The sequence below is a fragment of the Vibrio sp. YT-19(2023) genome (assembly GCF_033337395.1).
The window spans coordinates 1-57,671 of the sequence record NZ_JAWOQN010000027.1 but is presented as its reverse complement, the minus strand read 5'-3'; the positions used below and the strand labels follow the sequence as shown (position 1 = coordinate 57,671).

49 protein-coding genes and 1 pseudogene are annotated in these 57,671 nt (G+C 46.2%); 32 read left to right on the top strand and 18 right to left on the bottom strand.

Going from position 1 to position 57,671, the window contains the following annotated elements; translation table 11 throughout:
* Positions 1-164 precede the first annotated feature (164 nt).
* From gpsA to R7E78_RS18265, 3 genes are all read left to right on the top strand, one after another.
* The gene (gpsA, locus tag R7E78_RS18275; protein WP_005381474.1) at positions 165-1,202 is read left to right on the top strand and encodes an NAD(P)H-dependent glycerol-3-phosphate dehydrogenase; all 1,038 of its coding nucleotides are present in this window, start codon (positions 165-167) and stop codon (positions 1,200-1,202) included.
* A 78-nt stretch (positions 1,203-1,280) separates the two neighbouring features.
* A complete protein-coding gene (gene cysE, locus R7E78_RS18270) occupies positions 1,281-2,102 on the top strand; it encodes a serine O-acetyltransferase (protein WP_005381475.1) in 822 nt (273 codons plus the stop codon).
* Between the two features lie 27 nt (positions 2,103-2,129).
* Positions 2,130-3,275 carry a murein hydrolase activator EnvC family protein gene (locus R7E78_RS18265; RefSeq protein ID WP_005381476.1) on the top strand — a complete coding sequence of 382 codons (1,146 nt, stop codon included), beginning with the start codon at positions 2,130-2,132 and terminating at the stop codon, positions 3,273-3,275.
* A gap of 73 nt (positions 3,276-3,348) precedes the next feature.
* On the opposite strand, the gene R7E78_RS18260 is transcribed toward R7E78_RS18265, so the two are convergent.
* The 4 genes from R7E78_RS18260 to epmA form a co-directional block, all read right to left on the bottom strand.
* A complete protein-coding gene (locus tag R7E78_RS18260; protein WP_262640708.1) occupies positions 3,349-4,305 on the bottom strand; it encodes a DHH family phosphoesterase in 957 nt (318 codons plus the stop codon).
* A gap of 144 nt (positions 4,306-4,449) precedes the next feature.
* Positions 4,450-5,085, bottom strand: coding sequence for a TetR/AcrR family transcriptional regulator (locus tag R7E78_RS18255; RefSeq protein ID WP_005381480.1), 636 nt, complete (start codon positions 5,083-5,085; stop codon positions 4,450-4,452).
* Positions 5,086-5,106: 21 nt separating this feature from the next.
* The gene (locus R7E78_RS18250; protein ID WP_285386200.1) at positions 5,107-5,481 is read right to left on the bottom strand and encodes a VanZ family protein; all 375 of its coding nucleotides are present in this window, start codon (positions 5,479-5,481) and stop codon (positions 5,107-5,109) included.
* Between the two features lie 9 nt (positions 5,482-5,490).
* The gene (gene epmA / locus R7E78_RS18245; RefSeq protein WP_130545479.1) at positions 5,491-6,462 is read right to left on the bottom strand and encodes an elongation factor P--(R)-beta-lysine ligase; all 972 of its coding nucleotides are present in this window, start codon (positions 6,460-6,462) and stop codon (positions 5,491-5,493) included.
* 435 nt (positions 6,463-6,897) lie between these two features.
* Between epmA and frdA the strand changes: the two genes are divergently transcribed.
* From frdA to frdD, 4 genes are read left to right on the top strand one after another with little or no spacing between them, the layout of a single operon-like run.
* A complete protein-coding gene (gene frdA / locus R7E78_RS18240; RefSeq protein ID WP_115386347.1) occupies positions 6,898-8,697 on the top strand; it encodes a fumarate reductase (quinol) flavoprotein subunit in 1,800 nt (599 codons plus the stop codon).
* Positions 8,697-9,455, top strand: a complete 759-nt coding sequence (locus tag R7E78_RS18235; protein ID WP_005381489.1) for a succinate dehydrogenase/fumarate reductase iron-sulfur subunit — start codon at positions 8,697-8,699, stop codon at positions 9,453-9,455. The genes frdA and R7E78_RS18235 overlap by 1 nt, the downstream gene beginning before the upstream one ends.
* Before the next feature lie 2 nt (positions 9,456-9,457).
* On the top strand, positions 9,458-9,841 hold the full coding sequence (gene frdC, locus R7E78_RS18230) for a fumarate reductase subunit FrdC (protein ID WP_005381491.1): 384 nt from the start codon (positions 9,458-9,460) through the stop codon (positions 9,839-9,841).
* A gap of 11 nt (positions 9,842-9,852) precedes the next feature.
* Positions 9,853-10,230 carry a fumarate reductase subunit FrdD gene (gene frdD, locus R7E78_RS18225; RefSeq protein WP_005381493.1) on the top strand — a complete coding sequence of 126 codons (378 nt, stop codon included), beginning with the start codon at positions 9,853-9,855 and terminating at the stop codon, positions 10,228-10,230.
* A gap of 103 nt (positions 10,231-10,333) precedes the next feature.
* Here the strand turns inward: frdD and R7E78_RS18220 are convergent, their stop codons facing one another.
* The gene (locus R7E78_RS18220) at positions 10,334-11,737 is read right to left on the bottom strand and encodes an SPFH domain-containing protein (protein WP_262640706.1); all 1,404 of its coding nucleotides are present in this window, start codon (positions 11,735-11,737) and stop codon (positions 10,334-10,336) included.
* Between the two features lie 267 nt (positions 11,738-12,004).
* Positions 12,005-12,571 (bottom strand): elongation factor P, encoded by a 567-nt coding sequence (gene efp, locus R7E78_RS18215; protein ID WP_005381500.1) that lies wholly within the window; start codon positions 12,569-12,571, stop codon positions 12,005-12,007.
* A 32-nt stretch (positions 12,572-12,603) separates the two neighbouring features.
* Here efp and epmB point away from each other — a divergent pair, with 32 nt between their 5' ends.
* Together epmB and R7E78_RS18205 are read left to right on the top strand one after the other, a co-directional pair.
* Positions 12,604-13,626 (top strand): EF-P beta-lysylation protein EpmB, encoded by a 1,023-nt coding sequence (epmB, locus tag R7E78_RS18210; RefSeq protein WP_065274938.1) that lies wholly within the window; start codon positions 12,604-12,606, stop codon positions 13,624-13,626.
* 95 nt (positions 13,627-13,721) lie between these two features.
* On the top strand, positions 13,722-14,219 hold the full coding sequence (locus tag R7E78_RS18205; protein ID WP_005381504.1) for an MgtC/SapB family protein: 498 nt from the start codon (positions 13,722-13,724) through the stop codon (positions 14,217-14,219).
* A gap of 100 nt (positions 14,220-14,319) precedes the next feature.
* Here R7E78_RS18205 and R7E78_RS18200 read toward each other — a convergent pair whose 3' ends face one another.
* The 3 genes from R7E78_RS18200 to R7E78_RS18190 form a co-directional block, all read right to left on the bottom strand.
* A complete protein-coding gene (locus R7E78_RS18200; protein ID WP_005381507.1) occupies positions 14,320-14,883 on the bottom strand; it encodes a VC2662 family protein in 564 nt (187 codons plus the stop codon).
* A gap of 315 nt (positions 14,884-15,198) precedes the next feature.
* Positions 15,199-16,845 (bottom strand): chaperonin GroEL, encoded by a 1,647-nt coding sequence (gene groL / locus R7E78_RS18195; RefSeq protein WP_005381509.1) that lies wholly within the window; start codon positions 16,843-16,845, stop codon positions 15,199-15,201.
* Between the two features lie 77 nt (positions 16,846-16,922).
* A complete protein-coding gene (locus R7E78_RS18190) occupies positions 16,923-17,213 on the bottom strand; it encodes a co-chaperone GroES (RefSeq protein WP_005381516.1) in 291 nt (96 codons plus the stop codon).
* 240 nt (positions 17,214-17,453) lie between these two features.
* On the opposite strand from R7E78_RS18190, the gene R7E78_RS18185 reads away from it, so the two are divergent.
* The gene (locus tag R7E78_RS18185; RefSeq protein WP_262640705.1) at positions 17,454-18,836 is read left to right on the top strand and encodes an MATE family efflux transporter; all 1,383 of its coding nucleotides are present in this window, start codon (positions 17,454-17,456) and stop codon (positions 18,834-18,836) included.
* Positions 18,837-18,926: 90 nt separating this feature from the next.
* Here the strand turns inward: R7E78_RS18185 and pfkA are convergent, their stop codons facing one another.
* The 3 genes from pfkA to R7E78_RS18170 form a co-directional block, all read right to left on the bottom strand.
* Entirely contained in the window at positions 18,927-19,889 is a 963-nt protein-coding gene (gene pfkA / locus R7E78_RS18180) for a 6-phosphofructokinase (RefSeq protein ID WP_005381521.1), read from the bottom strand.
* Positions 19,890-20,172: 283 nt separating this feature from the next.
* The gene (gene fieF, locus R7E78_RS18175; protein WP_025768809.1) at positions 20,173-21,081 is read right to left on the bottom strand and encodes a CDF family cation-efflux transporter FieF; all 909 of its coding nucleotides are present in this window, start codon (positions 21,079-21,081) and stop codon (positions 20,173-20,175) included.
* 111 nt (positions 21,082-21,192) lie between these two features.
* The gene (locus R7E78_RS18170; protein WP_005386388.1) at positions 21,193-21,705 is read right to left on the bottom strand and encodes a CpxP family protein; all 513 of its coding nucleotides are present in this window, start codon (positions 21,703-21,705) and stop codon (positions 21,193-21,195) included.
* Positions 21,706-21,895: 190 nt separating this feature from the next.
* Here R7E78_RS18170 and R7E78_RS18165 point away from each other — a divergent pair, with 190 nt between their 5' ends.
* The 4 genes from R7E78_RS18165 (at position 21,896) to trmL (ending at position 25,379) form a co-directional block, all read left to right on the top strand.
* On the top strand, positions 21,896-22,585 hold the full coding sequence (locus R7E78_RS18165) for a response regulator (RefSeq protein WP_054577277.1): 690 nt from the start codon (positions 21,896-21,898) through the stop codon (positions 22,583-22,585).
* On the top strand, positions 22,585-23,979 hold the full coding sequence (gene cpxA / locus R7E78_RS18160) for an envelope stress sensor histidine kinase CpxA (RefSeq protein WP_170894109.1): 1,395 nt from the start codon (positions 22,585-22,587) through the stop codon (positions 23,977-23,979). Before R7E78_RS18165 ends, cpxA begins: the two co-directional genes overlap by 1 nt.
* A 174-nt stretch (positions 23,980-24,153) precedes the next feature.
* Positions 24,154-24,762, top strand: coding sequence for a superoxide dismutase (locus R7E78_RS18155; protein ID WP_262640704.1), 609 nt, complete (start codon positions 24,154-24,156; stop codon positions 24,760-24,762).
* A gap of 137 nt (positions 24,763-24,899) precedes the next feature.
* Positions 24,900-25,379 carry a tRNA (uridine(34)/cytosine(34)/5-carboxymethylaminomethyluridine(34)-2'-O)-methyltransferase TrmL gene (trmL, locus tag R7E78_RS18150; RefSeq protein ID WP_053303025.1) on the top strand — a complete coding sequence of 160 codons (480 nt, stop codon included), beginning with the start codon at positions 24,900-24,902 and terminating at the stop codon, positions 25,377-25,379.
* Between the two features lie 70 nt (positions 25,380-25,449).
* On the opposite strand, the gene R7E78_RS18145 is transcribed toward trmL, so the two are convergent.
* A complete protein-coding gene (locus R7E78_RS18145; RefSeq protein ID WP_033907286.1) occupies positions 25,450-25,968 on the bottom strand; it encodes an FxsA family protein in 519 nt (172 codons plus the stop codon).
* 431 nt (positions 25,969-26,399) lie between these two features.
* Between R7E78_RS18145 and aspA the strand changes: the two genes are divergently transcribed.
* The 4 genes from aspA (at position 26,400) to R7E78_RS18125 (ending at position 32,153) form a co-directional block, all read left to right on the top strand.
* Positions 26,400-27,851, top strand: coding sequence for an aspartate ammonia-lyase (gene aspA, locus R7E78_RS18140; RefSeq protein WP_005382379.1), 1,452 nt, complete (start codon positions 26,400-26,402; stop codon positions 27,849-27,851).
* Between the two features lie 176 nt (positions 27,852-28,027).
* A complete protein-coding gene (locus tag R7E78_RS18135; RefSeq protein WP_005382378.1) occupies positions 28,028-29,335 on the top strand; it encodes an anaerobic C4-dicarboxylate transporter in 1,308 nt (435 codons plus the stop codon).
* A gap of 161 nt (positions 29,336-29,496) precedes the next feature.
* The gene (locus tag R7E78_RS18130) at positions 29,497-31,329 is read left to right on the top strand and encodes a protein-disulfide reductase DsbD (protein WP_262640703.1); all 1,833 of its coding nucleotides are present in this window, start codon (positions 29,497-29,499) and stop codon (positions 31,327-31,329) included.
* Between the two features lie 194 nt (positions 31,330-31,523).
* On the top strand, positions 31,524-32,153 hold the full coding sequence (locus R7E78_RS18125) for a response regulator (RefSeq protein WP_005382375.1): 630 nt from the start codon (positions 31,524-31,526) through the stop codon (positions 32,151-32,153).
* Here R7E78_RS18125 and R7E78_RS18120 read toward each other — a convergent pair.
* Positions 32,150-33,901 carry a potassium/proton antiporter gene (locus tag R7E78_RS18120; RefSeq protein WP_262640702.1) on the bottom strand — a complete coding sequence of 584 codons (1,752 nt, stop codon included), beginning with the start codon at positions 33,899-33,901 and terminating at the stop codon, positions 32,150-32,152. The genes R7E78_RS18125 and R7E78_RS18120 overlap by 4 nt on opposite strands.
* A gap of 520 nt (positions 33,902-34,421) precedes the next feature.
* Between R7E78_RS18120 and R7E78_RS18115 the strand changes: the two genes are divergently transcribed.
* The 5 genes from R7E78_RS18115 (at position 34,422) to R7E78_RS18095 (ending at position 38,996) form a co-directional block, all read left to right on the top strand.
* Entirely contained in the window at positions 34,422-34,685 is a 264-nt protein-coding gene (locus R7E78_RS18115; RefSeq protein WP_005382373.1) for a DUF4212 domain-containing protein, read from the top strand.
* Positions 34,686-34,697: 12 nt separating this feature from the next.
* Entirely contained in the window at positions 34,698-36,425 is a 1,728-nt protein-coding gene (locus R7E78_RS18110) for a sodium:solute symporter family protein (protein ID WP_005382372.1), read from the top strand.
* A 108-nt stretch (positions 36,426-36,533) separates the two neighbouring features.
* Complete coding sequence (locus R7E78_RS18105; RefSeq protein ID WP_005382371.1) at positions 36,534-37,016, top strand: hypothetical protein; 483 nt, start codon at positions 36,534-36,536, stop codon at positions 37,014-37,016.
* 199 nt (positions 37,017-37,215) lie between these two features.
* Positions 37,216-37,593 carry a hypothetical protein gene (locus tag R7E78_RS18100; protein ID WP_005382370.1) on the top strand — a complete coding sequence of 126 codons (378 nt, stop codon included), beginning with the start codon at positions 37,216-37,218 and terminating at the stop codon, positions 37,591-37,593.
* Between the two features lie 17 nt (positions 37,594-37,610).
* Positions 37,611-38,996: a class II fumarate hydratase gene (locus R7E78_RS18095; RefSeq protein ID WP_262640701.1), complete on the top strand. Its 1,386-nt coding sequence runs from the start codon at positions 37,611-37,613 to the stop codon at positions 38,994-38,996.
* 91 nt (positions 38,997-39,087) lie between these two features.
* On the opposite strand, the gene R7E78_RS18090 is transcribed toward R7E78_RS18095, so the two are convergent.
* Both R7E78_RS18090 and R7E78_RS18085 read right to left on the bottom strand, forming a co-directional pair.
* Positions 39,088-42,519, bottom strand: a complete 3,432-nt coding sequence (locus R7E78_RS18090) for a PAS-domain containing protein (RefSeq protein WP_033907290.1) — start codon at positions 42,517-42,519, stop codon at positions 39,088-39,090.
* Positions 42,520-42,654: 135 nt separating this feature from the next.
* Positions 42,655-43,842, bottom strand: a complete 1,188-nt coding sequence (locus tag R7E78_RS18085; RefSeq protein WP_262640700.1) for a 3-phenylpropionate MFS transporter — start codon at positions 43,840-43,842, stop codon at positions 42,655-42,657.
* Positions 43,843-44,075: 233 nt separating this feature from the next.
* Between R7E78_RS18085 and R7E78_RS18080 the strand changes: the two genes are divergently transcribed.
* From R7E78_RS18080 to fis, 9 genes are all read left to right on the top strand, one after another.
* The gene (locus R7E78_RS18080; RefSeq protein ID WP_262640699.1) at positions 44,076-45,902 is read left to right on the top strand and encodes a DUF294 nucleotidyltransferase-like domain-containing protein; all 1,827 of its coding nucleotides are present in this window, start codon (positions 44,076-44,078) and stop codon (positions 45,900-45,902) included.
* 33 nt (positions 45,903-45,935) lie between these two features.
* Complete coding sequence (locus R7E78_RS18075) at positions 45,936-46,565, top strand: 3'-5' exonuclease (RefSeq protein WP_025768818.1); 630 nt, start codon at positions 45,936-45,938, stop codon at positions 46,563-46,565.
* A 237-nt stretch (positions 46,566-46,802) separates the two neighbouring features.
* Positions 46,803-48,755, top strand: coding sequence for an acetate--CoA ligase (acs, locus tag R7E78_RS18070; RefSeq protein ID WP_005386359.1), 1,953 nt, complete (start codon positions 46,803-46,805; stop codon positions 48,753-48,755).
* A 303-nt stretch (positions 48,756-49,058) separates the two neighbouring features.
* Positions 49,059-49,508 (top strand): type II 3-dehydroquinate dehydratase, encoded by a 450-nt coding sequence (gene aroQ / locus R7E78_RS18065; protein ID WP_005382360.1) that lies wholly within the window; start codon positions 49,059-49,061, stop codon positions 49,506-49,508.
* A 61-nt stretch (positions 49,509-49,569) separates the two neighbouring features.
* Positions 49,570-50,031 (top strand): acetyl-CoA carboxylase biotin carboxyl carrier protein, encoded by a 462-nt coding sequence (accB, locus tag R7E78_RS18060; RefSeq protein ID WP_005386355.1) that lies wholly within the window; start codon positions 49,570-49,572, stop codon positions 50,029-50,031.
* Positions 50,032-50,045: 14 nt separating this feature from the next.
* Entirely contained in the window at positions 50,046-51,389 is a 1,344-nt protein-coding gene (gene accC, locus R7E78_RS18055; RefSeq protein WP_005382509.1) for an acetyl-CoA carboxylase biotin carboxylase subunit, read from the top strand.
* 165 nt (positions 51,390-51,554) lie between these two features.
* On the top strand, positions 51,555-52,442 hold the full coding sequence (gene prmA, locus R7E78_RS18050) for a 50S ribosomal protein L11 methyltransferase (RefSeq protein WP_047010245.1): 888 nt from the start codon (positions 51,555-51,557) through the stop codon (positions 52,440-52,442).
* A 139-nt stretch (positions 52,443-52,581) separates the two neighbouring features.
* A complete protein-coding gene (gene dusB / locus R7E78_RS18045; RefSeq protein ID WP_005382505.1) occupies positions 52,582-53,550 on the top strand; it encodes a tRNA dihydrouridine synthase DusB in 969 nt (322 codons plus the stop codon).
* A gap of 23 nt (positions 53,551-53,573) precedes the next feature.
* A complete protein-coding gene (gene fis, locus R7E78_RS18040) occupies positions 53,574-53,870 on the top strand; it encodes a DNA-binding transcriptional regulator Fis (RefSeq protein ID WP_000462885.1) in 297 nt (98 codons plus the stop codon).
* 74 nt (positions 53,871-53,944) lie between these two features.
* On the opposite strand, the gene R7E78_RS18035 is transcribed toward fis, so the two are convergent.
* The gene (locus R7E78_RS18035) at positions 53,945-55,102 is read right to left on the bottom strand and encodes an MFS transporter (protein WP_262607104.1); all 1,158 of its coding nucleotides are present in this window, start codon (positions 55,100-55,102) and stop codon (positions 53,945-53,947) included.
* Positions 55,099-56,671 (bottom strand): annotated as a pseudogene (locus R7E78_RS18030) (ABC-F family ATP-binding cassette domain-containing protein). The gene R7E78_RS18035 and the pseudogene R7E78_RS18030 overlap by 4 nt, the downstream one beginning before the upstream one ends.
* Between the last annotated feature and the right edge of the window lie 1,000 nt (positions 56,672-57,671).

Here is a 57,671-nt window from a genome sequence, read left to right as displayed (position 1 = left end):
TGCTGACGTCACCGAATCAAATAAAATGCACAGAGCGTCTACCATCCGATGCAATGTGCATTTTTTATTTCTGACAAAAGTTCCTAGTTCCTAATCGCCAGAAGGCGTAAAATTTGACGATTAGGAACTAGATTCTACTAGTAGCAAGACAATTAGGCGGTAGCATGACACAAGCAAATACAAACAATGCTTACGGTAAAGACATCGCAATGACTGTGATTGGCGCAGGCTCATACGGCACCTCTTTGGCAATCTCACTCGCTCGTAACGGCGCGAACGTTGTCCTTTGGGGACACGAGCCAGAGCACATGGCTCGCCTAGAAGCAGACCGAGCTAACCATGCCTTTTTACCAGGTGTTGATTTCCCTGAAAGCTTGATCATTGAATCGGATTTAGAAAAAGCCGTTCAAGCAAGCCGAGATTTGTTGGTTGTGGTTCCAAGCCATGTCTTTGGCATCGTGCTAAACAGCTGTAAACCATTCTTGCGCGAAGACTCTCGCATCTGTTGGGCAACCAAAGGGCTTGAACCTGAAACGGGGCGCCTGCTGAAAGACGTCGCTTATGACATTATCGGTGAAAACTACTCACTAGCAGTATTGTCTGGCCCAACGTTTGCGAAAGAGCTCGCAATGGGTATGCCGACTGCAATTTCAGTTGCGTCTCCAGATTCTGAATTTGTTGCGGATCTACAAGAAAAAATCCACTGTAGCAAAACCTTCCGCGTATACGCTAATAGTGACTTTATTGGTATGCAACTGGGCGGCGCTGTGAAAAACGTTATTGCGATTGGTGCAGGTATGTCTGATGGTATCGGTTTTGGCGCCAACGCCCGTACTGCATTAATTACTCGTGGCTTGGCTGAAATGAGTCGCCTTGGTGCTGCGCTGGGTGCACAGCCAGAAACCTTTATGGGCATGGCGGGTTTAGGCGATCTTGTCCTGACATGTACCGATAACCAATCACGTAACCGACGCTTTGGCTTGGCATTAGGCCAAGGTAAAGACGTTGATACGGCTCAAGAAGAAATTGGCCAAGTGGTTGAGGGTTACCGCAATACAAAAGAAGTATGGCTACTTTCTCAACGTATGGGTGTTGAGATGCCGATAGTTGATCAAATTTATCAAGTATTGTATCAAGGAAAAGATGCGCGCTTAGCAGCGCAAGATTTACTTGCTCGTGACAAAAAAGCCGAAGGAAAGTAGCAATCTACCGCCCTTTGCAGCTCATCTGAGAAAAATTGAAGTTGTCGGGTCACGGAAGAACCACTCTGGATATTGAGAATGAAACACTGCGAAAAACAAAAAGTCTGGAACAAAATTGTCTCAGAAGCCCGTGAAATGTCAGAACAAGAGCCTATGCTGGCGAGCTTCTATCATGCCACCATTATCAAGCATGAAAGTTTGTGTGCCGCTCTGAGTTATATTCTGGCTAACAAATTGAACACCGCTTCCATGCCAGCGATGGCTGTGCGTGAAGTGGTTGAAGAAGCCTTTGCAGCTGATCCAACCATCACTGACGGCGCGGCTTGTGATATTTGTGCCACGGTCAATCGCGACCCTGCTGTTTCAATGTACTCAATGCCATTGCTGTACCTAAAAGGCTATCACGCACTGCAAGGCTACCGAGTAGCAAACTGGCTGTGGAAGCAAGGTCGTCACGCTCTTGCGACTTACCTACAAAATCAGATTTCGGTAGCATGTCAGGTCGATATTCACCCTGCAGCGCGCATTGGTAGTGGTATCATGCTCGACCATGCAACAGGCATCGTGATTGGTGAAACTGCCGTGGTCGAAAACGACGTGTCTATACTGCAAGATGTCACCCTTGGTGGTACTGGTAAAGAATGCGGTGATCGTCACCCGAAAATTCGCGAAGGCGTAATGATCGGAGCTGGTGCAAAGATTCTTGGCAATATCGAAGTCGGTGAAGGCGCGAAAATCGGATCTTGCTCTGTGGTATTGCAAGCCGTGCCTCCTCACACAACGGTGGCTGGCGTGCCTGCAAAAATCGTCGGACGTCCAAAAACGGACAAACCCTCTCTCGATATGGATCAAGGCTTTAACGGCAAGTCGCAAAGCTTTATCCATGGAGATGGTATTTAATCGTCAACAAACCTTTTTGACAACAACGTGGTAGGTAACTCTCAAGTGCGAAAACAAAATCACCCTGTTCTACGCTCGGCTATTTTATTAACTTGTGCTTTATCTGCCACTTATCCCATTACCTCCTCTGCTGTGAGTCAGCAAGAGCTCAAAGGCGTATCCAGTGAGATAAGCCGTCAGCGCAAATCGCTCTCTTCCCAAGAAAAGCAGCTCAATGAGTTACAGAAATCACTAAAAGATCAAGAGCTTGGTATTTCTAAGCTTGAGCGTGAAATACGACAAACCAAGTCTAACCTCGCACAAGCAGACAAAAACATAGAAAACCTGGAAGAGAAAATTGCCTTGCAAGAAGCACAGCGTCAAGAGCAAGAAGAAGAACTCAAACAGCTGCTGCAAACGTATTACGTAACCGAGCGAGCGAAGGCCAATGGTCACTTGTTAAATCAAGGTGTGGAAGAAGACCGCATGAGCCAATACTTCCAGCATTTAGCTAAAGCACGTGCTGAAGTGATTGATGCGATCACCAAAATAACCCAAGAATTAGCGCACAACAAAAACCAGCTCGAGCTAGAAAAAGAGCAAATCGAGACTCTGCTCAAGCAGCAATCCGAAAAACGTACAGCGCTAGCGAGTACACAATCCAAGCGTAAGCAAACCCTGAATAAAATTCAGAGCAGTATCAAGAATGACAAACGCTACTTAGCCGAGCTGCAACGCAACGAAACCCGTTTAAAAGCAGAGATCGCCAAAGCAGCGAAGCGTAATGCGGTGCCAATGGACGGACTCGGCAAACAGCGCGGTAAGTTGCCTTGGCCACTCAAAGGCAGTGTGTTACACAACTTTGGTACGCGACAAACTGGGCAGGTAAACTGGAAGGGTATGGTGTTGTCTGCCAACTATGGTCAACAAGTGAAAGCCGTTTATCCTGGTACTGTCGTATTTGCTGAGTATCTGCGCGGATACGGTTTAGTGGTACTGCTCGACCACGGAAAAGGTGACATGACCCTCTATGGTTACAACCAAGCGTTAACTAAAAAAGAAGGCGATCGAGTCACCGCCGGCGAAGTGATTGCTCTCGCGGGTGATACGGGTGGTCAAGACAGGCCATCGCTGTACTTTGAAATTCGTCGTAATAGTGAAGCGCAGAATCCGAAATCTTGGTTAAAACGCTGATTATCTGACTCATCGACTTATAATAAAAAAGGAGCCACTCGGCTCCTTTTTTGCATTCATATTTTGGAAAATGCTATGCGTAGTAGGTTTCTACCGCATCAATAAAAGCATGCACATCATCTTTGCTTAACGCGTTGATTCCTGCCGCCGCCTCTCGGCCCCCACCTGTCGGGAACTGACCACACACGGCCACGGCACCTTGTTTATTGTTTAACGGGGCACGAAGTGAAACCGTATAAGTCTCATCTGCATTTTCAGTAAGTACCGCATGCGCAGAGTCAGGGTTTTGGTTTGCCAGCCAGTTGCCATAAACACCACTGATTCGGCGTGATGCCGCCGTGTTTGGTAACTCAAACAACTTTAGCTTACCGCCCTCATGCATGGCAGGCACTGCGAGAGCCGCCTCCATGTCTTGTTGGTAAGCCGATTGCAATTGGTAGTATGGCGAGGCCGTATCTTCAATAGCTTCAAATGGTGACATGTACTTCAGCAAAGCTCGGTACAGCTCCGCAGGATGAAAGTGTAAATCTTCGACTTTCGAGCCGTAGCCGTTGTAGTTAATTAAAGTACCCAGCTCTTTTAGCTGCTCTTTCTGTTGCTGCGACAAGCCCGCGTTATTCGCTAACTCATTGGCTTTAGCAATCATGTTATCGCCATAAGCCGCCGTAATCGCCCAGTCATGAAAACGCCCATCAAGCAACTTATCGACAATCAACGCCGTGCACATGTTGGCATCGAGATCGATGTGCGCATCCAAATTACCATGCTGAGGAATGTCACCAGCTTTGTGATGGTCGGCGTAAAAGACGTGCGCGCCTTGAGCCAAAGCTTGCTCTAGACCTGCCATGTTCTTTTCCATCGAAATGTCTAACACAGTCAGCTCATCACCCGCTTGCACGTCTACTTTTTCCACCAGTTTGATGTCGCGCTTTACACCGGTTATTAACTGGGCATCGACAGGATCAGCCAAACGTAATTGCAGAAGAGCAATGATGCCATCAGCATCACCATTAAAAATGTCGTAATTCATGGGGCGATAGTTCCTTTATCGAGAATCTTATCCCTGCAAGGGTTTTTAGCGTATGGGACTATTGTGCGTGGCATATTTGACAAGTCAACTCGAGCCACGACTCGAAAATGAGAGTGACTCTCGAAATATTAAGCAGTTTGACGTTTAACTGTGTAGATTGCTAACCGCATCTTCTAATAACAGTAGCTGCTCTAAGCCCTGCTCAGTTGCTAATGGCTTAACGACATTAAGCATCTGCAACATCCCTTGCTTCACCATTTGTTCGGTAATGTTGGTTTTTGAAGCCATCGCGGATTGATACGCCAACCAACTACACGCAATCAAGTGCAATGTACATACCAATGACTTCAACTGTTGTTGATCGACATTCAACAGCTTCATCGTTACGAACTCTTGCATAATAGCAATGAGGTTCGCTTGCAGCTTCTCTTGCACATCGATGTACTGTTCGTGTAGCTGTTCATCTCGTGACAAGATTTCTGGTAAGTTTGCGTAGAAAAAGCGGTATTTCCACATCAAGGTAAAAATAGAGTCTAGGTAGCTCTTCAGCATAGTCAGGCTCTCTTGCGAACCTTGAATAGGGGTAAATCTTTCTAAAAGTTCTGCTGAATAAAGCGCAAAGATCTCACGAACGATTTCTTGCTTATTGCGGAAGTGGTAATACAAATTACCAGGGCTAATTTCGATGTGATCGGCAATGTGATTGGTGGTGATGTTGCGCTCACCATGTTGGTTGAACAACTCCAGTGCCGCGTAGACGATTTTGTCGCGCGTTTTCATTGTTATCGTGTTCCCTCTTCATTAACGAATCGAGTATAGCGACTTCACCAACCTAGGTCGATAGAGGCTCCAAATCCGGTAACATAACAGACCAGTTAAGATGCCAGTTGAGTTGGCGACAAGGTCTAACCAAGAAGTTTGTCGCCCTACATACCCTTGCAACCACTCAATAACGGCGCTGAATAGCAAAATACTAATCGCCACCGCCCAACGTTGACGCCAACGCCACACACAAAAACAACCTAAAAACGCAAAGCCGCTGTACGCCATAGCGTGCTGCATTTTGTCGAGGTACGCAATATTGCCCCAGTCTTGCAGTTCACCTGAACTCAGAGATAAAAAAGCGATCAATATGGCGTAGCTCAAGATGACGAAACGTGCAGCCGTCAAGTTCATTGGATATCCTTATGCGATTGGAAATGGAAAGGCCGTGACTTGATCAATGTGGTCACAGCCTAGCGCCAGCATGATCAAACGATCAATACCCAGCGCAACCCCTGCACAGTCTGGCAACCCTGCTTCCAGTGCAGAGATCAGATGATAATCGATCGGCTGTGGTTTTAAACCCATTTCGATACGCTTTGCGTTATCTTGTTCAAAGCGCGCTAATTGCTCTTTCGGGTTATCCAGTTCATGAAATCCGTTCGCCAGCTCTATCCCCTTAAAGTACACTTCAAAACGATCCGCGACGCGATGATCTTGAGGATTGATTTTCGCAAGCGCCGCCTGTGATGCAGGGAAGTCGTACACAAAAGCCGGCACGTCCTGACCAATTTTGTTTTCTACTCCCACGCTAAATAGTAGTTGCAGCAGCGTATCGCGATCTTCTTCTGGCTCAGCAATGTCACTCAAACCCAGCTTGCTTGCCGCCGCTTTCAGCTCAGTCATCGAGCCTTCCAGTGGACACACACCCAACACATCAATGACGGCTTGCTGATACGTCATGCGCTGCGCTGCACCACACTTCAATACCAGCTGCAACAGGTCATCCATTTCATCCATCAATTTATGATGGTCAAAGCCAACGCGATACCACTCCAACATCGTGAATTCAGGGTTGTGGTAGCGACCATTCTCTTCATTACGAAATGCTTTGTTGATTTGATAAATACAACCGCTGCCCGCAGCCAAAAGGCGCTTCATATGGAATTCTGGGCTGGTCATAAAAAACAGCTTACTGCCATCGGCATAGCCTGGGCCAACAAACTCGGTTTGGAAAGTATGCAAATGGATGTCAGTCACGGTTGCGTGACTCATGGCTGGCGTATCGACTTCCATCACCTGTCGGTCAGCGAAGAATTGTCGAATCGACGCGATTAACGTCGCACGTTGACGAAGTTGGTCAATGGAAGCAGTAGGTTGCCAGTTGGTTTGCATAACAAGTCTCTCAAACTTTAATTCAGCGAGGAAAGTCTCATTCTACATGCTTTTTACTCTTCAAGAAGAGAGGAATATCCCTTCTTCTTTTTACTAATGTGCTCGCAAATTTGAGGCAAGCATTACTCGTGCCGCAGAACAAAAAACACTCAGTTAAAATCCTATTATCCATGCGGTTAATGTCACGCAACACGGGTTTAACATCCCTAATGTTAATGCTTGAGGGCCAAAACCTCGATGCCGTGATAGCAGTCACATAACCTATAAATTCTATGCCCTTAAGTGCATTACCGAAGCAAAAACCCAATTACATCAATTTTTCTGCCATGTGGCTCATCTACACTAACCCTACTACTTTTGGGGAGTTCTTTTTAAGGAGCGCCTCGTAATGACAATAACAAGCGGATTTCCGCAATCACACACTGGAGGATAACTGTGCAAATTATCACCACAGATATCGCAGTCATCGGCGCAGGCGGCGCTGGTCTTCGTACTGCTATTGCAGCGGCTGAAGCAAACCCAGACTTAGAAGTCGCTCTGATTTCTAAAGTTTATCCAATGCGCTCCCACACGGTCGCTGCAGAGGGTGGCTCAGCAGCAGTTATCAAGGATGAAGATAGCTTAGACAACCACTTCAACGACACTGTTGGCGGTGGTGACTGGCTATGTGAACAGGATGTTGTTGAATACTTTGTAGAGAACGCGACTCGCGAAATGATCCAAATGGAGCAATGGGGTTGCCCATGGAGTCGTAAAGAGAACGGTGAAGTCAACGTACGCCGCTTTGGTGGTATGAAGGTTGAACGTACTTGGTTCGCTGCAGACAAAACTGGCTTCCACATGCTTCATACGCTATTCCAGACATCAATGAAGTACAGCAACATCAAACGTTTTGATGAGTACTTTGTGGTGGATCTACTTGTTGATGAAGGCGAAGTTCAAGGTCTGATTGCTATTCACATGTCTGAAGGCGAGCTTGTTACTATCAAAGCAAAATCGGTTGTTCTAGCAACAGGTGGCGCGGGCCGTGTTTACCACTGTAACACCAACGGCGGTATCGTAACGGGCGATGGTATGGCAATGGCTTACCGTCACGGCGTTCCTCTACGTGATATGGAATTCGTTCAATACCACCCAACAGGTCTTCCTGGTACAGGTATCCTGATGACGGAAGGTTGTCGTGGTGAAGGCGGTATCATCGTTAACAAGAATGGCTACCGTTACCTACAAGATTACGGCATGGGCCCTGAAACTCCAGTTGGCCAACCGAAGAACAAATACATGGAACTGGGTCCTCGTGACAAAGTTTCTCAAGCTTTCTGGCACGAACAACAGAAAGGCAACACCATCAAACACCCACTGGGTGACGTGGTGCACCTAGACCTTCGCCACCTTGGTGAAGAGTACCTACAAGAACGTCTACCGTTCATCTGTGAGCTAGCAAAAGCTTATGTAAACGTGGACCCTGCAAAAGAGCCAATTCCAATTCGTCCAACCGTTCACTACACCATGGGTGGTATTGAAACGGACGGCGGATGTGAAACTCGCATTAAAGGCCTATTCGCGGTGGGTGAATGTGCGTCTGTTGGTCTTCACGGTGCAAACCGTTTAGGGTCTAACTCACTGGCTGAGTTCGTGGTATTTGGCCGCGTAGCGGGTGAAAACGCCGTGAAACGTGCGGCAGAATTCAAAGGCTGGAACGACGCGGCAATTGACGCGCAAGTAAAAGCGGTTGAAGAACGCATCGCTAACCTAATGAACCAAGAAGGCGACGAAAACTGGGCAGAAATCCGCACGGAAATGGGTCACACCATGGAAGCGGGTTGTGGTATCTACCGCCAAGAAGATTTGATGCAAGCGACTATCGACAAGATCACTGAGTTGAAAGAACGCTACAAACGCATCAGCATCAAAGACAAAGGTAAAGTGTTCAACACTGACCTTCTATACGCAATCGAAGTGGGTTACGGCCTAGAAGTCGCAGAAGCGATGGTTCACTCTGCGATTCTACGTAAAGAATCTCGCGGTGCGCACCAACGTCTAGACGACGGTTGTACAGAACGTGATGACGTGAACTTCCTAAAACACTCACTTGCTTTCTACAAGCCAGAGTCAGCACCAAGTATCGATTACAGCAATGTGACCATCACTAAGTCACAACCAAAAGCTCGTCTATACGGTGAAGCAGCAGAAAAAGCCGCGGCTGAAGAGAAGAACGCAGAGGAGCAAGCATAATGTCAGCAAATCGCATTCAAAAAGTAGACATCCTGCGTTACGACCCAGAAAAAGATGCAGAACCATACAAGCAAACATTCGAAGTACCATTCGATGAAACCATGTCTGTGCTTGACGCACTTGGCTACATCAAAGATCACCTAGACAAAGATCTGTCTTACCGTTGGTCTTGCCGTATGGCGATCTGTGGTTCTTGCGGCATCATGGTGAACAACGTACCGAAACTTGCTTGTAAGAGCTTCCTACGTGACTACCCAGACGGTGTGACTATCGAGCCTCTAGCGAACTTCCCAATCGAGAAAGACTTGATTGTTGATATGACGCCATTCATCGAGCGCCTAGAAGCAATCAAACCATACATCATTGGTAACGATCGTAAACCAGAAGACGGTACGAACTTGCAAACGCCAGAACAGATGGCGAAATACAAGCAATTCGCTGGCTGTATCAACTGTGGTCTGTGCTATGCAGCATGTCCTCAGTTTGGTCTTAACCCAGAGTTCATCGGTCCTGCTGCACTAACGCTAGCCCACCGCTACAACCTAGACAGCCGTGACAACGGTAAAGATGAGCGCATGAAGCTTATCAACGGTGAAAACGGTGCTTGGGGTTGTACGTTTGTTGGTTACTGTTCTGAAGTTTGTCCGAAGAACGTTGACCCAGCAGCGGCAGTAAACCAAGGCAAAGTGGAGTCTTCTATGGACTTCGTGATTGCTATGTTGAAACCTGATGGTTCACCAAAGAAAGTGGAGGCATAAGGATGAGCAATCGTAAACCTTACGTTCGTGAAGTAAAACGCACTTGGTGGAAGAACCATCCTTTCTACCGCTTCTACATGCTACGCGAAGCTACGGTGCTTCCGTTAATCCTATTCACTCTGTTCCTAACTTTCGGTTTAGGTTGCTTGGTGAAAGGTCCTGAAGCATGGCAAGGTTGGTTAGCATTCATGGCGAACCCAATCGTAGTCGCAATCAACATCGTTGCACTACTCGGTAGCCTATTCCACGCTCAAACTTTCTTCAGCATGATGCCACAAGTAATGCCAATTCGTTTGAAAGGCAAACCAGTGGACAAGAAGATCATCGTATTGACTCAGTGGGCCGCTGTTGCGTTTATCTCACTGATCGTTCTCATCGTGGTGTAAGGAGCTGAGCAATGAAACCGAATTATAGTGTAAACACATCACCAAAACGTTCTGATGAGCCAATCTGGTGGGGTCTGTTTGGCGCAGGTGGTACTTGGTTCGCGATGATCACGCCAATCACGGTATTGGTGCTGGGCATCTTGGTCCCACTAGGCGTGATTGATGCAGAAGCGATGAGCTACGAGCGTGTCTCCGCATTCGCAACCAGCATCATCGGTGCGCTATTCATCATTGGCACGCTAGCATTGCCAATGTGGCATGCAATGCACCGTGTACACCACGGCATGCACGACCTTAAGTTCCACACTGGTGTGATTGGTAAAATTGCATGCTATGCATTTGCAGGCCTCATCACTGCACTAGCAGTTATCTTTATCTTCATGATTTAAGAGACTGACCAAAAAAAGAAAAAGCTGGCTAAATGCCAGCTTTTTTATTGCTTTGGGTTACCTATGATCTTTTTGCTTTTTAAGCTTTTGACCACCCATGATCTTATTGCTGTGCGACCTTCTTTGTCTGGTCCATAAGACCCAGAGCACCAAAGCCAGTAATCACATCTAGGTTTGTTTTCAAGCCCGCTTCGTCACTTCCACCAATGTAATTTTGTGGCATCTGAACTTGGAAGTTTTGCAAATTGTTGTACAGCGAGTTCGCTACGTCTCGATTCAATTCTGCCAAGTAAACTTCACGGTTTGCTCCTAACGCCGCATACTTACCTTTTAGGACTTCAGATTTTGCGCGACCTTTCGCTAATATCGCTTTCGCTTCAAACTCAGCAGAAAGTGCGTTCGCTTTTTGAATCGCTAAGTTAGCCTCTGCGATAGCTAGCTCTTTCTCCTTCTCTACTTCAGCAAGTCGTTTGGTTTTTTCCACTTCAACGATTTCACGCTCTGCAATCTGACGCGCCACTTCCACTTCTTTTTGTTGAGCAATAATTGCGAGTTCTTTACCACGCTGGGCGTCTTGCACCTCACGTGTTCGTTGAATCTCTTTGCGTAACTGCTCGGTCTCTGCCTGTGCTTTCGACGTTTCTTGTTCCTGAATCGCGCGAATACGATCCGCCACTAAACGCTTTTTATCTGCCAATAGCTGATCTAATTGCTTTTCTGGCTGCGGGTCACCAATGGTCACCTGCGTCACTTGAATACCGTATTGTTGTAACGGATTGTCTTGACGAATTGGTTGCCCGGTTTTGTCTACGACTGGCACAGTTTTCCATACCAGTTGATTGGTGCGCTGTAATTGGTTCGGATTAGCTTGATTCGCCCCAACAGGCGCAAGATCCAACTCTTCCACTTCAACCTGACGTCGCTCTGTTAGATAAATCCCCTCTCGTAACTGATCGCCAAGTTTCGATTTGAACTGGTTCAAACCACCTTGGAAAAACTCTTCACCCGTGTATTGGGTTGCGGTAATCACCGTTACGTTACGTGCGTTCTTTACAAGCAGCGCATCGATCAAGTTACTGTTGTTGCGGAACTCTTTATGCATCTTCTTCACCGCTTCAGGGTCATTACTGAGCTTAAAGCGGAATGTTACGGGGATCTGACCAATATAGGTGTCGGCAAATCGAACCTGAATCGCATCAAGACGTTGATAAAAATCTTCGCCCTTGCTGTTACCGAATGACACGGTGATCACTTGGTCATACTTGGTGATTTTGGACAGAAATGGCATACGAAAATGAATGCCAGGTTCAGTAAACACATCCAACTCACCAGTAATATTATTCTGATGCACGTAGCTGTAACCCGCATCGGTCATCAGCACCGAGCTATTAATCGTTAAGCCTATTGCCAACAGCGGTACGCCAAATACGGCTGCTTTTAATCCTTTATGTAGTAACTGACGTCTTTCTTCCACCTTTAAACCCCTTCCTAAACCTCTGCTTTCCATTTTGTTCTCCTTTTTTGGATTGTTACTGAGTTAAATCGATAAAAATCAGATTGCTATGCAACTCAGCAACAAGTACTAATGTATCAAAATGTTACATTAAGGAATAATCGACAGATTCATGGAATAAATAAGATTTTTACGAATAATACAAAATCATCAAAAATTTGCGGAGGATATCGATGTTTTACGCAGAGGGATTAAAAGAGAAGAATCACAGGCAATAAAAAAGGCCGCCGAAGCGACCTTTCTAACAATCATATAAAGTGCTTACTTCACACGACCTACGTATTCAGCAGTACGAGTATCTACGCGAATCACTTCACCAATTGAGATGAACAGAGGAACACGAACAACAGCGCCAGTTGATAGCGTCGCTGGTTTACCGCCAGTACCTTGAGTATCACCTTTCAGGCCTGGGTCTGTGTCTACAACTTCTAGCTCAACGAAGTTTGGTGGAGTAACAGTAATTGGGTTACCGTTCCAAAGAGTGATCATACAAGTGTTGTTTTCTACCAACCACTTAGCGTTTTCACCTACCGCTTTTGCATCCGCTGCGATCTGTTCAAACGTTTCACTGTTCATAAAGTGGTAGAATTCGCCGTCTGAATATAGATAATCTAGGTCGATATCCATTACGTCTGCCACTTCACAAGTGTCACCAGACTTGAATGTTTTCTCTAGCACTTTACCAGAAAGAAGTTTACGAATTTTAACACGGTTGAACGCTTGGCCTTTACCTGGTTTAACGTATTCGTTTTCCAGAATTACACAAGGCTCGTTATCAAGCATTAACTTAAGACCGCCTTTAAATTCATTGGTGCTAACTGTAGCCATTTTTTCCTCTTACATTCTTAGAGCTAAATTCAATGCCGCACATAATAACCCGAAAAGTCGAATCTGTTGAGCAAAACTGGCTCAAACAGTTGGCGAATGGGATCTCTGATCCTGCAAAATTGCTCGAAATACTGGAAATTGATCCTTCACCGTGGCAAGACGGGTTTGCCGCGCGCAAGCTGTTTGCACAGCGTGTACCGCAAAGTTTTGTCGATAGGATGGAGAAAGGCAACCCTAAAGACCCTCTTTTACGTCAGGTTTTACCACTGAGCGACGAATTTGAGGTGCATCCGGGTTACTCCAATGATCCATTGGAAGAGCAGGACAATGAAGTCCCTGGCCTGCTACACAAGTATCGCAACCGCGCCCTGATGATTGTCAAAGGTGGCTGCGCGGTAAATTGCCGTTACTGTTTTCGTCGTCACTTCCCTTATCAAGAGAACAAAAGCGGGAAACAAGCCTGGACCAAGTGCTTAGAGTACATGGCACAACAACCAGAGTTGAACGAAGTCATCTTCTCAGGTGGTGATCCATTAATGGCAAAAGACGATGAGATTTATTGGCTTTTAGAGCACATTGCTCATATTCCTCACATCAAACGTCTGCGTATTCATAGCCGTTTACCTGTGGTGATTCCAGCTCGAGTCACTGATGAACTATGCCAACTGCTGCAAGCATCAAGGTTACAAATCATCCTCGTCACTCACATCAACCATGCCAACGAAATCAATGACGAATTTGCTGAACAGATGTTCAAGCTCAAAAGAGCGGGCGTTACGCTTCTAAACCAAGGCGTTCTGCTGAAAGGCGTGAATGATTCGGTAGAAGCTCAAGTGGCGTTAAGTGAGGCCTTATTTGACGCGGGTATCTTGCCTTATTACCTCCACGTTCTTGATAAGGTGCAAGGCGCAGCGCACTACTTTATTTCGGACGAAGAAGCGAAAGCTATTATGCGCGGACTCATCACGCGTGTATCGGGTTATCTGGTACCAAAACTCACACGAGAAATTGGTGGCAGGCCAAGTAAAACGCCGTTGGATTTGCATTTAGAGTAAGCTCTGACGCTCAATTAAATTTGTCGTCTAGATTGATTATTTTTGTTCGCTTTGCACGGTAAGTCTATGCATACTCCGCACTTTTGGAGGTCAAGATGCATACAGCATTCGAACAAATTTTCGATCTTGGCCCATTCAGTTGGCCTGCCCTACTATGCTGCGCCATTAATGGGCTCATGATCGGTATAGAGCGCCAAACTCGTGGTAAACCGGTTGGCATTCGCACAGCAATATTAATTATTTCAGGCACCTACCTGTTTATGTCGATGGCAGTGTCGTTATCGCCAAATACACTTGATCAAGCACGAGTGCTTGGTCAGATCATTACTGGCGTCGGCTTCTTAGGCGCTGGCGTTATGATGACACTTGATGGAAAAATCCATGGCGTAACATCCGCGGCTGTAATATGGGTGCTAGCAGGTTTAGGTTTGATGATAGGTTTGGGTTATTTAACGCAGTCGGTGGTTATTACTCTCCTGACACTAACCGTGTTGTTAGGTGTGGATAAAGCAGAAAACCACATCAAAGCATTACGCCGCGGTGTTCATCAAAGAATTCAACAACGCAAAACTTCATCACGATTAATTAAATAGTTAACGCTCCGAGAAACTCACTTCATCTCATCAGTAATTAAAGAGCCCTCGACGAACATCGAGGGCTTTCTGTATATAAAGATTCTGACTTTCTCAGGGATTACTTAGCAAAGTTGATGAGTGGGAAACACTTGAAGAAACCGTTATCCGCACAGTTCAAAAGACCAATTTGCACGCCATCGATTTGATCGGTCATGTTGAAGAAACCAAACTGGAAATTAGACTTCTTAGAGATACTCGCTAAGCCCACATCCGCCATGGTGTAGCCTTCAGAATAGTTCACCGCGCTCCAGTTCAAGCCTTTTACGTTGTTCGTAATGTTAACAGCACCCAAGTTAACACCCGTCGTCTGACCTTGGTTCCAGTTAACTAAACCTAAAGACGCGCCTTTCATTTCTTGATTTACTTTTGCTGCGCCAAAAAACAGACCGAAGTTCACACCTGTCGTACGATCCGTTTCTGACATACCAAGCAGTGAAAAGTCGACACCTTTAACCTCATTTACCTGTCCATGCAACACAGCTAAACGAACACCACCAACTGAAGAATTCGAAGGTGCGTTTGTGTTATCGATAGTAGAGAACATCACAGGTGTACTGTCGGCAAAAGCAACAGGTGATGCGATAGCGGCTGCAACCGCCAATGACGTCATAAGCTTTTTCATTTTCATCTCCATGATGGGAAGCAACAATTTACAACATAGTGTAATGTTCAGATTTTGCTCTGTCCCCGTTCAAAAAGTGTTAGCAATAGGTCAGATTTAACCATCTGACTCAAAAGAAAAAATATTTCTCTTCGATTTTTTGCTTCTGAAATGGCGCTTTTTACGCTCAAAAATCTCATGATAAGCCACTCCAGAACGTCATGTTTCTCAGGTGACACGCATAAAAAAAGTCGAGGCATCTGCCTCGACTTTTAAAGGTTTGGTCGGTTATCTTTCCGCTATAAGGGCTCCCTTAGAGCGATGAGATAAGCTGGCTTACATCATGCCGCCCATACCGCCCATGCCACCCATGCCGCCCATGTCAGGCATCGCTGGCGCGTCTTTTTGCGGTAGGTCAGTAACCATCGCTTCAGTAGTGATCATCAGACCTGCAACCGATGCTGCGAATTGTAGTGCAGAACGAGTAACTTTCGTTGGATCTAGGATACCCATTTCTAGCATGTCGCCGTATTCGCCTGTTGCCGCGTTGTAGCCGTAGCTACCTTCACCCGCTTTCACGTTGTTCGCAACAACTGAGTCTTCCTCACCTGCGTTCTTCGTGATTTGACGGATTGGCGCTTCCATTGCACGTAGTGCAACGCGGATACCAACGTTTTGTTCTTCGTTGTCACCCGTTAGGTGAGCAATCTTAGATGCCGCGCGGATAAGTGCAACACCACCACCAGCAACAACACCTTCTTCAACCGCTGCGCGAGTTGCGGCTAGCGCATCTTCTACACGGTCTTTCTTCTCTTTCATTTCAACTTCAGTCGCAGCACCAACTTTGATTACTGCAACACCGCCAGCCAGTTTAGCTACGCGCTCTTGTAGTTTCTCTTTGTCGTAGTCTGAAGTTGCGTCTTCGATTTGTTGACGAATCTGAGCAACACGGCCAGAGATCATCTCTTCTTCACCGATACCATCGATGATAGTCGTGTTTTCTTTCGTGATAGAAACACGCTTCGCTTGACCTAGATCTTCTAGTGCAACTTTTTCTAGCTCTAGACCGATCTCTTCAGAAATCACAGTACCGCCAGTTAGGATAGCGATGTCTTGTAGCATTGCTTTACGGCGGTCACCGAAACCAGGTGCTTTCACAGCTGCAACTTTTACGATGCCACGCATGTTGTTCACAACCAATGTTGCTAGCGCTTCGCCTTCTACATCTTCTGCAATGATAAGCAGTGGACGAGATGCTTTCGCGACAGCTTCTAGCGTTGGAAGAAGCTCACGAATGTTTGAGATCTTCTTATCAACAAGAAGAATGAATGGGTTTTCTAGATCAACACTGCCTGATTCTTGGTTGTTGATGAAGTAAGGAGACAGGTAACCGCGGTCGAACTGCATACCTTCTACTACGTCTAACTCGTCTTGTAGCGCCTGACCTTCTTCAACCGTGATAACGCCATCACGACCCACACGCTCCATTGCTTCTGCAATGATATTACCTACGCTTGCGTCTGAGTTTGCAGAGATAGTACCAACCTGCGCGATCGCTTTTGTGTCGTTACATTCAACAGAAAGCTCTTTTAGTTGCTCAACTGCCGCAGCAACAGCTTTGTCGATACCACGCTTAAGATCCATTGGGTTCATGCCCGCTGCGACTGCTTTTAGACCTTCGTTAACGATAGATTGTGCTAGTACCGTTGCTGTTGTTGTACCGTCACCCGCTGCGTCGTTTGCTTTAGACGCAACTTCTTTAACCATTTGTGCGCCCATGTTCTGGAATTTATCTTCCAGCTCGATTTCACGCGCTACTGATACACCATCTTTAGTGATAGTCGGTGCACCAAAAGATTTGTCTAGAACGACATTACGTCCTTTAGGACCCAGTGTTACTTTTACTGCGTCAGCCAGAACGTTTACACCTTCCAGCATTTTAACTCGTGCGTCATTACCAAATTTAACGTCTTTAGCAGCCATCTTTGATTTCCTTTCTAAAATTCTTTGTGTGTAATTTCGTAATTGAATCTGAGCAAAAAATTACTCAATGATTGCTATTATTCAACGATCGCCATGATGTCGTTTTCAGACATGACAAGCACTTCTTTACCGTCGATTTTTTCAGTTTTTGTACCGTAACCTTCAGCGAAGATAACGGTATCACCGACTTTAACGTCTAGTGGCAGTACGGTGCCGTTTTCTAGGATGCGGCCTTTACCCACAGCTAGAACAACACCGCGAGTCGATTTTTCTGCAGCAGAACCAGTCAGAACGATGCCACCAGCAGACTTAGATTCAACTTCTTTACGTTCAACGATAACTCGGTCATGTAATGGACGAATGTTCATCGGTCGTCTCTCCTGAAAATTTCCATGTTTATTTGATAATTGTCCTTAGGGACTGTAGCCCCAGACACGTGATCCCTATATAAGGGGTCGAAGCAGCGATCCCAAGGGGGTGGCACAAAATTTTTGTGACTTAGTTAAAATAACGAACAACTAGGCAACGGTTTGCGTTAGAAATGCTCACTCGCTCGGCATCTCGCTTTCTTGTATCCTTGCAGTTTGCTCACCAGATAGTTGTCACACATGCAGGAAAATAACAAGCTGGAACCCCAAGCGACCGATAAGCATGGTTTGTTGACCGCACCCATTCCTGAAACGCTGCGGAAAATGACCGTACCCATGACCATGGGCATGATCGCAATTTTGATGTTTAACTTGGTGGACACGTTTTTTATCTCGTTGCTTGGCACTCAAGCGCTAGCGGCTATCAGCTATACCTTCCCTGTAACCTTTGCGGTTAACTGCATTACGATGGGGATTGGGATGGGACTATCGACCAATATTGGTCGCTTGCTTGGGCAAGGTCATGCACCACAAGCTGCACGGTTCACCACCCACGGTTTGTTATTAGCCGTGTTACTTGTGGCTATCGCGTCTTCTATTGGCTTTACCACCATTGCGCCATTGTTTCGTTTTCTTGGTGCGTCTGATGATCTCATCCCTCTTATTGAGCAGTATATGCAGGTCTGGTATCTCGCCATTCCTCTGCTAGTGATCCCAATGGCGGGCAACAGTGCTATCCGAGCTACTGGCGACACAAAAACACCAGCAAAAGTCATGATGTTGGCTGGTTTGATTAATGGCATGCTCGATCCATTGTTGATTTTCGGTTATGGCCCTTTTCCGGAACTTGGCATTCAAGGCGCAGCCATAGCAAGTGCCTTTAGCTGGTTAGGTGCTTTGTGTGGCTCATTCTATGTGCTAATTAAACGGGAAAAATTGCTTGCTCAACCCCAATGGGCTTTGCTGAAACAAGACTGGCAACAGACACTAAAAATTGGTACCCCTGCAGCGCTATCAAACGCGATGAATCCGTTGTCCGGTGCCATTCTGATGATGCTGTTATCCAACCACGGTACAGCGGCGGTTGCTGCTTACGGGGCAGCGCAGCGTATTGAGTCCATATTGATTTTAGTATTGATGTCGCTGACCTCTGCCCTCACACCGTTTATGGCACAAAATTTAGGAGCCAAACAACCGCAACGAGCCTTTTCCGGTTTATTTATTAGCATGCGTTTTGCAGTGGTATTCCAAGGGTTTATCTTCTTGATGATGGTACCGCTGAGCATTCCTCTGGCTGCGCTGTTTTCTCAGGAAGATGCGGTGAAAAACCTGCTTTGGCATTATTTACTGGTGGTGCCATTTAGTTATGGCTTCCAAGGCATCGTAATGATGTTAGTCAGTGGTTTGAATGCGATGCACAAGCCATTGCGTGCATTCCAGTGGAGCTTTATGCGGCTGTTCATTTTTACCTTGCCTTCGGCGTGGGTCGGGAGCCAAATCTACAGCATTGAAGGCTTGTTTATCGGTATCGCGGTTGGGAATACGTTGGGTGGGCTACTGGGCTACTTGTTTGCGCTGCGCGAGCGAAAATTAACGCTCATAGAGCAGAGCAGCGTGTCTTAACACTCGTCTATCGCTAGTTTCTTTTTGTTGATTCTCAAATACAAAAAAACCGCGGAAAGCCGCGGTTTTGTTTATCTATTTCAAGCTTGCTTAGAACAGTTCTTCAGCAACTTTGTATAGATCGTTGCGTACTGGACGCTTCATGTTTTCGATTGCGTCGATGATATCGTGGTGAACAAGTTGCTCTTTCACGATACCTACACAACGACCACCATGACCTTCGATCAATAGGTGAACAGCGTAGTTACCCATACGAGATGCTAGGACGCGGTCAAATGCAGTTGGACGACCACCACGTTGGATGTGACCAAGTACTGTTGCACGAGTTTCACGACCTGTCGCGGCTTCGATGTCACGTGCTAGTTCATTAGCATCCATCATTAGCTCAGTAAGCGCGATGATCGCGTGTTTCTTACCTTTAGCGATACCATCTTGGATGTTGCTGATCAGCTTGTCTTTGTCTAGACCAGTTTCCGGAGTGATGATGTATTCACAACCGCCCGCAATTGCAGACATCAGAGTCAAATCACCACAGTGACGGCCCATGATTTCTACAATTGAAATGCGTTGGTGAGATGAAGAAGTATCACGTAGACGGTCGATTGCATCGATAACGGTGTTTAGTGCACTTAGGTAGCCCACAGTGTAATCCGTACCTGCGATATCGTTGTCGATTGTGCCCGGAAGACCGATACATGGGTAACCCATTTCAGTCAGTTTCTTCGCACCCATGTACGAACCATCACCACCGATTACCACTAGTGCATCGATACCATGTTTTTTCAGGTTCTCAATCGCTTTTTCACGAACTTCCACTTGTTTAAATTCAGGGAAACGTGCAGAACCTAGGAACGTACCACCTTTGTTGATCACATCTGAAACGCTAGAACGATCTAGCTTCTCGATGCGGCCTTCGTATAGGCCTAGGTAGCCGTCGTACACACCGAATACTTCCAATCCTTCGGATAGTGCTGTACGTACTACGCCGCGTATCGCAGCGTTCATACCAGGTGCGTCACCGCCACTTGTTAAAACACCGATCTTCTTAATCATGCTCACCCTCGATCTTTGGTAATCAATTATTTAATTTTCTTTTAGGCCCCTTGTTACCAAGCAACCTGCATAATCCAGAACTGTGCGTTATGTTACATTTCCTCTACAGGATTACCAATGAAAACGCACTTTTTTATGTAACTTTTCTACTTATGTAAGAGTATTACAGTTTCTCTATGAAACTTTGTTGATTCATATCAGGATCACGAATCTTAATAAGTATTGATGGAAAGATAGTCAATAAGTACCTGTTTGTCGTCGGGCACTGATGGATTTTTCAAGCCTACCAATCTTGTGCTTTCTGCTCTTTCTCTGGTCCGAAAACGACAGACAATGGATCTTGATGGATCAATACATCCGCATCAGGAAACAGAGCCAATAAATTATCTTCCACTTTATCAGCAATGTAATGCGCCTCAATTAATCTTAAGTTATCGTCTAGCTCTAAATGCAACTGGATAAAGCGCGTCGGTCCTGACATTCGCGTTCGTAACTGATGCACGCCCAATACCCCTTTTACGCTCAAACAAGCTTGGTTAATTTGCTCAAGCTCTTCATCGGGCAACTTTCTATCAAGTAAGGTTTGAATCGCTTCGCTGACCATTTTGAAAGCGCTATAAAGAATGAAGACACCAATACCAATCGCAAACACAGCATCCGCTTGAGTCACTCCAAAATAACTGAGCCCCAGAGCAACCATGATCGCAGCATTCATATACAAGTCAGTCTGATAATGCAGAGAATCCGCCGCTATTGCTTGGCTCCCCGTCACGCGAACCACATGTTTTTGGAACATCACCAAGCCAAGTGTGACCACAATCGCAAACAGCGATACATACACACCTAACTCCGGTGCGTGTAAAGCATGTGGGCGGAAAAATCGGTCAATCCCGTTAAGAATCAAAAATACTGCCGAGCCCGAAATAAACATTGCTTGGGCTAGGGCCGCTAAGGACTCAGCTTTACCATGTCCAAACGTATGTTCGCGGTCTGCCGGTTGTAAGGCGTAACGAACCACCACAAGATTCACAACCGAAGCCGCGATATCTAACATGGAGTCAATCAATGACGCCAATAAGCTCACTGAGCCGGTTACCCACCACGTGATGACTTTTACTATCAGAAGAAGCGTCGCCACAATGGTTGCAGTCCAAGCGGCGGTCGTAACTAAACGTGCGTATTGCTGTTTCATAATCAAAGAGTTAACTAAAACCATACGTTGAGTATATTGAATGACCATGAAATAACCAGATCAAAAAGAGGCAACCAATGGCTGCCTCTTTATATAACATCAATTCATGACTTAATTATTGCGCGACTTTTCCATGCGCTTGTGCATTCTGTCGCCACACTCTTGCATACGTTCATTTTGTAGCTCAACAAATTTCGCTTTCTGCTCAGGTGTTAATACACTAAGCATTTGGTGCTTTCTTTCTAGCATTTGCACGCGACGTTCCGTTTGGCGCTCAACCATCTCTTTTGCTAATTCGCTAGCTTGAGCTTCATCAAAGTTATCCGCCAGCAAAAGCGATTGTACTTTTGCGTGATGCGCTTGACGCTCAGCCATACGTGCTTCTTTGCCATCAGCGAATTTTGCTTTCATTTCTGCTTTGTTTGCTTCACGCATTTCTTTTAGCTGATCTTTTTGTGCATCAGTCAGGTCTAGTTGACGCATGACACCTCGGTCCATACCCATGCCGCATTCGTCACGAGGACCTTTATGATGGTTTTTACCACCGTAAGCGAATGCGCTTGCGGCGCCAAGAGTAAGAGGTAGAACAACAGCAGCTAACACAAGTTTTTTTGCAGACTTCATAATACGATTCCTTACACAGGTGAGTGGTTCTTCTGAGCTGTTCTCACAGCGCTTGAGTATAGAATACGACCCACTAGGTAAAGCGACGTATAGGGAGCGTAAAGAATCGTAAAGAGTGATTTTTCTCCTCTTCGTTGCGCATCATTCCAATGTAATATTAGGCTATCGGTAACTTACTATAGGTGCCCCCATGGCAAACATTCTTTTAATCGATGACGATATCGAGCTAACCAGCTTATTAAAAGAAGTACTCAGTTTCGAAGGGTTTGACGTCAGCGAAGCAAATGACGGTGAAGCCGGCTTAGCCGCGGTCAATGATAAGATTGATTTGATTTTGTTGGATGTCATGATGCCAAAACTCAATGGCATGGAAACGCTGAAACGCTTACGTGAAAATTGGGAAACTCCCGTCTTGATGCTGACCGCTAAAGGGGAAGAAATTGATCGCGTGATCGGCTTGGAACTGGGCGCGGATGATTATTTACCAAAACCTTTTAGTGACCGAGAGCTGTTAGCGCGTATCCGCGCGATTTTACGCCGCACTAGCAGCACACAAAAAAATACCAAAAACAGCGATTGCATTGAGTATCAAGAAATCCGCCTCTATCCCGGTAAGCAAGAAGCGTACTGTGAGCAACAGCTACTCGATCTCACGGCAACCGAGTTTGCGCTACTCACCCACTTCGTACAAAACCCAGGACAAGTGCTGACCAAAGAGACACTGAGCTTAGATGTGCTTGGTAAACGACTCGCTGCTTTTGATCGCGCTATCGATATGCATGTCTCGAACTTACGTAAAAAATTACCAGATCAAAGCAATGGCAAGCCGCGAATTAAAACCCTGCGTGGTCGTGGCTACATGCTGCTTGAGGAGGATTAATGCGCCTATCACGCATCAAACTGCCAAACATCAATAGCCTGTATGGACGCATCTTTGCCATTTTTTGGTTCACCATGTTATTAGTATTGATAGCCGTGCTATCACTGCCACATTTGGACCCACGCAAAGCTCGCGATATTCCAGAAGAACACTACAAACGTATGGTAGAAACGCGTGACTCAATCCAACAAAAATACAGCCAGCAAACTGATTTAGGCCGCATACTTTTTCGTATCGAGGGCAACCGCCACGGCAAGCACGACCCTCGCCCACGAGTGTTTTTTTCTGACTACAGCGGTAATGTTCTTACGACAGAAAAACGCAGCAATTTTCAATTGCGTGCCATGCAAAACTTTGTCACCAGTATCGAAGATTACAATAATCCAAAGCAGAAGCTGTATGGTCGATACATGATTGCGGGCCCAATTCCTATCACTTTGGCAGATTCCGATATCTTGATGTACGTGGGCTTCAAGTGGAATGAGCCACCACCTCTACTCCTGCGTCTGTTTGATCACCCATTCCAGCTCTTGCTTGCGGTCATGTTGGTTAGTACACCATTGCTGTTATGGCTTGCTTGGGCTTTGAGTCAGCCTGCACGTCGTCTTGAAGCCGCTGCTCAACGTGTGGCGAAAGGTGAATTTGTCACAGACCCAAATTTAGAAAAAGGCACGGCGGAGTTTCGTCAAGCAGGTAGCAGCTTCAACCAGATGGTCGAAGCGGTTAATCAAATGATTTCAGGACAACAACGTTTGCTATCCGATATCTCTCACGAGCTGCGCTCACCTTTAACTCGTCTGCGCATGGCAAGCGCATTAGCGACGCGTAAACAAGGCGAAAGCCCAGAACTGACTCGTATCGATACCGAAGCGCAGCGCTTGGAACAGATGATCAGCGAACTATTAGAGCTTTCTCGCATGCAGGCGAACAGTCATATGACTCGCGAAACACAGCCACTAGAAAGTTTATGGGAAGAAATCATTAAAGATGCGCAGTTTGAAGCAGAGCAAATGGGCAAACAGCTACACTATTCAGAATTACCTAAGCGCAATATTTCCGGTAACCCTAAACTACTGATGAGTGCGGTGGAAAATATCGTTCGTAACGCCATTTACTACGGAAAAGATGAGGTACAAATCGACATCAAAGCCGATGACGATACGCTTCGTATCACGGTTGACGATAATGGAGAAGGTGTACCAGAAGAGGAACTGGCCGCGATTTTTCGCCCGTTCTATCGCGTTTCCACGGCACGCGATCGCCACTCTGGCGGCACAGGTCTCGGCCTAACCATTACCGAAAGTGCCATTCGCCAGCACAGTGGCACGATCGCAGCCAGCCGAAGTCCTTTAGGCGGATTGCGTATGAGTATCACCTTACCGATCAATTGTTAGTCTCAATTTGATGAACTAACAATAATTCGCACCATATTTCTAGAGTGAGTGATTCACAGCCCCACCCTCACTTTAGAAATTGGCGAGGCTTCTTAGAATACCCTTACAAAGATCAAAGTTGATAATAATTATCGTTAGCATTAAAGTAAATTTTCCAGTTAAGGAGGATTTACTATGTCACATACATTTCCCGCTCTGCCTTACCCGTACGATTCACTAGAGCCGTACATCGACGCGAAAACCATGGAAGTGCATTACAGCAAACACCACAAGACGTACTTTGATAAGTTTGTAAATGCCGTTGAAGGGAGCGAGCTCGAAACTCAGTCATTAGACGAGATCTTTGACAATATCTCTAAGCTCAGTCCAGCAGTACGTAATAATGGTGGCGGCTATTACAACCACATCATTTATTGGAATTGCATGTCACCAAACGGTGGCGGAGAGCCTCAAGGCGCGCTTGCTCAAACAATTAACGATAAATTTGGTAGCTTTGCGCAATTTAAAGAGGCGTTTGCCCAAGCAGCCATCAATACCTTTGGGTCTGGCTTTGCATGGCTGATCGTAAAAGATGGTGAGATTCACATTACGTCCACCAGCAATCAAGATAACCCTCTGATGGACGTAGTGGATGTGCGCGGTGAACCAATCCTCGCATTAGACGTGTGGGAGCACGCGTATTACATCAGCTACCAAAACCGTCGCCCAGAATATATTGATGCGTGGTGGAACGTCGTCAACTGGCGAGCAGTTGAAGAAAACTATGCTCACGCTCTCTTATAAAGAGCATCGCTACTTACGGTATTAACATCCGCGCTAATGCCTGCTTTCATACCCAGGTCAATCTTGCTTGAATCTCGCATATTTCGGTGACTTGGGTATATACTGCCCCTCTCTTTGACCAACTCTATTTCAATACCATGTTTGATATCGCTTTATACGAACCAGAAATCGCGCCGAACACCGGCAACATCATTCGACTATGCGCCAACTGCGGTGCAAACCTTCACTTAATTGAACCTCTGGGTTTCGATCTTGAAGAGAAAAAAGTCCGCCGTGCTGGTTTGGATTACCATGATTTAGCTCGCGTAACACGCCATAAAAACTATCAAGCGTTCTTAGAGTATTTAGAGACAGAGAAGCAAGGTAACTACCGATTGTTTGCCTGCACCACCAAAACCACAGGTCACCACGTTGATGCACAATACCAAACGGGTGATGTTTTGATGTTTGGTCCAGAAACTCGTGGTTTGCCTGCTGAAATCATCGATAGCTTACCAATGGAGCAGCGTATTCGTATTCCAATGATGCCAGATGCGCGCAGCCTAAACCTTTCGAATGCCGTTGCGATCATTGCTTTTGAAGCATGGCGTCAAATGGGCTTTGAAGGCGCATTGTAAGCAGCACGAATTCCAAATACAGAAAAGGGCGCTTGGTGCGCCCTTTTGTTTTCTTTACTGTCTAACTCAATCAGTTGAGCTTGTTGCGATCATCATCGTCTTTACGCTCGTATTCCCCTTCGAAGGTATTGCCATTATCTGACTGGGAATCAAATGGGTCACGACGGAACGGGTCTTGCTCAAATGGCCCCTGGTTAGAGAAACCACCTTGGAAGCCACCGCCATGCATGGTTTTCACCACCATTTTGCTCATCAAGTATTTAGCTATCGCGGCGCGTGGCGCAGGAAGCAACACCAACATACCAAGGGCATCGGTCATAAAGCCCGGGGTTAACAGTAGCACGCCAGCCACCGCTAGCATTACGCCTTCAAAAATTTGCTGGGCTGGAATTTCACCTTGTTCAAGACGCCCCTGTACTGACATCAGTGTTTGTATACCTTGGCTACGAACCAACGATGCACCAACAAATGCCGTGATTAAGACTAGTGCAATGGTCGGCCATAAACCTAAAAAGCCGCCCACCTGAATAAATAAGCCGATTTCAATGATCGGAACAAAAATAAACGCTAATAATAAGATAGGAAACACACGCCCTCCTTTGTTTAATTCAGTGTAATGGTAAAAGCAGACTAAGCTCAAACGAATCGTTGTAAAAAAGCGTGTTCATACTGGTCTCCTTCTCTTTTAGACAAAGTAGCGGGAGCGCGTTTCATTCAATTGCGTACCGATTTTTTCGTGCTTTTAAAGTGCTAATTTCGAACTCTAAAAACTCATGTTTGTCGAGGAAAATCGAGTACCCATAAAGGGTTATTAATAACCCGTTCATACTTTGCAAATTATTGACTCATTAAAAACGAAAAAGGTGATCTAGTTACTATTTTTATGCGCTAGGTGCAGTATCATGTGCCACATAAGTCAGGACGGATTTTCCAGCCAAAAATTCTGATGAATGGATTCTAGATTGCAGAAATGGCTAATAAATAACTTTATTATCAGAATTATCATCTAAGGATCCTGCTATGGCTACCCTATCTGATGCTCCAAAAACAGCAAACCCAGCCACTCGTATTGAAGAAGATCTATTAGGTCAACGTCATGTCCCTGCAGATGCGTACTACGGTATTCATACGCTACGTGCGATCGAGAACTTCAACATCTCTAATATGACCATCTCTGACGTACCAGAATTTGTACGCGGCATGGTAATGACCAAAAAAGCCGCAGCGTTAGCAAACAAAGAACTTGGCGCTATTCCAAAAGACGTTGCAAACTACATCATCGAAGCGTGTGATTTGATCCTAGAAACTGGCAAGTGTATGGATCAGTTCCCATCAGACGTATTCCAAGGCGGTGCAGGCACTTCAGTTAACATGAACACGAACGAAGTGATCGCAAACGTTGCGCTTGAGTTGATGGGTAAAGAGAAAGGCCAATACGAATTTGTTAACCCAAATGACCATGTAAACAAGAGCCAATCAACCAACTGTGCGTACCCAACAGGTTTCCGTATTGCGGTATACAACAGCGTACACAAGCTAATGGAAGCAATTGAGTACCTAAAAGGCGCATTCGAACTTAAAGCCGTTGAGTTTAAAGATGTACTGAAAATGGGCCGTACTCAGCTTCAAGACGCAGTACCAATGACAGTAGGTCAAGAGTTCCATGCATGGGCGGTAACACTAAACGAAGAGATTCGTGCTCTAGATTACACATCTAAACTCCTCCTAGAAATCAACCTAGGCGCAACCGCAATCGGTACTGGTCTAAATACACCAACTGGCTACCAAGCGCTTGCAGTAAAACACCTAGCGGAAGTAACAGGCCTTGACGTTGTTGCAGCAGAAGACCTTATCGAAGCAACGTCTGACTGTGGTGCATACGTAATGACTCACGGCGCGCTAAAACGCCTAGCAGTGAAACTATCGAAGATCTGTAACGACCTTCGTCTACTTTCTTCTGGTCCTCGTGCGGGTCTAAATGAATTGAACCTACCTGAAATGCAAGCAGGCTCTTCAATCATGCCAGCTAAAGTAAACCCAGTTATCCCAGAAGTAGTAAACCAAGTTTGCTTCAAAGTTCTCGGTAACGACAACACGGTTTCTTTCGCAGCAGAAGGCGGTCAGCTACAGCTAAACGTTATGGAACCTGTGATCGCACAAAGTGTGTTTGAGTCTATCTCTCTACTACACAACGCGTGTGTGAACCTACGTGATAAATGTATCGACGGCATCACTGTGAACAAAGAAGTTTGCGAAAACTACGTTTACAACTCTATCGGTATCGTCACTTACCTAAACCCATACATCGGCCACCACGAAGGTGACATCGTAGGTAAGATTTGTGCAGAAACTGGTAAGAGTGTTCGTGAAGTCGTGCTAGAGCGCGGTCTGCTTACAGCAGAGGAGCTTGATGAAATCTTGTCAGTAGAAAACTTCATGCATCCTACTTACAAAGCAAAACGTTACGAGTAATAACGAATCCGAAGGGGGCCACTCAGGCCCCTTTTTTAGGCTCTCATACGGTTAACCACATTTTTTATATGCTTTTATTGCCGCTAAACCACTAGGTTCTCATTCTCTGAGCATTTACTCCTGTTCCTGAGTGTTCAAAAAATCAGAATCAAATAAAAAACTAAAGAGGTATCAATATGGTCATGGTCGAACTCTTCGTGGTTCTGCTCTTCATCTATTTGGGGGCAAGAATCGGTGGTATCGGCATTGGTTTTGCCGGTGGTGCTGGGGTCATTGCGTTGTCTTTGATCTTGGGCGTACCAACAAGCCAAGCTTACATTCCCGTTGACGTAATTTTGATCATCATGTCTGTAATCACCGCTATCGCAGCAATGCAAGTAGCTGGTGGTTTAGACTGGATGGTGCAAGTTGCTGAAAACTTTTTGCGCAAGCATCCTGAGCGCATCACCTTTTATGCGCCTATCGTAACTTACCTAATGACATTAATGGCGGGTACTGGCCACACGGCATTCTCTACTTTGCCAGTGATTGCAGAAGTAGCGAAAGGCCAAGGCGTGCGCCCTTCTCGTCCACTGTCTATCGCGGTCGTAGCATCGCAAATCGCTATCACCGCATCACCAATCTCAGCGGCTGTTGTAGCGTTCGCGGCAATGCTGCACCCATTTGGCGTTGACTACCTAACACTACTAGCAATCTGTATTCCAACGACGTTCATCGCGTGCATGATCGGTGCGTTCGTGGCGAATTTCATGGGCTGTGAGCTAAAAGACGATGCTGAATACCAAGAGCGTCTAGAAAAAGGCTTAATCAAGCTAAATACAGAAGCAAAACGCGAAATCCTACCAACAGCGAAGAAAGCAACCTTCATCTTCCTAGGCGCAATCGCATTTGTCGTGTGTTACGCAGCAGCAATTTCTGGCTCAGTAGGTCTTATCGAGAACCCTGCTCTAGGCCGTAACGAAGCTATCATGACGGTAATGCTAGCAGCTGCGGCAGCTATCGTAATGAGCTGTAAAATCGATGCTGGCAAAATCCCAGCCGCAGCAACATTCCGCTCTGGTATGACAGCGTGTGTGTGTGTTCTTGGTGTGGCATGGCTAGGTTCTACGTTCGTTAACGCGCACGTTGACGGCATCAAAGAAGTTGCGGGTGCGCTACTAGCAGACTACCCATGGATGCTAGCACTCGTTCTATTCTTCGCTTCAATGCTGCTTTACTCACAAGGTGCAACCACGGTTGCGCTGATGCCAGCAGCACTAGCAATCGGTGTCGCACCACTTACCGCAGTTGCATCTTTCGCAGCAGTAAGTGCGCTATTCGTGCTGCCAACTTACCCAACGCTTCTAGCAGCGGTTGAGATGGACGACACGGGTTCAACTCGTATCGGTAAGTACGTATTCAACCACCCATTCTTTGTACCTGGTGTGGTAACCATCGCTTCTGCGGTAGCACTTGGCTTCGCATTCGGTGGTCTACTGATCTAGTAGAAACAGAGTCTTACTCGGGGAGCTTCGGCTCCCTTTTTTATTGCCTGTTGTCTTGATTTATGCTCAATAAATCTTCATTTTCATGAAACTTATTGACTCGCCTCCGGGTCTGATTGAGTTACACTAACGGCAATTATCTAAGATGAATTGACTCTTTTATGCGCGCATTACTTTCCGTTTTACTCTTAGGGCTCATTACCTTTTCCACTCCGTCTTTAGCTTTATTTGGCAAAGACCAGTTTAACAGTAGCCAGAACAACAGTTTTGGTAGCAGCAGCGACAGCTTTGTTCCGGTTGATCAGGCGTTTCCATTTAACTTCTACCAGCAAGATGACAAATTGATGCTCGATTGGCAGGTACGTGACGGGTACTACCTATATCAAGAGCGCTTGTCTGTAGCTGGTGAGAAAGTATCGCTAGGCGAACTGCAAATGGAAGACGGCACACCGCATAAAGATGAATTCTTTGGTGACGTGCATATCTATACTCAACCTCTCTTCGTTAATGTACCAATGCATGATTGGCAAGACGGTGCGCGCGTGGTGGTGCAATACCAAGGTTGTGCGAAAGCAGGCTTCTGTTACCCGCCAGAAACTCGCGTGATTCCTATCAGCGCGTTTACTTCGTCGAACTCAGATTCAACAACGGCGACAACTGCATCAAAAGCAGAACAGGCACCAACAGCAACGCCACCAGCGGCGCAATCATCTACGTCTGGTGACACATCATCGGCGCCAGTAACACAGCAAGATAGCCTTGCAGCCAACCTTGCTGATAACTGGTGGACACCACTTCTGTTCTTAGCGCTTGGTGTGGGCTTGGCGTTTACACCTTGTGTGCTGCCGATGTACCCAATTCTGACCAGCATAGTGCTTGGCAGTGGCAAACTAAGCCAACGCCGTGCGCTAGGCTTGTCATTCGTCTACGTGCAAGGCATGGCGCTGACTTACACCCTACTCGGCCTTGTGGTGGCATCTGCAGGTATGCAGTTCCAAGCGGCAATGCAACACCCTTATGTGCTGATTGGCTTGAGCGTACTGTTCATCGCACTCGCTTTGTCTATGTTTGGTCTGTACTCATTACAGCTACCAAGCAGCGTTCAAACATGGTTGAATAACTTAAGTAATAAGCAACAGGGTGGCAGCAGTGCAGGCGTATTCGCCATGGGGGCGATTTCTGGACTGGTTTGTTCTCCTTGTACCACGGCACCTCTGTCTGGTGCGCTACTTTACGTGGCACAAAGCGGCGATTTGCTGACGGGTGGTATCGCGTTATACGCGCTGGCGATGGGCATGGGTATTCCGCTTATTCTTGTTGCAGTCTTCGGCAACAAACTGCTACCAAAAGCAGGTGGTTGGATGGACCGTGTGAAAACACTCTTCGGCTTTATTCTGCTTGCCGCGCCTATCTTCTTACTAGAACGCATCATGCCAGAAATGTGGTCAACGATTCTGTGGTCAGCACTGGGTATTGCTGCTTTTGGTTGGCTATACCACATCAAAAACAGTCTAGAGTTTGGTGGCTGGAAACAAAGTGCCGTGGGCATAATCGCCGTCTTAGGTTTGCTAGCCTCAGCACAACCTATCTTAAATTACTGGTTTGGCAACAGCACAACACAAACTCAGCAAGCCACTGTTAGCTTTACTCGCATTGCTAACGTGGCGGAGCTTGAAGAACAACTGGCACTTGCGAAAGCGGCAGGTAAACCCGTCATGCTCGATTTCTACGCCGATTGGTGTGTAGCATGTAAAGAGTTTGAAAAGTACACCTTCCATGCCCCAAGCGTCGAAGCCAAACTGCAAGACTTCGTTCTTCTGCAAGCGGACGTGACCAAAAATCAAGTGCAAGACATCGAACTACTGAAGCACATGAATGTACTTGGTTTACCAACAATTGAGTTTTGGGATGCCAGTGGCGAACACGTTTCAAACGCTCGTTTGACGGGCTTTATGCAAGCCGAGCCTTTCTTAGAGCATATCAAGCAGTTCTGATAACCAGATATTCAAACGCCGGTGATGTCCACTGGCGTTTTTTATTGCTCAGATTTGAATAAGAACATTGCGTTTATATGCAATTTTCCTAATAAAAGTCGATTTGGTTCAGACTTTTAGCGAATAAATATTGTCCACTCTCTCAAAGCTGGACAATAATAAATTTAACGAAATAGTCAAAAGTGTTTAACGTCATGGATTCGACCTACACCATCATTATTGCAGATGATCACCCACTCTTCCGGAATGCCTTGTTTCAATCTATCCACATGGCTATTAGTGGTGCAAATTTGCTGGAAGCGGACTCACTCGACGCACTTCTGGCTTTGTTGGAGCGAGAGGAAGAGCCAGATTTAGTGCTATTGGATCTCAAAATGCCAGGAGCAAATGGTATGTCTGGCTTGATTCATTTGCGAGCAGAGCATCCAGATTTACCTATCGTCGTCGTTTCAGCGAGTGAAGAGCCGGCGATCGTGACGCAGGTGAAAAGCCATGGTGCGTTTGGTTTTATTCCCAAGTCCAGCGACATGCGCGAATTAGTGAACGCACTCAATCAAGTGCTGAATGGCGACCCATATTTCCCTGAAGGGCTGATCACCAATAACGCGGCATGTAATGACTTAGCGGAAAAGATTGCTGCGCTAACACCACAGCAATATAAAGTGTTGGGAATGTTGTCCGATGGCTTGCTGAACAAGCAAATCGCTTACGAATTGAATGTTTCAGAAGCCACCATAAAAGCGCACATGACAGCTATTTTCCGTAAGCTCGGTGTAAAGAACCGCACGCAAGCCGTGATTATGCTGACGGAAATGAGCGACTAGATTGACGTCTTATCGTCAGACTTACTTTTTTCGTTTGGCAATCGGATACCGACTTTAGTGACCTGCTGATCAACAACATCAGCGACGATCCAATGCAAACCTTGCCACTCGAAATGGTCTCCCAATACTGGCGTGCTACCTAATTGCTCTTCGACAAGGTTTCTCAAACTTTTATCCAGCGGTTCATCCCCCAGATTCAAACCATACATCACGGCAATATCGGCAAGCTTCACTTCAATATCTAGGAAGAAGTCACCGAAGAATCGCGCTAACGACGCTTTCTCTGGGGCTTCACTAAACAGTAAGCTCAGTGCATCTAAATCCTTTTCTTGTGCTAATACACACAAGGTATCATCTTCCTCAAGGCGCGTACTGCCGGATGGGTGCAATAGCTCTTTACTGCGAAATACAGCGGCGATACGCGTTCCTTCCGGCATCGAAAGACTACGTAATGGCTCACCAATGCACCATTTATCTTCTTTAAGTCTATAGATAAACAGCTCCCACTCACTGGTCGGGTAAATCTCTACACCCGTACGCGAAATTGGCTCAGGCTTAGAAGGTAGCTCGACCTTTGCAAGAGACATCGCCTTAGTCAACGTGCCCCCTTGTACTATCAAAGACACCATTACTACAAAGAATGCCAAATTGAAGTACAGTTGAGCATCTGGCAACCCTGCCATCATCGGAAATACCGCGAGGATGATAGGTACAGCGCCACGCAATCCTACCCAAGAGACAAACCACTTTTCACGTGGCGTGAAACTCTTGAATGGCAGTAAACCAATCCAAACTGAGATTGGTCGGGCAAACAAAATCATCCCGAAGGCAAGCGCAAGACCTGGCAACGCAATAGAGAGTAAATTAGATGGTGTAACCAACAAGCCAAGCACCAAGAACATACCAATTTGAGCTAGCCACGTCATACCATCTAAAACATGAAGAATAGAGTGTCGGCTGCGTGTTGGACGGTTACCTAATAAAAGACCAACAAGGTAAATCGACAAAATACCACTGCCACCCAAAGTGTTAGATAAAGCAAAAATAAGCAAGCCACCACTGACCGTTAAAATAGAATACAGCCCATCTGGTAATTGATTGCGATTGATAACTTTCCATAAGATCCAGCCACCAGCGAAGCCAAGTAACGCGCCGATACCAAACTGCTTAAGAAAACTGAACGCCAAAAAGCCCGCACTTAAATCTGCGCCAGGGTTCGCTAAAATAGCAATCAGAGTTACGGTCAGAAACACCGCCATTGGGTCATTGGTGCCGGATTCAATTTCCAGCGTTGAACCAACACGTTCGTTCAGGCTACGACCTTTGAGTAGAGAGAAGACCGCGGCAGCATCGGTGGAACCAACAATCGCACCAACCAATATGCCTTGCAATAAATCTAAGTCGAATAACCACGTTGCCATCAGCCCGGTCAAAATGGTGGTGATCGCAACGCCAAATGTCGCCAAAGAGACCGAGGGCCATAACGCAACCCTAAAGCTGGCGACCCGCGTTCTCATCCCACCATCAAGCAAAATGATGGCTAATGCGAGGTTACTAACCAAATAAGCGATGGAAAAGTTATCGAATAAAATGCCGCCTAAGCCGTCTTCCCCCGCCAGCATTCCAACGGCTAAAAATACCAAAAGAATTGGGATTCCCAACTTAGAAGACACTGGGCTTAAAAGAACGCTAAGTGCGATTAACAACGCACCTATTAGAAAAAAACTGTTAATGGTGTCTGCGTCCATTCTCACCCTCCCTTAATGAAAAACGATAATAATTGTGATGAGCAAGGCTACTTCGTTAATGAGGTAATGCCCTAATCTGCCTCCCCTTTACACCGTCTCAAAATGCGAGGTTGTACGAGAATGACTCAGTTATATTACTTTATTGTGCGTTAAAACGGTGATTTGATGCGAAAACTTTATGTAAATAAATTACTTGTGATCTTTCTTATCTACGCCTTCTCTCTTTAAGAGCCACAAGATCACCACCAATATTTACACAGCATCTCCAAATTCAATGAAGAAAAGATTAATGGCCCGTCTTAATCATGCTTGTTTATCCAATCAACCTTTAGACCTTTGGCTAACTTAACAGTTTATTAACATAACATTTTACCCCTTTATTCGCTGCAAAAGCCCATAGCATGGCGGTTCTTCATTTTTAACACCCCGACTAAAGTTGAAAAGAGTTATTGCCAACACCTTGCTAATGTACATATTGAAACATTTCATTAACAACAATACCAATCGTAAGGAGACGGCAATGGCATTTGAAAGCGAAGAAAGAGCCAAAGCCTATTGGGACAAAAACGTGAAGCTCATGATCGGCCTAATGGTCATCTGGTTCGTCGTGTCTTTCGGCTGCGGCATCTTATTTGTCGACGTACTAAATCAATTTCAACTAGGCGGTTACAAACTCGGTTTCTGGTTTGCTCAACAAGGCTCCATCTATGCCTTCCTAGGAATTATTTTCTATTACGCATGGAAGATGCGCCAAATTGACCGTGAATTCGGCGTGGACGAATAAGGAGTCACTCAGATGGATTTGAAAACTATTACCTACCTGGTCGTTGGCGCCACGTTCATCCTGTACATCGGGATTGCTATTTGGGCTCGCGCCGGCTCAACCAAAGAGTTTTATGTTGCTGGTGGCGGTGTAAACCCGATTGCAAACGGTATGGCAACCGCAGCCGATTGGATGTCCGCAGCGTCGTTTATCTCAATGGCAGGCTTAATTGCCTTCATGGGCTATGGCGGCTCAGTATTTCTAATGGGTTGGACTGGTGGTTACGTTCTGCTTGCGCTGTTGCTAGCGCCTTACCTACGCAAATTTGGGAAGTTTACGGTGCCAGAGTTTGTTGGTGAACGCTTTTACTCCAATACCGCACGTATCGTAGCGGTTGTTTGTCTTATCATCGCATCAGTGACTTATGTTATCGGTCAGATGAAAGGCGTGGGTGTTGCGTTTGGTCGCTTCTTAGAAGTGGACTACTCCACTGGCCTATTAATTGGTATGTGTATCGTTTTCATGTACGCGGTTCTTGGCGGCATGAAAGGCATCACTTACACGCAGATTGCTCAATATTGCGTACTCATTCTTGCTTACACTATCCCTGCAATCTTTATCTCTCTGCAACTCACTGGTAACCCAATCCCACAAATTGGTCTGGGGAGTACCATGGCTGGTACCGATGTCTATCTACTCGATCGGCTTGACCAAGTGGTGACCGAACTCGGATTCAGTGAATACACGACCCAAGTACGTGGCGACACACTTAATATGTTTGTCTACACCATGTCACTGATGATTGGTACTGCCGGTCTACCACACGTAATTATCCGTTTCTTTACCGTGCCGAAGGTTCGCGACGCACGTACATCAGCAGGCTGGGCTCTGATCTTCATCGCAATCCTTTACACTACAGCACCAGCGGTATCAGCGATGGCTCGTCTCAACCTAATGAATACGGTAAATCCAGCTCCGGGTCAGCACCTAGCGTATGACGAGCGTCCTGCGTGGTTCAAAAACTGGGAAACAACTGGACTACTCGGTTTTGACGATAAAAATGGCGATGGCAATATCCAATACACTTCAGATGCGTCCACCAACGAACTGCGCGTTGATAACGACATCATGGTATTGGCTAACCCAGAGATCGCTAAACTACCAAACTGGGTGATCGCACTTGTGGCAGCAGGTGGTCTTGCAGCTGCACTATCTACCGCAGCAGGTTTACTACTCGCCATTTCTTCAGCTATTTCCCATGACTTAATCAAAGGGGTTATCAATCCGAACATATCCGAGAAAAAAGAGCTACTTGCTAGTCGAATATCAATGGCAGTAGCGATAGCAGCCGCAGGCTATCTCGGTTTAAATCCGCCTGGATTTGCCGCAGGTACGGTAGCACTCGCCTTTGGTCTTGCCGCTTCATCCATCTTCCCTGCATTGATGATGGGCATCTTCAGCAAGAGCATCAACAAAGAAGGCGCAATCGCCGGTATGATTGCAGGTATCAGTATTACGCTGTTCTACGTATTCCAACACAAAGGCATCCTTTTCGTTGCTGATTGGAAATATCTAGAAAGCTGGGGAACAAACTGGTTCCTGGGTATTGAGCCAAACGCGTTTGGTGCTATTGGCGCACTATTTAACTTCATCGTCGCATTCGCTGTCTCCAAAGTAACAGCAGAAACGCCACAAGAAGTAAAAGACCTAGTCGAACACGTTCGCGTGCCAGTAGGTGCTGGTAGTGCAGTGGATCACTAAAAACTAATCAAAACCACAAAAGCCCCGTTTGGAACCAGCCGTCCGGGGCTTTTTTATTCTCACTTTTCAGTTACCATATTCGCAGTATGTCGTTGCAAGGAAGCCAAGATGTTCAAAAACAAGCACTTTATTCTCGCTCTACTGATTGCGCCAGTTCTCTCTTTGATCGCTTACTTCGGTACCGATATGGCCCTCAGCGAGAAACCCCACGCGGCGCAAGAAGGGGAAACTTACAAACTCGCGAGTAAGTCTAATTGTCGTTACACCAGTGGTCTGTGTGATATGGAAAATGGCGATTTTAAAGTGAAATTTCGCTCTGAAAAACTCACTAAAAATAACTTAGAATTGTCACTCAACGCCGCTTACCCACTTGAAGGGGTTAAAGTTTCTATTGTGAGTGACAAAGAGAAAAACGCTCAACCGATTGATATGAAGCCCGCCGATCAAGCAGGCCAAAGCTGGTACATCACCTTACCAAAGCCTGCATCTGCAGAAAGCTGGTTAAGAGTCGTCATTCAATCAGGCGGCACACTATATTATGGTGAAACACAAACCGCATTTGTGAAGTACGAAACCTTATTTACTGAATAACGGCGACAAGCTAATTCACCGGTATTCAAACGACAGTGACTTAGTTTCACTCAGCATAAATGAATTCCTACTCAGCCGACGCCTTTGCGTCGGCTTTTGTTTCCGTAAGTCTTTCTTCAACAACCTCTTACTCTAAAAAGGGTTGCCAACTCACAATTTAATTGATAATAATTATCATTACATTTAATGAGAGGTGGTTATGGACAACAAACGGGACATCTTTAACGCATTTTTTAAAGCCCAAGATAGATTCCTTCTCGCCGCACCACATGGCTTTGAGCCAGACGTGATTCATGACTATATTCATTGGGGAATGGTGTTGTCTTCTTGTTATGAACACGATGCCGATGAAGAAAATCTATTGTTGTGTGAGCTGTTTTTACGTCAGGTTTATTTCCATTTACTAGACGCAATTCAAGACTCAACTCGCAGTCGTATCTTCCGTCGTGTCTGTCTCGATTCTATCCATACGCCATTATTCTGCCTCAAACGCTATTACTACCAGTTTGAACAAGGCGACGTGAAATTTCTCGCACTACAACAACAATTACGCCTGATTCAAATCTCACTCGATTAACCAAAAGGATCCCTACCATGAGCACCGAATTCCGCATAGAAACTGACAGTATGGGCGAAGTAACGGTCCCTGCAGATGCTCTCTACCAAGCTCAGACTCAACGCGCCGTCGATAACTTCTCATTCAGTCAACATAAAATGCCATCTGGTTTTATCAAAGCGTTAGCACACATCAAGCAGACTGCGGCACTCACCAACGCACAGCTAGGGCTGCTTGAAGGAGATATTGCCAACGCGATTGCTGACGCAGCTCAAGCAATTATCGAAGGCAATCATATTGAGCAATTCCCAATTGACGTGTTTCAAACGGGATCAGGCACTAGCTCAAATATGAATGCGAATGAAGTGATTGCAACACTGGCCTCCCAGCATCTAGGCGGCACTGTCAGCCCTAATGATCACGTCAACATGGGGCAAAGCAGTAACGATGTGGTACCAACGGCCATTCAAGTTAGCGCAGCATTAGCCATCGAAAACCAGCTCTTCCCGGCACTGTCACACCTCAGCCAAACACTAGAGTCTAAGCAGCGAGCATTGAAAAATGTTGTAAAAACCGGTCGCACCCACTTAATGGACGCGATGCCAATTACCTTTGCTCAAGAACTTGGCGGTTGGCAGTTCCAAATCGAGCATGCAAAACAAGCGATTGAACAAGCTCTTCCTGCTGTAAAAGCCTTAGCCCAAGGTGGTACGGCAGTTGGAACGGGGATCAATGCCGATCCACGCTTTGCAGACTTATTCGCTAGCAACCTAACCCAGTCAACTCGTATTCAGTTCACGGCCAGTGATAACTTCTTTTTCAATTTAAGCAGTCAAGATGCGATCGTCGCTCTGTCGGGACAGCTCAAAACAGCAGCAGTTGCGATCATGAAGATCGCAAACGATCTTCGTTGGATGAATTCAGGCCCATTGGCTGGTTTAGGTGAGATTGAATTACAAGGCTTGCAACCGGGTTCTTCCATCATGCCTGGCAAAGTAAATCCTGTGATCCCAGAAGCCGCAGCTATGGCATCAGCGCAAGTCATTGGTAATGACACCACCATAACCGTCGCAGGCCAAGCGGGCAACTTCCAGCTTAACGTCATGCTGCCAGTTATTGCTCATAACGTATTGGAGAGCATCGATTTACTCTCTAACAGCGCAACCGCTTTAGCTGACAAAGCCATTGCGACGTTTGAAGTTCGCCAAGATAACTTGGATGTTGCACTCGCCAAAAACCCAATTTTGGTCACGGCTCTCAACCCGGTCATTGGTTACCTAAAAGCGGCAGAAGTCGCGAAAAAAGCCTACAAACAGGGACGCGCGATTATTGATGTCGCGGAAGAAGAAACTGATTTGGATAGAGCCACACTAGAGCGATTGCTTAATCCAGCCAAACTGACCCAAGGCGGCGTCGCAGAATAAACGGCAAACTCAGCCTATCAACTAAGATTACAAACATCGAGACCTCCATTCGGAGGTCTCTTTTTATAGCTATTTTTCAAACACTCCAATCCTAAGCGACTCGATTGAGCACCGAACGCAGCTTAAGCGGCTTAACTGGCTTAGCAATAAAGCTGAACCCATTTGCTTTGATGCCATCAAGCATATCATCGGTACGATCTGCACTGATGATGACGCCTTCAAAGCTGTGGCCTAATCTCAGGCGGCATTGCTGTAGCACTTCTAAACCAGTACGACCATCATCAAGTCGGTAATCGGAGAAAATTACATCCGGAATCCAACCATCCTCAAGCGCTTGTAGACTTTCAACTAAATCAATCGCAACTCGTGTATCGCAGCCCCATCGGGAAAGTAAGTTTTCCATGCCGACTAGAATGTCAGGCTCATTATCGACACATAGGATTCTCAGATGACCAAGTTCAGATTGCTTACTCATTGCCACGTGAACTGGATGAGGCTGAACATGATCAGCTTTATCTAGGGTGATGGAAAAAACACTGCCTTTTCCAACCCAAGAGCGCATCGAAATTTCATGCCCAAGTACCTGAGCAATTCCTTTCGAAATCGCCAAACCAAGTCCGAGACCTTGGTCGGAACGAACTTGAGTTCCGCGATTAAACTCTTCAAAAATCTCTTGCTGCTTCTCTTCTTCAATCCCCACTCCATTATCCCATACATCAATACGCACTCGCCCTTTCACGCGGCGAACACCGAGTGCGACTTTGCCATTCGGGTTATAACGAAACGCATTGGTCAGGAAGTTTTGCACCACACGGCGCAGCAGTTTGGGATCCGACTTAACCATGAGTGAGGACGGAATCATGGTGAACTCTATACCTTGCTGTTTGGCTAACGCACTAAACTCAGCATTCAAATTCGATAACACATCATTTAACGCAAAGCCATGCACGTTGACTTCCAACTTGCCCGATTCCAAACGCGAGATATCCAGCAAATCTCCAATTAAGTCTTCGGCAGCCTCTAAAGCACTTTCAATGTGTGCTGACAGCTTTTTGGCTTCGCTGTCTTTGGCGACTTCCGATAGTGAAGATGCGAATAGACGCGCCGCGTTGAGCGGTTGCATCAAGTCATGGCTTACTGCCGCCAAGAACCGTGATTTGGACTTCGATTCCAAATCCGAGCGCTGCGTCGCTTCCACCAGCTGCTTGTTAAGTTGTTCTAATTCTCGAGTCCGCAGACGTACCCTTTCTTCCAATGTCTCGTTGGCGTCTTTCAGTGCTTGCTCTGCATCACGGAATACGGTGATGTCGGTAAAGCTCATCACAAAGCCACCACCTGGCATTGGGTTACCTTGCACCTCTATCACGCGACCATCGGGACGAACCCGAGAAGAGGTGTGCCGAGTTCCTTGCTCAAGGTGATAAACACGGCGACGAACGTGGTCATCAGGGTCACCAGGGCCACACAACCCCTGCTCTGCATTGTGCCGAATCACATCCGCAATCGGTCGACCTACTTGAATCAGGCCTGGCGGAAATTCAAAGAGTTCTAAATAGCGTTGGTTCCACGCTACCAAGCGTAGTTGCTTATCGACGACCGCAATACCTTGTCCAATATGCTCAATCGCGCCTTGGAGTAAACCCCGACTAAAATCGTACAGTTCAGAGGCTTCATCGACGATAGTCGCCACCTCTTCAAGCTGCATGTTTCTTCCTTGCAGAGCGGAAGTAAGTACTAACTTAGCAGAAGATGCTCCAAATACCCCTGCTAGCACACGCTCCGTATGCCGAATCAGAGAAGATGGCGCTTGTTGATTCGGCATTAACTCTTCTCGTTGCTGGCTCCAGTAGGCTTGAAACGCCGCTTTAACTCGCGTTCGTCCTACAAATCTGGACGCTAGCATTTCCAGTTCTGCAACCGTAACGCGGCTCTGGTACAGACTCATATTTTCGCTTTCAGGCAGCGGTGTACCAACGAATGATGCCGATTGTAAGCGCTCACTTAGGCTTGGTCGGGTAGCCATAGAAACCACAACAAAACACACTGCATTAGCGACCACGCTGAGGATCATCCCCCAATCTGAAATCGCGATATCAAAACTAGCCAATACCTCTGGTGGTGTAATCAACCAGATCAGGAAGTTATTACTGGCGTCTCCGGCAAGCATGTCTGTTTGGCTCATTAACGTAATCAACCAGGTAGCAAAACCCACCGCGAGGCCAACATACACACCTTTCTTATTCCCTTGACGCCAATACATACCGCCAACCAGCGCAGGAGCGAATTGCGTGATAGCCGCGAACGAGAGAAAGCCGATAGCAGAAAGTGAATGAATGGTGTCCAACGCTTGATAGAAACACCACGCGCCAATCAACAAAACTAAAATCAAACCACGGCGGATCCGCAGTAATAATTCAGAAAAATGGTGGTGGTTACGCTGCGTCAGTCGCATGCGACGCAATAGCAATGGCATAACCAAGTCATTCGAGACCATGATCGCTAAGGCAATCGTCGATACGATAACCATGCCGCTTGCCGCTGAAGTACCGCCTAAAAACGCAAGCAAGGCGATTTCACTCGCCCCTACCGACATCGGCACACTGATGACATAAGTATCAGGCGAAGCGCCACTCAAGAGACCTTGCCCTACCCACGCAATAGGTAAAACAAAAATCCCCATTAAGATCAGATAAATGGGGAACAACCAACGAGCCACATGCAAATCTTGAGCACGTTCATTTTCTACCACCATCGTATGGAATTGTCGCGGAAGGCAAACGATCGCCAGCATGGTCAGTACAGTATGAATCAATATAGTCGGGATATTTGGTGACTGATACGTCTGCGCGGCAACATCAAGTAAGCTCAAACTCTCGGTGTTCATCGCCAACCAAACAATGAAGACACCAACAACTAAAAAAGCCAGCAGTTTGATAATGGATTCGAAGGCAATTGCCATCATCATCCCACGATGGTGTTCCGTGTTATCAATGTGGCGGGTACCGAATAGCATCGTAAAAATCGCCAATGCGACCACAACAAACCACGACACGCTATCGTTTTGATAACCAAAATCAGTAGCCAGCTCTGGTGCAATAATTTCAAGCCCCATAGTGATACCACGCAGCTGTAAAGCGATGTACGGCAAAATTCCCGCAACCGCTATGAGCGTAACAACCACGGCCAAACCTTGGGATTTACCGTAGCGTGCTCCGATAAAGTCAGCAATCGACGTGATGTGTTCCCGTTTAGCAATCAAAATAAGCCGAGCTAAAACGCGCCATCCGATGGTAAACACTAAAATGGGAGCAATATAGATGGGCAAGAAAGACCAAGGATTACTGCTGGCCTGCCCGACCGTGCCGTAGAAGGTCCATGATGTACAGTACACCGCAATGGAAAGGCTATAAATCCAAGGCCGCCAGCGCGCTAGCCACCTTTTCTGAATGTCGCCGTACCACGCGATGATAAATAAAGCTCCCAAATACGCTAAAGAAACGGGAACCACCAGCCATCCTTGCATCCGATATCCTTTCTTGCCTTTCTTGCTACTTTTAAAGCAAGAGAATAAAAAAACCTCTCCATGAGGGAGAGGTTTCATTTAACACTGCTTTGATAACGGAGACAAAGCTTAGTTTTTAACCTTTGTTACATAAATCTAATTCTGTGTTTCAAGTGGCTTGTCTGATACATCAACCACCTGATGTGGGTCTTGCGAATCAAGCTTGATGAACAGAGCCAATAACCCCATCGCGGCCATGCCCCAGAACACAAGCGGTCCCCAGTGCTCATAACCCCAGCCACTCAATACGGTCATTAACGCGATAAATGCGCCCAACGGAATCGCGTTATACAACGCTTGCAACGCTACGATCTTATTTTCTTCGGAGTTTTGGATATATTGGATCGCGGCAATGTGTGCGGTAGCGAAAGTCACACCATGCAATAGTTGAACAATCACCAAAGCAATAATTGATGTTGTCGACGCCGTAATACCCCAACGCATCATTACACCAACGGCAGCAGCAATAAACAGCGCGCGTATTGACCAACCTACGAATAAACGCTTACTCATTGCAAACACTGCCACTTCTGCGGCCACCCCCAAGCTCCATAAGTAGCCAATGACATCTTCCGAGTGACCAGCGGCCTTCCAGTGAATCGCACTAAAGCCGTAGTAAGCCGCATGACTGCCCTGAATTAGTGACACCAACACTAAGAATTTTAGTATCGGCTTGTCGGTCAAAAGAGCGGTCAGCTTTGGACGTTCTGCGCTTTGCCCACCGTGCGTTACAGGCATTGGGTTAGTCGGTCGCATAGCAAACAGCAACGAGATAAACACGCCGAACATCGCAGTGTACAAGATCATATCGGAGCCAAATTCAGCCACCAGGTAGCCCACTGCCGTCGAGCCTGCGATAAAGGCGATCGAACCCCATAGCCGCGTGCGGCCATAATCGAGCATTTTCAGGCGAGCGTAGTAATTTGCCATCGCGTCCGACAACGGAATAATCGGTCCACAACAAAGATTGAACAACACTGTCGCTAGTGCCATTAACCAAAAGCTACCACCCGTAAAAAAGTGAAATCCAACAAAAAGGAGGGCAGCGAAACTCAACCAACGTAAAGCAGGCATAAGATGTTCGACTTTGTGTACTCGTGGGGTGATCACGATATTGGCAACACAACGTGTCGCAAGGCCTAACCCGACCAGCAAACCGATATCTGTCGAAGATACTCCTTGCTCCTTAAACCAAAGTGACCAAAATGGCAGATACACGCCATACGCAAAGAAGAATCCGAGAAAGTACTGGGAAATCCAGCCATACGGAGAAGGTTTCAACATTACTAATATCCTAAAACGGGAACACCAACGTTCGAGCCGGGAATTATGGATCGCCATGCGTATTATAAAAAGGGAAGAATAAGAAACTTATCGTTTCCTCGATGGAATACTAACTTTGCGACATTTGGCATCTTCAAGCGAAAACATCGTAATTTAGACCAAAGTCGTCTGGCTTCCGGTAAGAAATTTGTCAGACTTAGAGAGTGTTCCTTCCATCATTATTGGGTGTTCTCATGCCTGACAAATTTAACATGCAATCTCCACCGTTCGATCGCTTAACTGAAGCACAACAAACGCGACTGCGATCGTCTCTGGACGTCGCCTACTATCGAGCTCGAGATATTATTTTATCCTGCGGACAGAAGAACCCCCACTTACATATTCTGATCAAAGGCGCGGTAGAAGAGCGCTCCAACGATCAACAGGAAGTGTTCGCACATTATGCCAACGACGATATGTTCGATGTACGCTCGTTACTTGAAGACAAGGTACGTCATCACTACATCGCGCTTGAGGACACGCTCTCTTACCTACTGCCGAAAGAAGTTTTCCTTGCCCTTTACAACGAAAATGGCCAGTTTGCAGCCTATTTCGATAACAATTTATCGAAACGGCAAGAGCTCATCGAAGCGGCCCATCAACAGCAAAACTTAGCGGAGTTTATTCTCACTAAAGTTGACCGCAGCATTTATCACCCACCGATGATCCTCGAACCAAATACACCAATTAACGAGGTAACACGTTCCTTAAAAGAAAATGGGATTGACGCTGCATTGGTTCAACTCCATGGCGATGATCCACGATTGGAAAAATGGCCATCAGCCCACCCGTACGCAATAGTGACTCGTACTAATATGCTGCATTCTGTGATGTTGGATGGTTGCGCGCTCGACACACCAGTGGGTGAGATCGCGAGCTTTCCTGTTTATCACGTTGATGATGGTGACTTTCTATTCAACGCCATGATCACAATGACCAGAAACAGAATGAAACGCCTCATGGTATGTGAAGGCAACAGAGCCGTCGGCATGCTGGATATGACCCAAATTCTCAGCGCGTTCTCAACCCACTCTCACGTGTTAACGCTCAGTATTGCTCGAGCAAGCAGCGTGGAAGAGCTCGCTTTGGCCTCAAACCGCCAACGTCAATTGGTCGAGAGCTTATTGAAAAACGGCATCCGCACTCGCTTCATCATGGAGCTGATCTCAGCCGTAAACGAACAAATTATCGAGAAAGCGTTCGAGTTAGTGATACCACCAGCCTTGCACGACCATTGTTGCTTGATCGTACTCGGCTCTGAAGGCCGAGGAGAGCAAATTCTCAAAACCGATCAAGACAATGCCCTGATTATTCAAGATGGTTTGGAATGGCCTCATTGCGAACAAGTGATGCGATCCTTCACACACACCCTACAACAGCTCGGTTATCCACTTTGCCCTGGTAAAGTGATGGTTAACAACCCGAAATGGGTCAAAACACAGCAAGAATGGATAAGTACCCTAAACCACTGGATAGCTAAAGCCGAACCAGAACAAATCATGGACTTAGCTATTTTCAGTGACGCCCATGCTGTTGCTGGGAATTGCGAGCTGCTGGCTCCAATTGCGGCGCATCTTCGTGACACAATGAAAGATCGCATGTTGATATTGTCTGACTTTACTCGCCCTGCCTTGCAGTTTTCGGTGCCCCTAACTCTATTTGGCAACGTAAAAAGTGCTAAAGACGGATTGGACATTAAACGCGGCGGTATTTTCCCAATTGTACACGGCATTCGCGCCTTGTCTTTGGAGTATGCCATTGAAGAGAAGAACACGTTTGAACGCATTGAAGCTCTGAGAAATAAGCGCATCTTAGAACCCGAAACAGCAGATAATCTCAACGAAGCACTAAAATTGTTCTTTAAACTTCGCCTTAATCAGCAACTCAAAAAGCAAGAAGCGTTGAATAACATTGATATTAAACAACTGGATAGAACTGAGCGTGATTTGCTTCGCCACAGCTTACATGTGGTGAAGAAATTTAAGCAATTTTTAGGCTTCCATTATCAAATTCGTGATTAACCCTGATTTTCATAAATCACAGAGGCGTAAGCAATGAACTGGTTACAACGCAAATACTGGTACTACAAATTGAAAGGCTCGCCTTATCAGTCGCTGTTTTGCACGCCAGATAAAACAGAATACGTCTCTCTTGACTGCGAAACCACCAGCCTTGACCCAAATCGTGCCGAGCTGGTGACTATTGCAGCCACCAAGATCATCGACAACCGCATCATCACCAGTCAACCATTTGAAGTCCGCTTACGCGCGCCACAATCGCTCGACTCTGGCTCGGTCAAGATCCATCGAATTCGCCACCAAGACTTAGTCGATGGCATCAGTGAAAAAGAGGCGCTGCTCGAGCTGCTCGACTTTATCGGCAACCGACCACTTGTGGGCTATCACATTCGTTACGATAAAAAGATCTTAGACCTTGCTTGTCTGCGGCAACTTGGCTTCCCACTTCCTAACCCACTTATCGAGGTCAGTCAGATTTATCACGATAAGTTGGAACGACATTTGCCGAATGCCTACTTCGACTTAAGTCTGGATGCCATTTGTAAACACCTCGAACTTCCTATCCAAGACAAACACGACGCCTTGCAAGACGCGATTTCTGCCGCTTTGGTCTTTGTCCGCTTAACGAAAGGCGATTTACCCAACCTAACCGCACCGTATACATAAAAATCAGTTGACCTAGCTCCCAGAAATACTTTTGTTTCAGCGATTTCCCGGCGCTTCCATCACTCTCATCCTAAAGTCTAATTGTGGAAATACGCGCGGTGACTGACAGTTATAAGCACAACGTCGTCATTACCACGACCAAGTTATTTAGAACCAAAAAACAGCCCTACAAAAATATATTCAAAATCTTATCTAGATTGGTGTAAGGCCGAGAAATAAGGCACAAGGAGAGAAGCCATGAGCGAAGCCCACGTTTATCCGGTAAAAGAAAATATTAAAACTCATACACACGCGGATAATGATACTTACTTAGCCATGTATCAGCAGTCGGTAACCGATCCAGAGGGCTTCTGGAACGAACACGGCAAAATCGTTGATTGGATCAAACCTTTCACCAAAGTAAAAAGCACTTCTTTCGACACTGGCCATGTTGATATTCGCTGGTTTGAAGATGGCACACTGAACGTCTCGGCTAACTGTATTGACCGTCATCTTGCAGAACACGGGGACGACGTCGCCATCATTTGGGAAGGCGATGATCCAGCCGACGACAAAACACTCACTTTCAACGAACTGCACAAAGAAGTGTGTAAATTCTCCAACGCATTGAAAGAGCAAGGCGTACGCAAGGGCGACGTGGTGTGTCTATACATGCCAATGGTGCCAGAAGCCGCTGTGGCTATGCTCGCTTGTACCCGTATTGGTGCGGTTCACACCGTAGTATTTGGCGGTTTCTCACCAGAAGCGCTATCCGGCCGTATCATCGACTCTGACGCTAAAGTCGTGATCACCGCAGACGAAGGCGTACGTGGCGGACGCGCTGTTCCACTGAAAAAGAACGTGGATGAAGCACTAACCAACCCAGACGTAAAAACCATCAATAAAGTCGTCGTGCTTAAACGTACAGGTGGTGATGTTGAATGGCATGAACACCGTGATGTTTGGTGGCACGAAGCAACAGCCAACGTTTCTGACGTTTGCCCACCAGAAGAGATGAAAGCCGAAGACCCGCTGTTCATCCTCTACACATCTGGCTCGACAGGTAAACCTAAAGGCGTACTACATACTACAGGCGGTTACCTCGTCTACGCGGCAATGACCTTTAAATATGTCTTCGATTATCAACCAGGTGAAACCTTCTGGTGTACCGCGGATGTGGGCTGGATTACAGGCCATACTTACCTAATTTATGGTCCACTAGCGAACGGGGCCAAAACCATTCTGTTTGAAGGTGTTCCAAACTACCCAAGCACGGCTCGTATGAGTGAAGTGGTTGATAAGCACCAAGTGAACATTCTCTACACTGCGCCAACCGCTATTCGTGCACTAATGGCAAAAGGTAACGAAGCGGTAGCAGGGACATCTCGTTCAAGCTTACGTGTGATGGGTTCAGTAGGTGAGCCTATCAACCCTGAAGCGTGGGAGTGGTACTACAAAACGATTGGTAACGAGAGCTCGCCTATCGTTGATACTTGGTGGCAAACAGAGACCGGCGGTATCTTAATTGCACCACTACCAGGTGCAACAGATTTAAAACCAGGCTCAGCAACTCGACCATTCTTCGGAGTCCAACCTGCACTGGTTGATAACATGGGCAACATCATTGAAGAAACCGCAGCAGAAGGTAACTTGGTGATCCTTGATTCATGGCCAGGTCAGATGCGTACTGTTTATGGCGACCACGAGCGCTTTGAACAGACCTACTTCTCAACCTTCAAGGGAATGTACTTTACTAGTGATGGGGCTCGTCGTGACGAAGACGGTTACTACTGGATCACGGGCCGTGTTGATGACGTACTAAACGTGTCGGGTCACCGCATGGGTACCGCTGAAATAGAATCGGCTCTTGTCGCACATCATAAAATTGCTGAGGCCGCTATTGTGGGCATTCCGCATGATATCAAAGGCCAAGCTATCTACGCTTACATTACCTTGAACGATGGTGAATTCCCGTCAGCAGAGCTACACAAAGAAGTGAAAGATTGGGTGCGTAAAGAGATTGGTCCAATTGCAACACCAGATGTACTGCACTGGACGGATTCCTTACCGAAGACTCGTTCTGGTAAGATCATGCGTCGAATCCTGCGTAAAATTGCAACGGGTGATACCAGCAACCTCGGAGACACATCAACGCTTGCCGATCCGAGCGTTGTAGATAAACTTATCGCAGAGAAAGCAGAATTGGCATAAATTCAACCAACTGTTTTAAAAGCACTTTAAAAACCGCCATCACTCATGGCGGTTTTTTGCTTTAGTGCACAAATTGGCCACACAAAAAATATGGCAATTATGTTGTTTTTGTTAACTTGGTTACAGAAACGAGAGTGGCTATTAGGAGATTAGACCAGTAAATTGCTGCTAATTGCTATGAATTAGCTATAATCTTGGTCGATTTTTTAAAATTTGCTCGGTTTTAACAAAAAAATCGTGCTGAACTATCGTATATTTGGGAATATAAACGTTCCACTCACGATAAGGGAAGATAGCAACACAATGTCTGCAAAGTCACGGATTCTTGTTCTAAACGGACCAAATCTTAATCTATTGGGTCTGCGCGAACCGACACACTATGGTCACAGTACCTTAGCTCAAGTTGTGGATACTCTTACAGAGCAAGCCCATAACGCTGGGGTAGAACTGGAACACCTACAATCAAATCGTGAGTACGAACTGATTGAAGCCATTCACGCTGCCTATGGCAAGATTGACTTCATCATCATCAATCCAGCGGCTTTCACTCATACTAGTGTGGCGCTGCGAGATGCATTACTTGGCGTCGCCATCCCATTTATTGAGGTGCACTTATCAAATGTGCACGCACGTGAACCATTCCGTCATCACTCTTATCTGTCAGATAAAGCAGAGGGTGTGATTTGCGGTTTAGGCGCACAAGGTTATGAATTTGCTCTGTCTGCAGCGATCAATAAGCTACAGGCAAAGTAACCCTAACACTCTGCAACCCTACGAGGGTTGTCTTAATCACAAGATAAAAGAGAAAGAAAAGATGGATATTCGTAAAATCAAGAAGCTAATTGAGTTAGTTGAAGAGTCTGGCATTGCTGAGCTAGAGATCTCTGAAGGTGAAGAGTCAGTGCGCATCAGCCGTCATGGCACTGCAGCCCCTCAAGCACCAATTCACTACGCAGCAGCTCCAGCGGCGGCACCTGCTCCAGTAGCAGCGGCACCAGTAGCGGAAGCGCCAGCAGCAGAAGCTCCAGCAGCAACACCTGCAGGTCACCAAGTTCTTTCTCCAATGGTTGGTACTTTCTACCGCTCTCCAAGCCCAGACTCTAAAGCATTCGTAGAAGTGGGTCAGAAAGTAAATGCTGGCGATACTCTATGTATTGTTGAAGCAATGAAAATGATGAACCAAATCGAAGCGGACAAATCTGGCGTTGTTACAGCAATCCTAGCTGAAGACGGCCAACCAGTTGAATTCGACCAACCTCTTGTTGTAATCGAATAAGCGGGGCTTGCCTTATGCTAGACAAAGTAGTCATCGCGAACCGAGGTGAAATTGCACTTCGTATTCTTCGCGCTTGTAAAGAATTAGGTATTAAGACCGTCGCTGTTCACTCGACAGCTGACCGCGATCTTAAGCACGTACTACTCGCAGACGAAACCGTATGTATCGGCCCTGCTCGTGGTATCGACAGCTACCTAAACATTCCACGCATCATTTCTGCAGCAGAAGTGACTGGTGCTGTGGCTATCCACCCAGGTTACGGCTTCCTGTCTGAGAACGCAGACTTCGCAGAGCAAGTTGAGCGCAGTGGTTTCATCTTCGTTGGTCCAAAGGCAGACACTATCCGCCTAATGGGCGATAAAGTATCTGCTATCAATGCAATGAAGAAAGCAGGCGTTCCTTGTGTACCGGGTTCTGACGGCCCTCTAGACAATGACGAAGAGAAAAACAAAGCATTTGCTAAGCGCATTGGTTACCCAGTAATCATCAAAGCATCTGGCGGCGGCGGCGGTCGTGGTATGCGTGTTGTTCGCGCAGAGAAAGACCTTATCCAAGCCATTGCAATGACACGTGCTGAAGCAAAAGCGGCGTTCAACAATGACATGGTTTACATGGAGAAATTCCTAGAAAACCCTCGTCACGTTGAAGTTCAGGTTATTGCTGACGGTCAAGGCGGCGCAATCCACCTTGGTGAGCGTGACTGTTCAATGCAACGTCGTCACCAAAAAGTAGTGGAAGAAGCTCCAGCACCTGGTATCACAGAAGAAATGCGTAAGTACATCGGTGAACGCTGTACTCGTGCATGTATCGAGATCGGTTACCGCGGCGCAGGTACGTTTGAATTCCTATACGAGAACGGTGAGTTCTACTTCATCGAAATGAACACTCGTATTCAGGTAGAGCACCCAGTAACAGAGATGGTTACTGGCATCGACCTAATCAAAGAACAGCTTCGTGTTGCAGCGGGTCAGCCTCTGTCATTCACTCAAGATGATATTAAGATCCGTGGCCATGCGATTGAGTGTCGTATCAACGCAGAAGACCCTGAGCGCTTCCTACCATCTCCGGGTAAGATCGAGCGTTTCCACGCTCCTGGCGGTATGGGTGTACGTTGGGAATCTCATATCTACACAGGCTACACAGTACCACCTCATTACGATTCAATGATTGGTAAACTGATCACTTACGGTGAGAACCGTGATGTAGCGATTGCACGTATGAAAAACGCACTGGGTGAGATGATCATCGAAGGCATCAAAACTAACGTGCCACTGCAATTCTCCATTATGAATGACGAAAACTTCCAACACGGTGGTGCAAACATCCACTACCTAGAGAAGAAGCTTGGCTTACAATAAGCCTAAGCAAACGTCTTAAAAAATGCCCACTCCCGTGGGCATTTTTGTTTTATATGTACGCAAAGGGCTCAACATATAAATCGGCTTATTTGGGTATATACTCAAACAAATCGTAGAGTTCTGGTAAACTCTGCGCCACTTCATTCACTTTAAGAGCAAAAACCAATGCCTTGGATTCAAATCAAACTCAACGCGACCAATGAAAACGCTGAGCAAATCGGCGATATGCTAATGGAAGAGACTGGCGCGCTGTCTGTTACATTCTTAGACGCGCAGGATACACCTGTATTCGAACCTCTACCTGGCGAAACTCGCTTATGGGGCGATACTGATATTCTGGCACTGTATGATGCAGAAGCAGACACTAACTTCATCATCGACCAAGTTAAAGCGAGCAACATGCTGGCTGACAATTTTGCTTACAAAGTAGAACAGCTTGAAGATAAAGACTGGGAACGCGAATGGATGGAAAACTTCCACCCAATGAAATTTGGTGAACGCTTATGGATTTGTCCAAGCTGGCGCGACATTCCAGATCCTGACGCTGTTAATGTTATGTTGGATCCAGGCCTTGCATTCGGTACGGGTACTCACCCTACAACAGCACTTTGTCTTGAGTGGCTAGAAAGCATGGACTTAAGCGGTAAGACCGTTATCGACTTCGGTTGTGGCTCAGGTATTCTTGCGATCGCAGCGATCAAACTGGGCGCTGAAAAAGTGATAGGGATCGACATTGATCCTCAAGCCCTGCTTGCTTCAAAAGACAATGCTGAGCGTAATGGCGTTGCAGACAAACTAGAAGTTTACTTACCGCAAAATCAACCAGAAGGTCTCGTCGCTGACGTCGTTGTGGCCAACATCCTTGCGGGACCTTTACGTGAACTTGCACCTATCATCAAAGGGCTAGTTAAGCCAAATGGCGACCTCGCTATGTCCGGCGTATTAGACACTCAAGCTGAAGATGTTGCGAACTATTACCGTGACGAGCTTCACATTGACCCGATTGTTGAGCAAAGTGAATGGTGTCGCATCTCTGGTCGTAAGCAAGGCTAGACAAGGTTTTCAGAGCTAATTGTTTGAAATTCATACAATTTACAAAAACAATTTGTAAATGCTCAAATATTAGTCTTTTCACGCAGTGAAAAAATGCGTAAAATGCGCGCCCTTGCTGGTACAGAACTGTGATGACGTTTTGAAAATCGGAAACTATCAACTTAAGAACAATCTAATCGTAGCCCCTATGGCTGGTGTAACGGATAGACCGTTTCGCGAGTTGTGTCTTCGCTATGGTGCGGGAATGGCCGTCAGTGAAATGATGTCCGCTAACCCAAAACTATGGGGAACGTCAAAGTCGAAACAGCGCATGGTACACGAGGGCGAATCGGGCATTCGCTCTGTACAGATTGCAGGTTCCGATCCACAGCTTATGGCGGACGCAGCTCAATTCAGTGTTGAGAACGGTGCACAAATCATCGACATCAACATGGGCTGCCCGGCAAAAAAAGTGAATAAGAAGCTAGCGGGCTCTGCTCTGCTTCAATACCCAAACATTATCGAAGAGATTTTGAAAGCGGTCGTGAATGCAGTGGACGTTCCTGTAACGTTAAAGACTCGAACTGGCTGGGATACAGACAACAAGAACTGTGTCCAGATCGCTAAATTAGCCGAAAACTGCGGCATACAAGCTCTTGCTCTGCATGGCAGAACGAAAGCATGTATGTACAAAGGTGAGGCCGAATATGACAGCATTAAAGCGGTAAAAGAGGCGATTTCAATTCCGGTTATCGCGAACGGTGATATCGATAGCCCGGAGAAAGCCAAATTTGTACTGGAGTACACCGGTGCGGACGCTTTAATGATTGGACGCCCTGCCCAGGGTCGTCCTTGGATTTTCCAGGAAATCCATCACTATTTGGAAAACGGCACCACAATGGAGGAACTTCCAACTGAGGAAGTGAAAACCATTATGCTTGGTCATGTAAATGCTCTGCATGAATTTTATGGGGAGTTCTTAGGTCCACGTATCGCGCGCAAGCACGTTGGGTGGTACCTGAAAGAGCATGAACAGGCAAGTGAGTTTCGCCGTACCTTCAACGCTATCGACGCAGCTCCGCTGCAAATTGAGGCGTTAGAAGGTTATTTTGATAACGTTGCATCATAATTAAGAGAAGAGCTAGACCGAATATGTTCGAACAAAATCTGACTTCAGAAGCATTAACAGTAACTACAGTAACGTCACAAGACCAGATTACTCAGAAGCCTTTACGTGACTCTGTTAAAGCGTCTCTTAAAAACTACCTTGCTCAACTAAACGGCCAGGAAGTAACAGAACTATACGAATTAGTTCTAGCTGAAGTTGAACAGCCACTACTAGATACTATCATGCAGTACACTCGCGGTAACCAAACTCGCGCAGCAACTATGATGGGTATCAACCGCGGTACTCTTCGCAAGAAACTTAAGAAATACGGCATGAACTAAGACCGTTTTTCAAAAAGTATTTGGAACAAGCCGTTACCTTTTTAGGTAACGGCTTTTCTTTATCTACTAAAACACTACGAATAACGCTCACTTTGTTCAGTATTACCAACTGGCTTTAAGATAACTACTGCTGAGCCAAACAATAGCAAAGCCACGAAAGCGACCCATTCATTGCCTACAGAATACGCGAAGCCCGCCAAGGCAGACCAAATCGCGACACCAAAGTGCATCATACTCATTCCAAAAGACATTAACACACCTCGATATTCATCAGATAAGCTTGCGATATGTGCTTGTAATGCCGGAGAACCAACCCCTCCAGCGAGAGACCAGAGCACTAGAGCTGGAAGATAAGCGGTCACCGTACTCATCTCATTTGAGAACACCCATGCACTACAAGGTATGCACACCATTAAGGCCACTCGCATAACGGCTCGAGAGCTACCAAGCCAGCGAGAAGCTCTTGCCACGCACATATTTCCAACCACACTCACGATCCCTAGAGCTGCATAAATAGCGCCCACCCAACCGAGCGCCAAATCGCTGGTATCTCGAATATGAAGGCCTATCAGGTTAAATACACCAATACCTCCCCCTAGACCTAAACACATCGCTAAAATCGCCCTCAACGCGCCAGGAACATGAATTACACCTGTTATAGGTGGCAGAGCATCTGACATTTGGGACTCATCATGCTGGTCATTCATGAACACTACGCTCATAGCACTGACAAGAAGAGCCGCAACGCCCAAAATAATAAAAGCGGCACGCCATGATAAAAGCTGGGTCAACAATGCTCCGATCGCAGGGCTAGTTATCATACCTAGCGTTAATCCCGCCTGAACCATCACAATTTGACGCATCGCTCTATTACCCTTCGCGTCTCCCGCTAACGCGAATGCAATTGGTAACATGCCTGCACTTGCAATACCAGTGATCACTCGAGTTGCAATAGCAAGTTCAAAATCATGAACTATGCCCGTCGTAATAGACGCAACCCCAAATACAAAGCAAGCAGGCACCATGATACGAATACGCCCAACTCGGTCTGATAAACGGCCCAAGTAAGGAGCGCAAATTGCTATGGCTAAACTATATGCCGTAATAAATAAGGTCACCTGACTCGGTTGAACACTTAAATCATTTCCGATGGGTTCAAGAATAGATCCAAGCATCAACTCATCAGCACCAACAAGAAAAGCAACGAGAAATAGGATCATGGACTGCATCATAGCTCCACCTCCTGTTCTGTTTTCGATTCAGCACAAGTGAGCAACGAAATATCTAAAACTCTATCAGGCCAAGATTGCAAAAATGCCTTCTCATGAGATACCACAATCACGCTACCGGAAAAGCGCTGGAGAGCCTCTTTAAGCGCATTTTTGCTGCTGCTATCCAAATGTGTTGTTGGTTCGTCCAACAGCAAAACATTGCATTTCTGAACCGATAAACAACACAGTTTCACCCGAGTTTGCTCACCACCGCTCAATGTATCTAAGTGGCGCTGCGTCTTATCCCCCGTGATCCCAAAGCGAGCTAATAGCTTGCGTGACTCTTTGCTTGAGATTGTTGGCGCACAAGAGCACAGCTCCTGTTCAGGCGTGTTCTGAGGATGGCGCCAAGACAAATCTTGAGAAAAATAACCAATCATTGCACCTTTTGCCAATACCACCTCACCAGAGAGTGGCTCGATCTTCCCCATCAGGGTTTTAAGTAAGGTCGACTTACCCACGCCCGTTAAAGCCAGCAACAACCAACTTTTCCCCGCGCGCTAACGTGATATCAAATACTGGAAGCAGAGGCTGCTGATAACCGATCATCAACGCTTTTGCCTCAACCACATTCGGTTGCTCAATGGGCTGGTAAGCAAAGTCAAACGTCGATACTTTCTCTACATGATTCAGTTGAATACGTTCGATTTTATCCAGTCTCTTCTTACGCCCTTTAGCAAGACTGGCGTTAACTCCTGCACCATTTTGGGCAATAAATTGCTCTAACTTTCGAATTTCACTTTGCTGAGCCTTATATTGCTTTTCTAATAAAGCACCGTCGTGCTGCTTTTGCTGCATTGCTTTGACATAAGTACCGCTGTATTTTCGAACCGTTTGATAATCAATATCACAAATACTGGTCGCTACTTGATTAAGAAAATCAACATCATGAGAAACCAGTAAAACGGTACCAATGTAATCATTGAGAAACGTGACTAGCCATTCAATGTGCGGAGCATCAAGATAGTTTGTCGGCTCATCAAGAATTAACACATCGGGGTTGCGAAGTAACAACCTGCCTAAAAGGACTTTGTGCCTTTGACCGCCACTTAGCGAGATAAGCGGTGTATCTAAGCCAAATTGATAAATACCAAGACCTACAGCAACTCGTTCAATTTTGGTATTAATTGCATAGAAGTCTTCATCTTCTAAATATGCCTGTAGCCGAGCGACTTGGCTTAAAAGAGATGTAGAGTGAGACTCGGTCATCGCATGATACAAAGTCCAAAGCTTTTGCTCTGCAGCGTATAAACTCTCAAAAGAGCCCTTTAAACACTCATGAACTGTCAGCACATTATCGATCTTAAAATGTTGTTCTAAATACCCCACCTCAAGGTTTGGTAACCATTCAATGCAGCCCTTATCTGCAGATAATTCACCGAAAAGCAGTTTCAATAAGGTGCTTTTTCCAACACCATTCGCTCCGGTGATACCTATTTTCTCTCCCACGTTAATACGAAAGGTCACGTTGTTGTATAACGTCTTATCAGCTATCTGATAAGACAAATTTTTAACTTGTAAAATACTCATGTTTTCAACCAAATAAAAAAGGGCCGGTGATCAATACCGGCCCTTATTTCAATACTGGGTAATGCTTTGTAGCTGCTTAACAGATACAAAAAGGCCGATGATGAAATATCACCGGCCATCTCTTCTCTTTTATCAGGTGTACAAGCTCCTGCGTATAACTTCAGCGAAGCTACCCACACATAAAACACCTGATGAAGATTAATTTAAGACTCCGAGCAACACTTCATCGCGTTTTTTGCATGGAGTTCAGCCTTCTTACAAAGCTTTTAAACAAGAGATATAACATGATTTACTGTCGAAAAAATATTCGATGTGAAGCGTACACCTTTAGAATAAAAAGTACCAGATAATTATTAAAACTATCGTGACTTACACGAAGGTCCACAGAAAGAAGACTTTTCCTCAGTCAATGTGCCAGGTGAACTGCTTACTCAGCAAACACAGCTATGAAAGCACCTATACCGCTCACGTTATACGTACGTAGTGGTGGCTTTGAAGGTTGGAGAGGGTTAGAGGGAAGAAGTAGCGAATATACTTTAAGACACTGGCTTAAATAGATCGACAAAACAAAATCCATGTTTGGAAAGTTTTAAATGCGCTGAGTTTATATTAATAAGCGCCTATGGCTAAATCAAAACATCTAAAGCAGAGAAATCTCCCCCGAAAATAACATAACCTAGTGAATAAATTCTCCAGGTAATAATAAAGGAAGCTTTGGTAAGTTAAGCACAGGGGCTCAAAAGTAGCGCTCGAGACTGCAGAAACCACACAAAACTGCGTTCCACTTCACTCATAACAGGGCTTAGAAAGCATCGCCAGAGGGAAGCCGGCCTCTCGATGCAAGGTTTCAATATGAAAGTGGGTTTAAGGTAAGTCGGGTAACCAAAACGAAAAAAGCCTCAGTCTTTCGACTGAGGCTTAATATAAGTGGCGGAGTGGACGGGACTCGAACCCGCGACCCCCGGCGTGACAGGCCGGTATTCTAACCAACTGAACTACC

Bases quoted from the DNA above. Each gene is read 5' to 3' on its own strand.
- gpsA (WP_005381474.1), top strand. From the start codon at position 165: ATGACACAAGCAAATACAAACAATGCTTACGGTAAAGACATCGCAATG.
- cysE (WP_005381475.1), top strand. From the start codon at position 1,281: ATGAAACACTGCGAAAAACAAAAAGTCTGGAACAAAATTGTCTCAGAA.
- R7E78_RS18260 (WP_262640708.1), bottom strand. From the start codon at position 4,305: ATGAATTACGACATTTTTAATGGTGATGCTGATGGCATCATTGCTCTT.
- R7E78_RS18255 (WP_005381480.1), bottom strand. From the start codon at position 5,085: ATGAAAACGCGCGACAAAATCGTCTACGCGGCACTGGAGTTGTTCAAC.
- R7E78_RS18250 (WP_285386200.1), bottom strand. From the start codon at position 5,481: ATGAACTTGACGGCTGCACGTTTCGTCATCTTGAGCTACGCCATATTG.
- epmA (WP_130545479.1), bottom strand. From the start codon at position 6,462: ATGCAAACCAACTGGCAACCTACTGCTTCCATTGACCAACTTCGTCAA.
- R7E78_RS18235 (WP_005381489.1), top strand. From the start codon at position 8,697: ATGTCAGCAAATCGCATTCAAAAAGTAGACATCCTGCGTTACGACCCA.
- frdC (WP_005381491.1), top strand. From the start codon at position 9,458: ATGAGCAATCGTAAACCTTACGTTCGTGAAGTAAAACGCACTTGGTGG.
- frdD (WP_005381493.1), top strand. From the start codon at position 9,853: ATGAAACCGAATTATAGTGTAAACACATCACCAAAACGTTCTGATGAG.
- R7E78_RS18220 (WP_262640706.1), bottom strand. From the start codon at position 11,737: ATGGAAAGCAGAGGTTTAGGAAGGGGTTTAAAGGTGGAAGAAAGACGT.
- efp (WP_005381500.1), bottom strand. From the start codon at position 12,571: ATGGCTACAGTTAGCACCAATGAATTTAAAGGCGGTCTTAAGTTAATG.
- epmB (WP_065274938.1), top strand. From the start codon at position 12,604: ATGCCGCACATAATAACCCGAAAAGTCGAATCTGTTGAGCAAAACTGG.
- R7E78_RS18205 (WP_005381504.1), top strand. From the start codon at position 13,722: ATGCATACAGCATTCGAACAAATTTTCGATCTTGGCCCATTCAGTTGG.
- R7E78_RS18200 (WP_005381507.1), bottom strand. From the start codon at position 14,883: ATGAAAAAGCTTATGACGTCATTGGCGGTTGCAGCCGCTATCGCATCA.
- groL (WP_005381509.1), bottom strand. From the start codon at position 16,845: ATGGCTGCTAAAGACGTTAAATTTGGTAATGACGCACGAGTTAAAATG.
- R7E78_RS18190 (WP_005381516.1), bottom strand. From the start codon at position 17,213: ATGAACATTCGTCCATTACATGACCGAGTTATCGTTGAACGTAAAGAA.
- R7E78_RS18185 (WP_262640705.1), top strand. From the start codon at position 17,454: ATGCAGGAAAATAACAAGCTGGAACCCCAAGCGACCGATAAGCATGGT.
- pfkA (WP_005381521.1), bottom strand. From the start codon at position 19,889: ATGATTAAGAAGATCGGTGTTTTAACAAGTGGCGGTGACGCACCTGGT.
- fieF (WP_025768809.1), bottom strand. From the start codon at position 21,081: ATGAAACAGCAATACGCACGTTTAGTTACGACCGCCGCTTGGACTGCA.
- R7E78_RS18170 (WP_005386388.1), bottom strand. From the start codon at position 21,705: ATGAAGTCTGCAAAAAAACTTGTGTTAGCTGCTGTTGTTCTACCTCTT.
- R7E78_RS18165 (WP_054577277.1), top strand. From the start codon at position 21,896: ATGGCAAACATTCTTTTAATCGATGACGATATCGAGCTAACCAGCTTA.
- cpxA (WP_170894109.1), top strand. From the start codon at position 22,585: ATGCGCCTATCACGCATCAAACTGCCAAACATCAATAGCCTGTATGGA.
- R7E78_RS18155 (WP_262640704.1), top strand. From the start codon at position 24,154: ATGTCACATACATTTCCCGCTCTGCCTTACCCGTACGATTCACTAGAG.
- trmL (WP_053303025.1), top strand. From the start codon at position 24,900: ATGTTTGATATCGCTTTATACGAACCAGAAATCGCGCCGAACACCGGC.
- aspA (WP_005382379.1), top strand. From the start codon at position 26,400: ATGGCTACCCTATCTGATGCTCCAAAAACAGCAAACCCAGCCACTCGT.
- R7E78_RS18135 (WP_005382378.1), top strand. From the start codon at position 28,028: ATGGTCATGGTCGAACTCTTCGTGGTTCTGCTCTTCATCTATTTGGGG.
- R7E78_RS18130 (WP_262640703.1), top strand. From the start codon at position 29,497: ATGCGCGCATTACTTTCCGTTTTACTCTTAGGGCTCATTACCTTTTCC.
- R7E78_RS18125 (WP_005382375.1), top strand. From the start codon at position 31,524: ATGGATTCGACCTACACCATCATTATTGCAGATGATCACCCACTCTTC.
- R7E78_RS18120 (WP_262640702.1), bottom strand. From the start codon at position 33,901: ATGGACGCAGACACCATTAACAGTTTTTTTCTAATAGGTGCGTTGTTA.
- R7E78_RS18115 (WP_005382373.1), top strand. From the start codon at position 34,422: ATGGCATTTGAAAGCGAAGAAAGAGCCAAAGCCTATTGGGACAAAAAC.
- R7E78_RS18110 (WP_005382372.1), top strand. From the start codon at position 34,698: ATGGATTTGAAAACTATTACCTACCTGGTCGTTGGCGCCACGTTCATC.
- R7E78_RS18105 (WP_005382371.1), top strand. From the start codon at position 36,534: ATGTTCAAAAACAAGCACTTTATTCTCGCTCTACTGATTGCGCCAGTT.
- R7E78_RS18100 (WP_005382370.1), top strand. From the start codon at position 37,216: ATGGACAACAAACGGGACATCTTTAACGCATTTTTTAAAGCCCAAGAT.
- R7E78_RS18095 (WP_262640701.1), top strand. From the start codon at position 37,611: ATGAGCACCGAATTCCGCATAGAAACTGACAGTATGGGCGAAGTAACG.
- R7E78_RS18090 (WP_033907290.1), bottom strand. From the start codon at position 42,519: ATGCAAGGATGGCTGGTGGTTCCCGTTTCTTTAGCGTATTTGGGAGCT.
- R7E78_RS18085 (WP_262640700.1), bottom strand. From the start codon at position 43,842: ATGTTGAAACCTTCTCCGTATGGCTGGATTTCCCAGTACTTTCTCGGA.
- R7E78_RS18080 (WP_262640699.1), top strand. From the start codon at position 44,076: ATGCCTGACAAATTTAACATGCAATCTCCACCGTTCGATCGCTTAACT.
- R7E78_RS18075 (WP_025768818.1), top strand. From the start codon at position 45,936: ATGAACTGGTTACAACGCAAATACTGGTACTACAAATTGAAAGGCTCG.
- acs (WP_005386359.1), top strand. From the start codon at position 46,803: ATGAGCGAAGCCCACGTTTATCCGGTAAAAGAAAATATTAAAACTCAT.
- aroQ (WP_005382360.1), top strand. From the start codon at position 49,059: ATGTCTGCAAAGTCACGGATTCTTGTTCTAAACGGACCAAATCTTAAT.
- accB (WP_005386355.1), top strand. From the start codon at position 49,570: ATGGATATTCGTAAAATCAAGAAGCTAATTGAGTTAGTTGAAGAGTCT.
- accC (WP_005382509.1), top strand. From the start codon at position 50,046: ATGCTAGACAAAGTAGTCATCGCGAACCGAGGTGAAATTGCACTTCGT.
- prmA (WP_047010245.1), top strand. From the start codon at position 51,555: ATGCCTTGGATTCAAATCAAACTCAACGCGACCAATGAAAACGCTGAG.
- fis (WP_000462885.1), top strand. From the start codon at position 53,574: ATGTTCGAACAAAATCTGACTTCAGAAGCATTAACAGTAACTACAGTA.
- R7E78_RS18035 (WP_262607104.1), bottom strand. From the start codon at position 55,102: ATGATGCAGTCCATGATCCTATTTCTCGTTGCTTTTCTTGTTGGTGCT.